General features: G+C 70.5%; 52 protein-coding genes and 2 tRNA genes (1 of these 54 running past the window's edge). 22 read left to right on the forward strand and 32 right to left on the reverse strand.

What is annotated here, in order from left to right; genetic code table 11:
- Window positions 1-73: 73 nt before the first annotated feature.
- Entirely contained in the window at window positions 74-1,144 is a 1,071-nt protein-coding gene (locus ADX84_RS07565) for an STM4015 family protein (RefSeq protein WP_049569623.1), read from the reverse strand.
- Window positions 1,145-1,436: 292 nt separating this feature from the next.
- On the opposite strand from ADX84_RS07565, the gene ADX84_RS07570 reads away from it, so the two are divergent.
- Together ADX84_RS07570 and ADX84_RS07575 are read left to right on the forward strand one after the other, a co-directional pair.
- The gene (locus ADX84_RS07570; RefSeq protein WP_049569629.1) at window positions 1,437-2,228 is read left to right on the forward strand and encodes a bifunctional 2-polyprenyl-6-hydroxyphenol methylase/3-demethylubiquinol 3-O-methyltransferase UbiG; all 792 of its coding nucleotides are present in this window, start codon (window positions 1,437-1,439) and stop codon (window positions 2,226-2,228) included.
- A 343-nt stretch (window positions 2,229-2,571) separates the two neighbouring features.
- Window positions 2,572-3,810, forward strand: coding sequence for a phosphatidylserine/phosphatidylglycerophosphate/cardiolipin synthase family protein (locus ADX84_RS07575; protein WP_049569632.1), 1,239 nt, complete (start codon window positions 2,572-2,574; stop codon window positions 3,808-3,810).
- A gap of 40 nt (window positions 3,811-3,850) precedes the next feature.
- Here the strand turns inward: ADX84_RS07575 and ADX84_RS07580 are convergent, their stop codons facing one another.
- Window positions 3,851-4,060, reverse strand: coding sequence for a hypothetical protein (locus ADX84_RS07580; RefSeq protein ID WP_017543933.1), 210 nt, complete (start codon window positions 4,058-4,060; stop codon window positions 3,851-3,853).
- A gap of 237 nt (window positions 4,061-4,297) precedes the next feature.
- Window positions 4,298-4,370, reverse strand: a tRNA-Arg gene (locus ADX84_RS07585).
- Between the two features lie 423 nt (window positions 4,371-4,793).
- On the opposite strand from ADX84_RS07585, the gene ADX84_RS07590 reads away from it, so the two are divergent.
- Window positions 4,794-5,897 carry a M15 family metallopeptidase gene (locus tag ADX84_RS07590; RefSeq protein WP_049569637.1) on the forward strand — a complete coding sequence of 368 codons (1,104 nt, stop codon included), beginning with the start codon at window positions 4,794-4,796 and terminating at the stop codon, window positions 5,895-5,897.
- Between the two features lie 123 nt (window positions 5,898-6,020).
- Here the strand turns inward: ADX84_RS07590 and ADX84_RS07595 are convergent, their stop codons facing one another.
- From ADX84_RS07595 to ADX84_RS07610, 4 genes are all read right to left on the reverse strand, one after another.
- Window positions 6,021-6,428, reverse strand: a complete 408-nt coding sequence (locus ADX84_RS07595) for an MscL family protein (protein WP_049569641.1) — start codon at window positions 6,426-6,428, stop codon at window positions 6,021-6,023.
- 81 nt (window positions 6,429-6,509) lie between these two features.
- Entirely contained in the window at window positions 6,510-7,166 is a 657-nt protein-coding gene (locus ADX84_RS07600) for an SAF domain-containing protein (protein ID WP_049569646.1), read from the reverse strand.
- A gap of 149 nt (window positions 7,167-7,315) precedes the next feature.
- Complete coding sequence (locus ADX84_RS07605) at window positions 7,316-7,699, reverse strand: FmdB family zinc ribbon protein (protein WP_049569650.1); 384 nt, start codon at window positions 7,697-7,699, stop codon at window positions 7,316-7,318.
- A gap of 254 nt (window positions 7,700-7,953) precedes the next feature.
- Window positions 7,954-8,598 carry a 5-formyltetrahydrofolate cyclo-ligase gene (locus ADX84_RS07610; RefSeq protein WP_049569653.1) on the reverse strand — a complete coding sequence of 215 codons (645 nt, stop codon included), beginning with the start codon at window positions 8,596-8,598 and terminating at the stop codon, window positions 7,954-7,956.
- 150 nt (window positions 8,599-8,748) lie between these two features.
- Between ADX84_RS07610 and galU the strand changes: the two genes are divergently transcribed.
- The 10 genes from galU (at window position 8,749) to ADX84_RS07660 (ending at window position 17,240) form a co-directional block, all read left to right on the forward strand.
- Window positions 8,749-9,687 carry a UTP--glucose-1-phosphate uridylyltransferase GalU gene (gene galU, locus ADX84_RS07615; protein WP_049569658.1) on the forward strand — a complete coding sequence of 313 codons (939 nt, stop codon included), beginning with the start codon at window positions 8,749-8,751 and terminating at the stop codon, window positions 9,685-9,687.
- A gap of 113 nt (window positions 9,688-9,800) precedes the next feature.
- Window positions 9,801-11,027, forward strand: a complete 1,227-nt coding sequence (glp, locus tag ADX84_RS07620) for a gephyrin-like molybdotransferase Glp (RefSeq protein WP_049569662.1) — start codon at window positions 9,801-9,803, stop codon at window positions 11,025-11,027.
- Between the two features lie 123 nt (window positions 11,028-11,150).
- Window positions 11,151-11,654, forward strand: a complete 504-nt coding sequence (gene moaC / locus ADX84_RS07625) for a cyclic pyranopterin monophosphate synthase MoaC (RefSeq protein WP_049569665.1) — start codon at window positions 11,151-11,153, stop codon at window positions 11,652-11,654.
- A complete protein-coding gene (locus tag ADX84_RS07630; protein WP_199776505.1) occupies window positions 11,647-12,156 on the forward strand; it encodes a molybdenum cofactor biosynthesis protein B in 510 nt (169 codons plus the stop codon). The genes moaC and ADX84_RS07630 overlap by 8 nt, the downstream gene beginning before the upstream one ends.
- Before the next feature lie 252 nt (window positions 12,157-12,408).
- Entirely contained in the window at window positions 12,409-13,128 is a 720-nt protein-coding gene (locus tag ADX84_RS07635; RefSeq protein ID WP_049569668.1) for a GNAT family N-acetyltransferase, read from the forward strand.
- A 404-nt stretch (window positions 13,129-13,532) separates the two neighbouring features.
- Window positions 13,533-14,201 (forward strand): hypothetical protein, encoded by a 669-nt coding sequence (locus tag ADX84_RS07640; protein ID WP_049569671.1) that lies wholly within the window; start codon window positions 13,533-13,535, stop codon window positions 14,199-14,201.
- A gap of 58 nt (window positions 14,202-14,259) precedes the next feature.
- Window positions 14,260-14,333, forward strand: a tRNA-Ala gene (locus ADX84_RS07645).
- Between the two features lie 444 nt (window positions 14,334-14,777).
- On the forward strand, window positions 14,778-15,395 hold the full coding sequence (locus tag ADX84_RS07650) for a TetR/AcrR family transcriptional regulator (protein WP_049569674.1): 618 nt from the start codon (window positions 14,778-14,780) through the stop codon (window positions 15,393-15,395).
- A 3-nt stretch (window positions 15,396-15,398) separates the two neighbouring features.
- Entirely contained in the window at window positions 15,399-15,812 is a 414-nt protein-coding gene (locus ADX84_RS07655) for a hypothetical protein (RefSeq protein WP_049569677.1), read from the forward strand.
- An 891-nt stretch (window positions 15,813-16,703) separates the two neighbouring features.
- Window positions 16,704-17,240, forward strand: coding sequence for a hypothetical protein (locus ADX84_RS07660; RefSeq protein WP_049569681.1), 537 nt, complete (start codon window positions 16,704-16,706; stop codon window positions 17,238-17,240).
- A gap of 19 nt (window positions 17,241-17,259) precedes the next feature.
- Here the strand turns inward: ADX84_RS07660 and ADX84_RS07665 are convergent, their stop codons facing one another.
- The 3 genes from ADX84_RS07665 to ADX84_RS07675 all read right to left on the reverse strand — a co-directional run bounded on the left by ADX84_RS07665 (window position 17,260) and on the right by ADX84_RS07675 (window position 19,933).
- On the reverse strand, window positions 17,260-17,571 hold the full coding sequence (locus ADX84_RS07665; RefSeq protein ID WP_017543918.1) for a sec-independent translocase: 312 nt from the start codon (window positions 17,569-17,571) through the stop codon (window positions 17,260-17,262).
- Window positions 17,572-17,773: 202 nt separating this feature from the next.
- Window positions 17,774-17,977, reverse strand: coding sequence for a cold-shock protein (locus ADX84_RS07670; protein ID WP_017543917.1), 204 nt, complete (start codon window positions 17,975-17,977; stop codon window positions 17,774-17,776).
- Window positions 17,978-18,295: 318 nt separating this feature from the next.
- Window positions 18,296-19,933 (reverse strand): dolichyl-phosphate-mannose--protein mannosyltransferase, encoded by a 1,638-nt coding sequence (locus tag ADX84_RS07675; RefSeq protein WP_049569685.1) that lies wholly within the window; start codon window positions 19,931-19,933, stop codon window positions 18,296-18,298.
- A 111-nt stretch (window positions 19,934-20,044) separates the two neighbouring features.
- Here ADX84_RS07675 and rsmI point away from each other — a divergent pair, with 111 nt between their 5' ends.
- Window positions 20,045-20,920 (forward strand): 16S rRNA (cytidine(1402)-2'-O)-methyltransferase, encoded by an 876-nt coding sequence (gene rsmI, locus ADX84_RS07680; protein WP_049569688.1) that lies wholly within the window; start codon window positions 20,045-20,047, stop codon window positions 20,918-20,920.
- An 81-nt stretch (window positions 20,921-21,001) separates the two neighbouring features.
- On the forward strand, window positions 21,002-21,661 hold the full coding sequence (locus tag ADX84_RS07685) for an AIM24 family protein (protein WP_049569691.1): 660 nt from the start codon (window positions 21,002-21,004) through the stop codon (window positions 21,659-21,661).
- Between the two features lie 85 nt (window positions 21,662-21,746).
- Here ADX84_RS07685 and secD read toward each other — a convergent pair whose 3' ends face one another.
- Both secD and ADX84_RS07695 read right to left on the reverse strand, forming a co-directional pair.
- On the reverse strand, window positions 21,747-24,401 hold the full coding sequence (secD, locus tag ADX84_RS07690) for a protein translocase subunit SecD (protein ID WP_049569694.1): 2,655 nt from the start codon (window positions 24,399-24,401) through the stop codon (window positions 21,747-21,749).
- 122 nt (window positions 24,402-24,523) lie between these two features.
- Entirely contained in the window at window positions 24,524-24,985 is a 462-nt protein-coding gene (locus ADX84_RS07695; protein WP_234003865.1) for a hypothetical protein, read from the reverse strand.
- Window positions 24,986-25,183: 198 nt separating this feature from the next.
- Between ADX84_RS07695 and metG the strand changes: the two genes are divergently transcribed.
- Both metG and ADX84_RS07705 read left to right on the forward strand, forming a co-directional pair.
- Window positions 25,184-27,001, forward strand: coding sequence for a methionine--tRNA ligase (gene metG / locus ADX84_RS07700; RefSeq protein WP_049569698.1), 1,818 nt, complete (start codon window positions 25,184-25,186; stop codon window positions 26,999-27,001).
- A 165-nt stretch (window positions 27,002-27,166) separates the two neighbouring features.
- Window positions 27,167-28,090 carry a TatD family hydrolase gene (locus ADX84_RS07705; protein ID WP_049569702.1) on the forward strand — a complete coding sequence of 308 codons (924 nt, stop codon included), beginning with the start codon at window positions 27,167-27,169 and terminating at the stop codon, window positions 28,088-28,090.
- 48 nt (window positions 28,091-28,138) lie between these two features.
- Here ADX84_RS07705 and rsgA read toward each other — a convergent pair whose 3' ends face one another.
- From rsgA to ADX84_RS07720, 3 genes are all read right to left on the reverse strand, one after another.
- Window positions 28,139-29,260 (reverse strand): ribosome small subunit-dependent GTPase A, encoded by a 1,122-nt coding sequence (gene rsgA, locus ADX84_RS07710; RefSeq protein ID WP_049569706.1) that lies wholly within the window; start codon window positions 29,258-29,260, stop codon window positions 28,139-28,141.
- Window positions 29,261-29,455: 195 nt separating this feature from the next.
- Window positions 29,456-30,313, reverse strand: a complete 858-nt coding sequence (locus tag ADX84_RS07715; RefSeq protein WP_049569709.1) for an MHYT domain-containing protein — start codon at window positions 30,311-30,313, stop codon at window positions 29,456-29,458.
- A gap of 145 nt (window positions 30,314-30,458) precedes the next feature.
- Window positions 30,459-31,001 (reverse strand): TetR/AcrR family transcriptional regulator, encoded by a 543-nt coding sequence (locus ADX84_RS07720; protein ID WP_026129138.1) that lies wholly within the window; start codon window positions 30,999-31,001, stop codon window positions 30,459-30,461.
- Between the two features lie 246 nt (window positions 31,002-31,247).
- Here ADX84_RS07720 and paaN point away from each other — a divergent pair, with 246 nt between their 5' ends.
- The 3 genes from paaN to ADX84_RS07735 all read left to right on the forward strand — a co-directional run bounded on the left by paaN (window position 31,248) and on the right by ADX84_RS07735 (window position 34,084).
- A complete protein-coding gene (gene paaN, locus ADX84_RS07725) occupies window positions 31,248-32,921 on the forward strand; it encodes a phenylacetic acid degradation protein PaaN (protein ID WP_049569713.1) in 1,674 nt (557 codons plus the stop codon).
- A 138-nt stretch (window positions 32,922-33,059) separates the two neighbouring features.
- Window positions 33,060-33,764: a carbonic anhydrase gene (locus ADX84_RS07730; protein WP_049569716.1), complete on the forward strand. Its 705-nt coding sequence runs from the start codon at window positions 33,060-33,062 to the stop codon at window positions 33,762-33,764.
- A gap of 74 nt (window positions 33,765-33,838) precedes the next feature.
- On the forward strand, window positions 33,839-34,084 hold the full coding sequence (locus ADX84_RS07735; RefSeq protein ID WP_017543904.1) for a hypothetical protein: 246 nt from the start codon (window positions 33,839-33,841) through the stop codon (window positions 34,082-34,084).
- Between the two features lie 55 nt (window positions 34,085-34,139).
- Here the strand turns inward: ADX84_RS07735 and ADX84_RS07740 are convergent, their stop codons facing one another.
- The 11 genes from ADX84_RS07740 to ADX84_RS07790 form a co-directional block, all read right to left on the reverse strand.
- The gene (locus ADX84_RS07740) at window positions 34,140-35,144 is read right to left on the reverse strand and encodes a sugar phosphate isomerase/epimerase (RefSeq protein ID WP_049569720.1); all 1,005 of its coding nucleotides are present in this window, start codon (window positions 35,142-35,144) and stop codon (window positions 34,140-34,142) included.
- A 67-nt stretch (window positions 35,145-35,211) separates the two neighbouring features.
- Window positions 35,212-36,603, reverse strand: coding sequence for an alkaline phosphatase family protein (locus tag ADX84_RS07745; protein WP_049569723.1), 1,392 nt, complete (start codon window positions 36,601-36,603; stop codon window positions 35,212-35,214).
- A 48-nt stretch (window positions 36,604-36,651) separates the two neighbouring features.
- Window positions 36,652-37,815, reverse strand: coding sequence for a metabolite traffic protein EboE (eboE, locus tag ADX84_RS07750; RefSeq protein WP_049569727.1), 1,164 nt, complete (start codon window positions 37,813-37,815; stop codon window positions 36,652-36,654).
- Window positions 37,812-38,723 (reverse strand): TatD family hydrolase, encoded by a 912-nt coding sequence (locus ADX84_RS07755; protein WP_049569731.1) that lies wholly within the window; start codon window positions 38,721-38,723, stop codon window positions 37,812-37,814. The genes eboE and ADX84_RS07755 overlap by 4 nt, the downstream gene beginning before the upstream one ends.
- 8 nt (window positions 38,724-38,731) lie before the next feature.
- The gene (locus ADX84_RS07760; RefSeq protein ID WP_234003866.1) at window positions 38,732-39,403 is read right to left on the reverse strand and encodes an EboA domain-containing protein; all 672 of its coding nucleotides are present in this window, start codon (window positions 39,401-39,403) and stop codon (window positions 38,732-38,734) included.
- Window positions 39,404-39,441: 38 nt separating this feature from the next.
- Complete coding sequence (locus ADX84_RS07765) at window positions 39,442-40,311, reverse strand: sugar phosphate isomerase/epimerase (RefSeq protein WP_049569816.1); 870 nt, start codon at window positions 40,309-40,311, stop codon at window positions 39,442-39,444.
- Window positions 40,308-41,189 (reverse strand): SCO3242 family prenyltransferase, encoded by an 882-nt coding sequence (locus ADX84_RS07770; protein ID WP_049569819.1) that lies wholly within the window; start codon window positions 41,187-41,189, stop codon window positions 40,308-40,310. Before ADX84_RS07770 ends, ADX84_RS07765 begins: the two co-directional genes overlap by 4 nt.
- Entirely contained in the window at window positions 41,186-42,343 is a 1,158-nt protein-coding gene (locus tag ADX84_RS07775) for an inositol-3-phosphate synthase (RefSeq protein ID WP_049569734.1), read from the reverse strand. Before ADX84_RS07775 ends, ADX84_RS07770 begins: the two co-directional genes overlap by 4 nt.
- 46 nt (window positions 42,344-42,389) lie before the next feature.
- Window positions 42,390-43,172 carry a hypothetical protein gene (locus ADX84_RS07780; protein WP_199776507.1) on the reverse strand — a complete coding sequence of 261 codons (783 nt, stop codon included), beginning with the start codon at window positions 43,170-43,172 and terminating at the stop codon, window positions 42,390-42,392.
- A gap of 129 nt (window positions 43,173-43,301) precedes the next feature.
- On the reverse strand, window positions 43,302-47,645 hold the full coding sequence (locus tag ADX84_RS07785) for a ThuA domain-containing protein (protein WP_049569738.1): 4,344 nt from the start codon (window positions 47,643-47,645) through the stop codon (window positions 43,302-43,304).
- A gap of 446 nt (window positions 47,646-48,091) precedes the next feature.
- Window positions 48,092-49,252, reverse strand: coding sequence for a Gfo/Idh/MocA family protein (locus tag ADX84_RS07790; protein ID WP_049569741.1), 1,161 nt, complete (start codon window positions 49,250-49,252; stop codon window positions 48,092-48,094).
- A 115-nt stretch (window positions 49,253-49,367) separates the two neighbouring features.
- Between ADX84_RS07790 and ADX84_RS07795 the strand changes: the two genes are divergently transcribed.
- On the forward strand, window positions 49,368-50,597 hold the full coding sequence (locus ADX84_RS07795) for an ROK family transcriptional regulator (RefSeq protein ID WP_049569744.1): 1,230 nt from the start codon (window positions 49,368-49,370) through the stop codon (window positions 50,595-50,597).
- Window positions 50,598-50,631: 34 nt separating this feature from the next.
- Here the strand turns inward: ADX84_RS07795 and ADX84_RS07800 are convergent, their stop codons facing one another.
- From ADX84_RS07800 to ADX84_RS07825, 6 genes are all read right to left on the reverse strand, one after another.
- Window positions 50,632-51,528 carry a hypothetical protein gene (locus ADX84_RS07800; RefSeq protein WP_049569747.1) on the reverse strand — a complete coding sequence of 299 codons (897 nt, stop codon included), beginning with the start codon at window positions 51,526-51,528 and terminating at the stop codon, window positions 50,632-50,634.
- Entirely contained in the window at window positions 51,528-51,839 is a 312-nt protein-coding gene (locus ADX84_RS07805; protein ID WP_049569750.1) for a hypothetical protein, read from the reverse strand. The genes ADX84_RS07800 and ADX84_RS07805 overlap by 1 nt, the downstream gene beginning before the upstream one ends.
- Before the next feature lie 226 nt (window positions 51,840-52,065).
- Window positions 52,066-52,956 carry a hypothetical protein gene (locus ADX84_RS07810; protein ID WP_156208042.1) on the reverse strand — a complete coding sequence of 297 codons (891 nt, stop codon included), beginning with the start codon at window positions 52,954-52,956 and terminating at the stop codon, window positions 52,066-52,068.
- Window positions 52,957-53,160: 204 nt separating this feature from the next.
- The gene (locus tag ADX84_RS07815; RefSeq protein ID WP_049569755.1) at window positions 53,161-53,745 is read right to left on the reverse strand and encodes a hypothetical protein; all 585 of its coding nucleotides are present in this window, start codon (window positions 53,743-53,745) and stop codon (window positions 53,161-53,163) included.
- 138 nt (window positions 53,746-53,883) lie between these two features.
- A complete protein-coding gene (locus ADX84_RS07820; protein WP_049569758.1) occupies window positions 53,884-54,363 on the reverse strand; it encodes a hypothetical protein in 480 nt (159 codons plus the stop codon).
- Between the two features lie 228 nt (window positions 54,364-54,591).
- Complete coding sequence (locus tag ADX84_RS07825) at window positions 54,592-55,224, reverse strand: DUF6069 family protein (protein WP_049569760.1); 633 nt, start codon at window positions 55,222-55,224, stop codon at window positions 54,592-54,594.
- A 90-nt stretch (window positions 55,225-55,314) separates the two neighbouring features.
- Here ADX84_RS07825 and alr point away from each other — a divergent pair, with 90 nt between their 5' ends.
- Window positions 55,315-56,183, forward strand: the 5' portion of a protein-coding gene (gene alr / locus ADX84_RS07830) for an alanine racemase (protein WP_049569763.1). 259 nt of this gene lie beyond the right edge of the window; the window shows 869 of its 1,128 coding nt (coding positions 1-869); it begins with the start codon at window positions 55,315-55,317; its stop codon lies beyond the right edge, outside the window.

Genomic DNA, 56,183 nt, shown 5'->3' on the forward strand with positions numbered 1-56,183 from the left:
CTTGGGGGTCGGGTCGTGGGGGTCTTGGGGGCCGGACCGGGGCTCGGTGAGGTGCCGCGCGATGCGGCCGGGCTCACTCGCCCACGGCCGGGTAGTAGTGGAGGTCGTCCGCGTCGTCGGACCCGCTCGGGGGCTTCCGGGGGCCGTCGGAGAGGTCGACGCGCACCCCGGCCTCCGTGAACGCCGCCCGCACGCGTTCGGCGTCGTCCTCACTCAGGTAGTGGTGGTGCAGGTCCAGGCTCTCCAGGTGGGCGAAGACCGGTACCGATGCCAGCAGGTGCTCCACGTCGCTGTCGCGCAGGGTGCCCAGCGACAGGTCCGCCGAGGTCAGGTGAGCGGTGACCGGTGCCTCCGCCAGGGCCCTCAGCCAGCTGCCCGTGCGCTGGGAGTTGCGCAGGCCCAGGTGACGGAGTGCGGGCAGGGCAGCCCCGTGCAGCAGGGGCGCCAGGTCCTCGACCGTGGTGTCGCCGCCGTAGTTCCCCACACCCAGCCACAGCTCCAGTCGCTCCAGCGCGGGCAGTTCGGCGGAGACGATCTCGCGCGCCACTCGGCCGGGCAGGCCGCCGCTCTGGACGGTGAGCGAGCGTAGGCGGGCGTGCCCGCCGACCGCAAGGGAGAGCGTGTCCCCGCCGCTGTGGGTGTCGCCGACGCCCCGGACGGTCAGGTCCTCCAGCAGGGGATAGGCCTCCAGAAGGGGAGCGAGGTCGCACTGCTGGATCCAGGAGATCTCGTTCTCCTCGAAGGTGACGTCGCCGACGAACAGGGAGCGCAGGGCGGGGAAGGCGTCAGCGTGCCCGATGAGGGCGTCCCGCAGCTCGCGGGAGGAGATGTCGCTGCCGTCCTCGAATCCCCAGTCGCCGATCACCAGCGCCCTCACCCGGGAGGTGTCCACCTCCTCGACGAACCGGGCCAGGTAGGGCACGAACTCCTCGGAGTAGCTGGTGAGCCGCAGCCGCCACGACACGGAGCCGGGGTCCTTCCCGGCCTCCTCCATGAGCACGTGCTGCCTGGAGGGGGCCAGCGGCTTCTCCCCGTCCCGGGGGCGCCCGTGGCCGGAGTGGTGGAGGTGGTACTCGTTCTCCCCCCGGTCGAGGAACTCGACCACGGGGAGTCCGGCGTGGTCAGTGAGGTGTTCGCGGATCATGGAGGGGAGCCTTCCGTCCTGGCCAAGGGGTGTGCCACATGTTCTAGCAGCGGAGGGTGACAGACCGGGGTCGCACACCCGCTCGGAGCGGAACGCCGGGTATCCGGGCGAAGTCCGGATACGTCCCGAAGCGGATGGTTTCCTCTTTCTTAGCAGCTCACGTGGGCACTTCCGGACTTGTCCACAGGGGTGAACACCCGATCCCGGCGGATCGGCGTATCCGGGTCGCGGGATACCGGCCGGTACGGCGGTGCGGCAGGACAACGCGGGGCGGCAGTGTGAAAGTGGTCGCATGGCTACGCACAGTGAACTCCGTGACTTCTGGGAACACCGGCTCGAAGGCGACTGGACCGAGAGCGGCGTCGGCTACCGAGCCCTCGGACGTCCCTTCAACACCTGGATGTACCGGGTTCGCGAGGAGGTCTTCCTCCGCGAGGTCGGCCAGCTGGGGCTCAAGGGCGCCAGTGTGCTCGACGCGGGCAGCGGCACGGGGTTCTACGTGAGCCAGTGGGAGCGCCTGGGCGCCGGTGACGTCACCGGCTGCGACATGACCGACGCCGCCGTCGAACGCCTGAGCGGTCGCTTCCCGAACCACCGCTTCGTTCGCCAGGACGTGTCCGAGCTGGACGCCTTCGAGGACGCCAGCTTCGACGCCGCCTCCTGCATGGACGTGCTCTTCCACATCACCGACGACGACCGGTACGCGGCGGCCTTCCGGTCCCTCGGCCGGGTCGTGCGTCCCGGCGGCACCCTCGTGATCTCCGAGAACTGTCTCCAGCGCCCCGAACAGCGCGGAGAGCACCAGGTCAACCGGACGCTGGAGACGATCGCGTCGCTGGCGGACAAGGCCGGGTTCGACATCGTGCGCCGGGTACCCATGCTGATGCTGATGAACGCGCAGGTCGACGCCGCACTGCCGTGGCGCAAGGTCTGGGGCGGGGTCCTGCGGGCCGCCACCGTCACCGCCCCGACGGGCTGGCTCGCCGGGGCCCTGCTGTACCGCGTGGACCGCAGGCTCGTGCGCGGACGCAGGGAGAGCCCCACCACCGAGCTCCTCGTGCTCCGGCGGCGCGAGGACACCTGACGCCGAGGCGGTTCGGGGGTCACGCGCGCCGGTTTCGGCGCGTTCCTGAGGTCCGACCGGGAAGCCGGTCGGTACCGGGGGTACGCGGCCCCCGTCCTCGACGAGGTGGGGGCGGGGAGCCGTCGCGTGCTCGGTCCCGCCCGGGCCCCGTCTCGCTCGGCGGGGGTTCCGTTCGGCGAAGTCCTGTTCGTCGCGGTCGCGGGCCCCGGCGCCGAGATCGCCCCGATACGCGGTTCGTGTCCGGAACCGGGGTGGACACCGGGTTACGGTGGTGCTCCACCTTGGTGCCGGGGTGGCCGCCGTTCCGGGGGCACGGCGGACGGCCTGTTCGGGAGGCGACCGCATGCTGAGACGCTCGACCATCACGACCTGGGTCAAACGGGGGCTGCTGGGGCTGTTGGCCACCCAGGTCGCCGTGGTCGCGACCCTCGTCGGGATCGACCAGTGGCGCAAGAGGGTGCGGCCGCACCGGGCCAACTTCCCCCGCACCGACCCCGCCTCGGTGCCGGTCGGGGAGACCACCGCCACGGTCTACACCTACGGCGAGGACCTGTTCGAGGACATGCTCTCCGCGATCCGGGGCGCCCGCCACCGCGTCCTGTTCGAGTCCTTCATCTTCAAGTCCGACGCGGTGGGGCAGGAGTTCAAGGCGGCGCTGATCGAGGCGGCCGAGCGCGGTGTCGAGGTCTACGTCATCTACGACGGCTTCGCCAACCTCGTGGTCCCGCGTTCCTTCTTCCGCTTCCCGCCCTCGGTGCGGGTCATGCGCTACCCGGCCTTCCGCCCCGGCGTGCTCCTGCTCAACGTGCGCAAGTCCGGCCGCGACCACCGCAAGATCCTCACAGTGGACGGGGAGACGGGCTTCGTCGGCGGCTTCAACGTGGGCTCCACCTACGCCATCGAGTGGCGTGACACCCACCTCCGGGTCGTCGGCCCGGTCGTGTGGGAGCTGGAGAACGCCTTCGCGGACTTCTGGAACACCAACCGGCGCGCGGACCAGCCCGAGTTGCGGGGTCTGGGCGACGCGGAGTGGGATTCGCGCATGCGCGTCCACCGCAACGTGCCCGAACTCCTCATCTACCCGATCCGGGCGATGTTCCTGGAGGCGGTGGACCGCGCCAAGGAGCGGGTGATCTTCACGCAGGCCTACTTCATCCCGGACCGCGAGCTGGCCAACGTCCTGATCGAGGCGGCCGGACGGGGCGTGGACGTCAACGTGCTCGTGCCGGAGAACTCCAACCACGTGGTCGCCGACTGGATGGCGCGCGGCCGGTACTCAGAGCTGCTCCGGGGCGGGGTGCGGCTCTGGCTGTACGAGGACGCCATGGTGCACGCCAAGACCGCGACGGTGGACGGCAGGTGGAGCACGATCGGCACGGCCAACGTGGACCGCCTCAGCCTCACCGGCAACTACGAGATCAACGTCGAGATCTTCGATGAGAGCGTGGCCCGGCACCTGGAGAAGGTCTTCGAGACGGATCTCACCAACGCCCGCGAACTGACCGAGGAGGAGTGGCGCGGGCGCCCGATCGCCGCCAAGTTCAGCGAGATCGTCCTGGCGCCCTGGCGCGGCTTCCTGTGAGCCCGAACCCCTGCACGCGGGCCCGGTCGTCGGGAGCGGTTCAGAGGTCCTTCGGGGACAGTCGGGGGAACTTCCTGGGGAAGAACCGGTCCGGATCCGCCCTGCGGGGCCTCGGGCCGCCCCAGTGCTGCGGGCCGGGCTGGGGGTCCTTCTTCAGCGCCCCGGAGATCGCCGAGGGCGATCCTCCACGCTGGCGCCCCTTGGCGTCGTCCCCGAGTTCGGTCATGTCGTCCCGGTCCCCGTCCGCCATCCGGCCACCCCCGTCCGTGCGTGTGCACGCCTCCGACCTGGTCGTTCCCTGCCCATGATGACTCGCAAGGGTGCGGGGACCGTCCCCCGACACGGACGGTGCGGTCAACTTTTTCGCCGCACGGGGGAGGGGCGCGCGAGAACTTGTGACGTCTTGACGGGGATGGGACGGATTCCTGGCGGGGGAAAAGACGAAGGGGCTCTCCTCTCGACCGAGAGGGAAGCCCCTTCGTTGATGCGGCCCCAGCAGGATTCGAACCTGCGACACCCGCTTTAGGAGAGCGGTGCTCTATCCCCTGAGCTATGGAGCCATGGGTGATGCCAGAGCCGGACGTTACCCGGCCACGGGGCCAAGCCTAACCCAGGATGGGTGTGCGTGGGGTGCCGATTGGTGTTGGGGCGGTGGGGCCGAGGCACTCTGCGTGCGCGGCACAGTACGCTGACCTACGATTGGTTGTCCTGGTTGCGGTGTGATGTTGTTCATTTCGCGTGTCGTGATGCGAGCCGCCACCGCCCTTCGGTCACTCTGGGCGGGCGGGTGCGCCAGGTCACGGCACCCCGACGACCAGGCCTTCTTCCAGAGGCCGCGCGAGACGGCCGGAAGGACGGCGAGCAACCGTCCACGGGTTCGGCCGTCGGGCCGTACGGTCCAGTGTGTCCGCATGTGGACATGTAGTACGTTGCCTTGCGGCCACGAGTAGGTGTTCGAGGAAAAAGCAGCCGGAGGATCATTCGTGCCGTTCACTTCCGAGTCGGCGCGGCGTAGGTCCCGCGTACCGGGTAACGGGGTGCTGACCACCCTGGGGGCACACCACCGGGTCCGGATCGCGCAGGCGCTGACACTCATGCTGGTCACGTCCCTGTTCGTCGTGCCCGGGTCCGTGACAGTCGCCCCGCCAGCCGAAGCGAGCCTGGAGGACCTCCGTGAGCGCGCGGAGTCCTCCGCCGACGCCCTGGAGGAGGCGACCGACGAGTACGTCGAGCGCCAGGACGCCCTGGAGGAGGCGCAGGAGGACCTGATCTCCACCCTCCACGAACTCCAGCAGATCGAGGGCGACCTCAACGAGATGCGCGAACCGCTCGCGCGGCTGGCCAGCACCATGTACCAGCAGCCCGACGCCGGTGTCATCGGCATCCTCGCGGCGGGGGACCTCGACGACGACCTCCAGACGCAGTCCTACGCGGCCAAGCTGTCCGAGGACAACCAGGCGCTCATCCAGGACGCCACCGACCTGCGCGAGGAGCAGGTGGGGCTGGCCGGGGAGGCCCAGGAGCTCCAGACCTTCACACAGCTCGAACAGGCCGAGCTCTCCGCCGAGGTGGACTCCCTGCGCGAACAGTCCGAGTCGAGCATGACCGAGCTCACCGACGAGCTGGAGTCCCGGGGCCTGGACCCGGAGGCCTACATGGCGGCCGCCGACTGCGACGCGAGCGCGGCCTCGAACGCGGGTGGCTACCCCAACGGGCTGCTCCCGCAGGAGGCCCTCTGCTCGCTCTACGACGACAAGTTCCTGAGGGCCGACGCCGCGGTGGAGTTCCTCCAGCTGAACGTGGAGTACGTCGAGGAGTTCGGCGAGAACATCTGCATCACCAGCGCGTACCGCGACCTGCCCAACCAGCACCGCGTCTACGCCCAGGAGCCGCCCGGGTTCGCCGCCGTGCCCGGTACCAGTAACCACGGTCTGGGACAGGCGATCGACCTCGGCTGCGGCATCCAGAACTTCCGTTCGGAACGGTGGAACTGGATGGAGGAGCACGGGGCCAAGTACAACTGGATCCACCCGGCCTGGGCGAAGTCCAGTCCCTTCGAGCCCTGGCACTGGGAGTACGAGGGCTAGGTCAGCCCGATCCGCGGCCGGTTCCAACCGGCGCCAAGCGCCCGGAGGGCGGCCCCGTGGGGCCGCCCTCCCGTGTGTCGGGCCCGTTGTGTCGGGACGGGCGCCGAGACACCCCTCGGTGCCCTAGGAGACGGTCTCGGGCGTGACCTCACTGGTGCAGTGGGCGCACTTGCTGGCCTTCTTGTTGATCTCCGAGAAGCAGTGGGGGCACTCGCGGGTGGTGGCCTCCTCGGCCTTGATGAACTTCTCCATCAGCTTGCCCATGGGCAGGACCACGAAGAAGTACAGGACCGCCGCGGTCATCAGGAACGAGATCATGGCGTCGACGAAGGCGCCGTACATGAACTGGCTGCCGTTGACCTCGAAGTAGAGGTCCGCGAAGGTCGGGACCCCGCCGAAGATCCCCAGGAGCGGGGTGATGAACCCTTCGGTGAACGCCGAGATGAGTCCGGCGAAGACGGAGCCGATGACGACCGCGACCGCCAGCTGCACCAGGTTTCCCTGGAGCAGGAACTTCTTGAAGCCTTCCATGGAACTGCCCTACGTGTTCGTGATTGATGGGGACGCGCCCGAAGTGGCGCCCGGACAGCTTTCACCACCCCTGGTCATCGGTCAACCGCGAATCGTCACAGACAGCCGCGAAGAGGTCGCGTGCCCGGCCAGGGCCCGGGCTTCCTCGCTGGTCGCGGCGATCAGGACCAGCGCACCGCCCTCCCCGCTCGGACCCTCCTCAGAGGGCACGGCGAGAACGGGCCGGTCACCGACCACCTCGACGGCGGGCCCGGGTCTGGTGGGCGGCCCGCCGAAGTCGTCCGCGCCCGTCGCGGCCAGCACGTCCACTCGGCTGCCTGGGGACAGCAGACCGACGGCCCCCGGGTCGGCCACCCGCACCGGCACGGCGACCATGTCCGCCCCGTAGGGGAGCGCGGGCGGGTCGCTCAGGCGGGCGTCGGTCAGCACCTCGCCCCGGCGCACGGGTGCGTTCAGCGAGAGCCCGGCCGCCCGGTCCCCGGGCGAGAGCGCCCCGTCCGGTACGGAGCTCTCCGTCAGGACCAGGGGCGTGAGGTCCTCCTCGGACAGGGGCGCGGAGGCGTCGAGGTCCCGCGCGGCGACGAGCACCTCCGCCCGGGGTTGGGGCGGGGGCCGCAGGACGAGGACCGCGCACACCACGGCCAGCGCGGTCAGGACGGCGGCGACGGTACGGCGGTGGCGGTCGAGCAGGCGGAGCGGGCCGCGCCGGAGCCGGAACGCGGGAGGGGAGGTGCTCATACCTCCAACGCTAGGCCGGGAGAGGCGGCCCCGGAGGGTTGTCCACAGGGCGGATTCCCACCCCGGGGCCCGTCACACGGGGCCCGGCAGACAACAGAAGCGCCGCCGAGGGGTCTCGGCGGCGCGGCCACGGTCAACGGTGCGGTGGCTCAGCTGCTGGTCGCGGCGGTGCTGCCGCTGGTGCTCTTGCTGGTCGACTTGTCGCCGCCGCCCGTGCTGGGGGTGGAGGCGGCGGGGGTGGCGGTGGAGCCGGAGTCGGAGGAGGGCTTGGCGGCGTCGCCGGACTTGCCGCCGTTGCCCTCGGTGCCGCCCTCAGCGGTGTTGGAACCGGTCAGGGCGGAGCTGTTCGTGGTGGACTTGCCGCTGTCGGTGCGGTAGAAGCCCGAACCCTTGAAGACGATGCCGACCGCGGAGTACACCTTGCGCAGGCGCCCCTCGCACTCGGGGCAGACCGTCAGCGAGTCGTCGCTGAAGCTCTGCACGACCTCCATCTGGGCGTCACACTCGGTGCACGCGTACTGGTACGTAGGCACTGTTCCGGGTCCTCCTTGCTGGCACTCACACCCGTTGACTGCTAAATAGTACGCGTTCGCCGACCACAGCCGCGACAACCCCTCCCCCTGCGGCGCCGGGCGTCCCCAGGGTCGGGCCGTACCCGGTCGGGGGCCGCACGGGGTGCTCGTGTTCGGGGTGGGTGCGGGACACGACCGCCAGCCATAACGCCGCGACCCGGTGCCTTAATCCCCGGAGCCTCCCGAGAGCGGTGCCCCCGGGGTCCCGGCCAGACTCACACCGCCCGGCCGTCCGGGTTCCCTCCTGGCCAGGCCGCCGCGTTCGGGTCGAACACGTGGAGCCCGCCGCCCGGGGTCACGACCGCGTCCACCGGCCGGTCGTGCTCCTCCACGGGCAGCGCGTCCACGAACTCCTCGTCATGGACCACGGCGATCGCCGGGGTGCGCGGGCCCCTGTGGGGCAGCGCGCGGTCGTAGCAACCCGCGCCGCGCCCCATCCGCGTCCCGCGCCGGTCCACCGCCACGGCCGGGCAGACCACCGCGTCCGCGCGGCCGAGCACCTCGGGGCCGTACCGGTGCCCGGTCGGCTCCACCAGGCCGTGGCCGGCCGGTTCGAGGCCGTCCGGGCCCTCGTAGGCCGCCCAGTCGAGGGTCCCGTCGGGCAGGAAGATCGGTAGCAGCACGTACGTGCCCCGCTTCCACAGCGCGTCGACCAGACCGCGCGTGCCGGGTTCGCCGCCCACGGAGTAGTAACAGGCCACCGTCCCGCCCATGGCCAGCCAGCGGAGCCCCATCAACGTGTCGCGGACCGCGGAAGCCACACGGTCGCGCTCCGCCGCGCCCCTCTCCCGCCGCGCGGCGAGCAGGCGCGCGCGCAGCGCGCGCTTGGCGGTCCGGTCGTGGTCGTTCGAGGCACCCATGGGCCCAGTGTGGCACCGGACCCCGATTTCCTCCGAGGGGTGAACACGCGGTTGCGGTTTCCACGACTTCGCCCGAAACGACGGGGACTTCTCGGCCACGGGAAGTCATCGGTCCACGTAACGCGGGTTGTCTGTCCTAAAGTGCCGTTCATGAGCGCCGACACCGACCAGAAGCGATCCCGCACCGACGCCGCCGTGACCAAGGCGGTCGTTCCGGCCGCGGGCCTGGGCACCCGCTTCCTGCCCGCCACCAAGGCCACTCCCAAGGAGATGCTGCCGATCGTGGACAAACCCGCGATCCAGTACGTCGTGGAGGAGGCCGTCGAAGCCGGGCTCGGCGACGTCCTCATGATCACCGGGCGCAGCAAACGCTCCATTGAGGACCACTTCGACCGCGCCTACGAACTCGAGGAGGCGCTCGCCGCCAAGGGGGAGGAGGACAAGCTCCGCTCGGTCCGCGAGTCCAGCGACCTCGCCCAGGTCCACTACGTCCGCCAGGGTGAGCCCCGGGGGCTGGGACACGCCGTGCTGTGCGCGCAGGCCCACGTGGGCGACAACCCCTTCGCGGTGCTCCTGGGCGACGACCTCATCGAGTCGGCCGACCTGCTCCGCCGCATGATCGAGGTCCGTCAGAGCCACGGCGGCAGTGTCGTCGCGCTCATGGAGGTGGAGCCCGAACAGGTCTCCCTCTACGGCTGCGCGGCGGTGGAGACCACCGACGAGGACGACGTCGTCACCGTCACCGACCTGGTTGAGAAGCCCTCGCGCGAGCAGGCGCCCAGCCGTTGGGCGATCATCGGCCGCTACGTGTGCGACCCGGCGGTCTTTCCCGTACTGCACGACACCCCGCCCGGGCGCGGTGGCGAGATCCAGCTGACCGACGCCCTGAAGGAGCTGGCCAGGACCAGCCCCGAGAAGGGCGGCGGTGTGCACGGCGTGCTGCTGCGCGGGAACCGCTACGACACCGGGAACAAGGCCGAGTACATCCGCACCGTGGTCGAGTTCGCCTGCGGCCGCCCGGACCTGGCGGACGAGCTCCTGCCCTGGCTGAGGGAGTTCCTGGACCGCCAGGAGAAGCTCCGGGGCTGACCCGGGGGCACCGGGTCCGGGACGTCGGCTCCGGAGGTCGTCACAATGGGACCGGGGCCTCCCCCTGTGACGGGGGAGGCCCTCACAGCGCGTCCACGACCCGGAAGGACCTCATGAAGAGCGTCGAACAGCACATCTCCGACCTTCTGGGGCTGGTCGCGGTGCCCGAACCGACCGAGCTGGACCTGCTCCAGGCGCACGGGACCGTGCTCGCCGAACCGGTCGTCTCCCCGGTGTCCCTGCCGGGCTTCGACAACTCCTCGATGGACGGCTACGCCGTGCACGCCGCCGACCTGGCCGAGGCCACCGCCGACCGCCCCGTCCGGCTGCCGGTGGTGGCCGACATCCCGGCGGGTGACGCGGACCCCGCCGCGATCCGGCCCGGACTGTGCGCCCGCATCATGACCGGCGCCCCCCTACCCGAGGGGGCCGACTCCGTGGTCCCGGTGGAGTGGACCGACGGCGGCACCGTGGATGTGGCGATCCACCGCCCCGCGCAGGCGGGGGGTTTCGTAAGGCGCCGGGGTGAGGACGTGATGGAGGGCGCGACGGTGCTGAGCGCCGGGGTTCGCGTCGGTGCGGGGGAGATGGGTGTCCTCGCGGCGGTCGGGTGCCGCTCAGTGCCGGTCCGCCCTCGGCCGCGCGTGGTGGTGCTCTCCACCGGTGAGGAGCTGGTCGAGCCGGGCCGCCCCCTCGGTCCGGGGCAGATCTACGAGTCCAACAGCTACATGCTGGCCGCCGCCGCCCGGGACGAGGGCTGCGAGGTGTACCGCCACGGCTTCGTCGGCGACGACCCGGTCACCGTCTGGGACACGTTGGAGGACCTCCTGGTCCGCGCCGACGTGGTGGTCACCACCGGCGGTGTGAGCATGGGCGCCTACGACGTGGTGAAGGAGGTGCTCTCCACCAAGGGCACCGTGGAGTTCACCCAGGTGGCGATGCAGCCCGGCAAACCCCAGGGGTTCGGCACGATCGGACCGGACGACACTCCGATCATCACCCTCCCGGGCAACCCGGTGAGCGCCTTCGTGTCGTTCCACCTGTTCGTTCGGCCGGTCCTGCGCAGGCTGCGGGGTCTGCCCCCGAACCCCCTGCCGAGCGTGCGGGCGCGCCTGGCCAACCCGGTCGGATCGCCCCGGGACCGCCGCTCCTACCTGCGCGCGGTGCTGTCCGACCCCATCGCGCCGGACCCGGTGCCCGCGGTCGCTCCGGCGGTGCGCCAGGGCTCCCACCAGCTGTCCGCGCTGGCCGGGGCCAACGGACTCCTGATCGTCCCTGAGGAGGTCACCGAGCTGGCCGCCGGTGAGATGGTGGAGGTCCTGGTCCTGCCGGAGCCCTGAGCAACGGTCCGGCTGTCCCCGCGGAGGAGTACCGTCGTCCTGGGACACGCGCCGCGCGTCCCCGTGGCTGACCGTTCCGGGCTGCCGCGTGTTCCGTACCAGACGATGAGTGGCTCCACAGCGATGACCGACACCCCACGCCCGGAGGCGCACCCCTCCGGCCTCACGCACCTCGACGAGTCCGGCTCGGCGCGCATGGTGGACGTCTCCGCCAAGTCCGTCAGCGCCCGTACGGCCACGGCCACCGGCAGGGTCCTGCTCAACCCGGAGACGGTCGCGGCCCTGCGTGGCGGAGGGGTCCCCAAGGGTGACGCCCTCGCCGTCGCCCGGATCGCCGGTATCCAGGGGGCCAAGCGCACCCCGGACCTCGTTCCGCTGTGCCACCCGATCGCCGTGCACGGCGTGGACGTTGACCTGACGGTGACGGACGACGGGGTGGACGTCAGCGCCACGGTGCGCACCGCAGACCGCACCGGCGTCGAGATGGAGGCGCTCACCTGCGTGATGACCGCCGCGCTCGGCCTGGTCGACATGGTCAAGGCGATCGACCCGGAGGCCGAGGTGACCCGGGTGCGGGTCGAGGAGAAGACCGGCGGGAAGAAGGGCCACTGGAGGCGCGGTGAGTGACGCCGTGCACCGGGTCGCGGTGGTGACCGCCTCCAATCGCGCGGCGTCCGGGGTCTACCCGGACCGCTCCGGGCCGGTGATCGTCGAACGGCTCCGGGCCATGGGCTGCGCGGTCGTCGGGCCGTGGGTGGTTGCTGACGGCGCGCCCGTCGCCGAGGCGATCGAGCGGGCCCTGGACGAGGGCGTGGACGCCGTCCTGACCACCGGGGGTACCGGGCTCACGCCGCAGGACCTCACCCCGGAGGCGACGCGCCCGCTCCTGACACGGGAGATCCCCGGGATCGCGGAGGCCCTCAGAGCGGCTGGTCGGGAGAAGGGTGTGCCCACGGCGATCCTCTCGCGGGGCCTGGCCGGGATCGCGGAACGTTCCGGACACCGCGCGGTCGTGGTGAATCTGCCCGGTTCCCGAGGCGGCGTGCGCGACGGGATGGACGTCCTGGAGCCGGTTCTGGGCCACGCGATCGACCAGCTCCGGGGTGGAGACCATCCTCGGCCCGAATGACACCCGACAATGACCGGAATCACATCCGGGGCATTCCGGGAGCGGAGAATTGCTTGACCCCCCTCCGGTTTTCGGTGCTGGAGTGAATGGAGTTTGGAAACATCCGATTCTCGTGCAGTGAGGGTGACGCCCGCCACCTCACGCCCGCGGAGTGGAATACTGGAAGGCGTCACCGACACCGGGAGCTCCGCGAGCGCCGAGGGCCGGTGGCACGACCGCGCAGGGCGGTCCGGAGGGCTCGGAAGGACGGACGTGAACCGCAGACAGGGGTGGCCCGTCACCCTTCACGAAGGGCCGATCGCGCTTCGCCCTCTGCGCCTTCGCGACGCCCCCCTTCTCCGGGACACCCGGGCGCGCAACGCAGAGTGGCTGCGTCCCTGGGAGCCCACCTATCCCGAGATGCCGCTCCGCACCACCGGGCTGACGCCTTACGTGGCCATGCTCCAGGCCATCCGCCGCGAAGCCAGGCTGGGCTTGTCGATGCCGTGGTCCATCACCTACGAGGGCCGCTTCGTGGGACAGCTCACAGTGGGCGCCATCGTGTGGGGCTCGGCCAGATCGGCGCAGGTCGGCTACTGGGTCGACAGTGCCTACGCTGGGCGGGGGATCACCCCGACCGCCGTCGCCCTGGCCGTCGACCACTCCTTCTTCACCGTCGGACTCCACCGGATCGAGGCCAATATCCGTCCCGAGAACCGCGCCAGCCGACGAGTGGTCACCAAGCTGGGATTCCGTGACGAGGGGGTGCGCAGACGTCAGCTCCACATCGACGGAGCCTGGAGGGACCACATCTGCTACGCGCTCACGGCGGAGGAGGTACCCCGGGGAGCGCTGCGCCGCTGGTACGACGGGGCTCCTTCCGGTCCGCCAGAGGAGGGGAGTTCCGGCCCCGGTTCCGCATTGGGGCCACAGGGCCCGAACGGTGTCGACGATCCGTGGGATCCGGCGAGTCCGTACCCGGGATCGAACTGAACATGGCACGATCACGGATGCGTCCGGATCTTAAACCCCTCTTTAAGCACAATGATTCATTACTTTGCGTTGAATTGGCACTGCGCTCCGCAGTCATCGCCTGACCTGCTCTTTCGTTCGGGAGGGTGTGACGACCGAAACTGAGGGTCCACAATCTTGCGACACTCCGGTCGGAATGTGGCGCATTTATGGACACGGGGTCGTACCGTGCGGAACATAGACGCATTGACGATGCGGGCAACGCGTGGATATGGCGCACGGGAATCGATCCCGGTCCGACGAGGGCCAGGAACGAAGTCCAGCCGGAGGACGTCTCTACTTCCGGGAGTACGTCCAGCCACACGCGCGGCGGTGTCGACGAAGTGTCGACCAACGTTCAGTGGCCGTCATCGTGAGGAGGGGTGATGAGCAGCTCTCCTCTGTACCTGGCCATCGTGGTGGTCTGGCTCATCGTCCTCGTCCCGATGCTGCTGCGGAAGGACTCGGTGGACTCCGTCCACGAGGACACCCGCCGCGAGGACGAGGACGTCGAGGCGACCGAGGCCGACGAGTACTTCGAGCAGCGCGCTGAGGACGCCTCAGACGACGAGGCGGACCCGGACCTGACCGAGACCCAGGTGATCCACCGTCCCGTCCTCAGTGGCGACCAGGGCGCCGTGGGGGAGGTTCCGGAGCGGAGTCGACCGGCCGCCGAGGTACGCACGCGTGTCGGGCACGAGCCCCGGTCCCGCGTCATCGCGCGCCGGCGCCGACGGACCACCGTCCTCACCCTGCTGAACGTCGGCACGATCATCGCGGTCGCCTTCGGTCTGGGTCCCTGGTGGGTGATCGCCCCGCCGGTCCTGCTGCTCTTCGGGCACATGGCCCTGCTGCGCGAGGCCGCCAAGGCCGACGCCGAGCGCCGCGAGGCGGCGGTCAGGGCGCGCCGCCGGGCGGCCCTGAGGGCTCGCCGAGCCGAGGTGGAGCAGGCCCGCGAGGCCGAGCGCGAGGCCGAGATCATCGCCTTCATCGAGCGTCGCAGCCACGTCTACGACCAGTACGCGGACGCCCGACTGCGGGCCGCCGGAGACTGAGCCAGAAGGTCCGGTTCGGACCACACGCAATCTCCTGATAGTCTTTCAAACGTCTTCAGGGGCTATGGCGCAGTCCGGTAGCGCACCTCGTTCGCATCGAGGGGGTCTGGGGTTCAAATCCCCATAGCTCCACTTCACTCTGAAACGACCCTGCTCGGGGGCCTCTGGCCTCCTTGCCGGGTCGTTTCGTCTTTCCCCAAGGGGGACGACCCCCTTCCCCCCCCGGGGGCTCTGAAACGACCTTGCTCGGGGGCCTCTGGCCTCCTCGCGGGGTTGTTCTGCCTTTCCTCAAGGGGCACGACGACCGCGAGACACGTCGAAGGGCCCGGTTCAGCGAACCGGGCCCTTCGACGTGTCCCTGGCCGTGCCGGACGGATGCTGCTGTTCCCTGTGGCGGGCGGTCGTCCGGACCGGAGCCCCGAGTGTCACCGGCGAAGTGTCTATCCCCTGAAGCGGGTGGACCGGTGTGCGTCCCAGGGTACCTCGGTGGTCCCGGATGTCCTATGGGTCGGGGAGCGCGGATCTCGGTGCGACCGGATCTATCCAGTGGAAACTTTCCGTTGTATAGTCTGCTGCATGGCAGACGGATACCACCATGGGAACCTGCGGGCCGCAGTGCTCGCGCGGGCGGCGGAGGTCATCGAACGGGAGGGCCCCTACGCCTTCAGCCTGCGATCACTCGCGGCCGACCTCGGAGTGAGCCACACGGCCCCGCGGTACCACTTCGGCAGCAGGGAGGGCATTCTCAACGCCCTGGCCACCGAGGGCTTCGCCGAGCTGGCCGACCGATTGGCCGTCAACAGGGAAGCGGGCGGCGGATTCCTGGAGTCCGGGGTCGAGTACGTCCGCTTCGCCACGGAGCGCCCGGCGCACTTCCAAGTGATGTTCGCGCCGACCCTGCTCGACGAGGCCGACCCCGCGCTCGCCGCCGCCCGGGGCGCCGCCTTCGACGAACTGCGCTCCGGTGTGGCCTCGGTGTCCGACGAGGGGAACCGGGTGGACGACCCGGCCGCCGGGGTGGTGGCGGGCTGGTCGATCGTGCACGGCATCGCCACCCTGGCGCTCACCGGAAACCTCGACAGCTCCGGCGTGCGGGCCCTGCTGGGGGACACCGATCTGCTCACCATCACCCGACGTAGCGCCGGGCTCCTCTTCGGCCCCTCGGGGCGACCCCCCTCACCAGCACAGGAGTGACCCATGTCCGCCGCAGCGCTCATCACGTCCGGCGCCGTCCTGCTCACCGTGGTCGGCATCGCCTACGGGGGCACGTTCATGCTCCGGGTGGTCAACGGTGCCTTCCCCGCCAACGAACTCCAGCGCTCCTACTTCCGCGCGGGGCACGCGCACGCCGGGGTCCTGGTGATCCTCGGCCTGGTCGTCCGACTCCTGCTGGACCAGCCCACCGTCCCGGACTGGGGGCGGCTCCTCGGTGACCTGGTTCTCCTGGCCGCCGTCCTGATGCCCGCCGGGTTCTTCCTGTCGGTGGTCGGCCGCGATCCCCAGGCCCCCAACCGGCTGAGGGTCCTCATCCCGTTGGGAGCGGCGAGTCTGGTGATCGGCCTGGTCGCCGCGGGTGTCGCGCTCATCGTGGGTGGCCTGGCGATCGGCTGAGCCCCCCGCCTTTCCGGTCGTGAACGGCTTCCCCGTCCCGGTGTGGAAGGGGGAGCCGTTCACGGCGTTTTCGGCGGAGAATACTGCCGTTAGTGATTGGCCGAAAACCGGCTTCGGCTCCTGCGGCGGGACCGTCTTCCAGGGGGAGGCGCGTTCCACCTCCGATACGAAGCGTGATCGTCCGTCTTCTGGTGATACGCCCAAGAAGCCATGGTCTGTGGCGGTTTCTTCTGGCTTGTCCCCCTACTGGTCCGCGTCACCACGACGGGACCCGAACCGGCGCCGCCGATTGTGCGGTTTCCCAGCGCCCAAACCACAATAGCGATACCATCACACTCTGTTATGTTCGCCCTCGGGGATTTTGCCCCGCGCCGGTCTTGTCTTTGCAGGTCATCGGGGAGGGTCTGTTTGGCATGGGGCAAAGGGAACTCGCCTGAACTGCGACGACAGTGACTTCAGTGGGCTTTCCTGTGCCACTGCTGCAATCTTCGGTCGAGGGCTGACCACGGAATGACGAATATTCGAGCATGGGTCTTGTGAAGCCCGTCCGGATGGGACATCTTGGTTGCGGGATGGGCCGGAGACATCGATGGAAAGGTGGATGCCATGACCATGCACGCGAAGGCCTCTCGCAAGAGCAACGGCTGGAGCTGGTGGTAACCAGCACACGCTGAACGTTCTCCTGGGAACTCACGTGTAGGGGGGTCTGTCCGACGTCGTCGGCGGGCCCCTTTCGCGTGCCCGGAACGGGCGCGTTCACGGAGCGCAGGGGCGGCTTCGCGGGGGACCGCCACCGGGAGGGGGGATTTGACCCCCGACCGCAACGGGTAGGAGCCCGGTACGACAACAGGACAGTCAGGTCCGGATCGACCGTGAAGGGGCGGAACCTCCGTGTCCGACTCCCCCCAGTACCCAGGCGGATACCAGCAGCCAGAGGAACCAGAACCGCAGGGCGGGTACGTCCGCCCCACCGAATCCGAGCAGGCGCCGCGCCGCGCCGCACCCCGGCCGGAACCGAGACCGGGGGAGCACGAACCACCGGTCGCAGCCGAACGGTTCCGGCGTACGACCCCGGCCAGGAGCAAGGTCATCCCGGTGGAACGGAGCCGGGGATTCTGGCGCCTGGCCACCGGCACCGTCTTCTACGTCATGATCGTCGGCGGTATGGCCGACTACGTCGATCCGGGTCTGCGCATCGCCGCCCACCTGGGCTTCTGGCTCCTGATCGGGCTGGCGTTCCTGGTCGCGACGGCCCGCGAGCGCCGTCACGACTGGGCGCCCCGCCCCCGGTGGCCGTGGATCGCCGCGGCGCTGGGCGGCGCGGTGACGGCGGAGGTGCTGATCGTGGTCCTGGGATCGCCCGCGATCATCATCGGGGGGGTGGTGCTGCTCGCCCTGGGATCGTTCTTCCTGATGCTGGTCGGCTGAGGGGCCGACGGCAGGAGCGCTACGTGGCCTCGTCGTCGAAGGGCGGGCGCTTGCCGTTGAGCTGGGAGGCGGGCCTGCGCTCCGCCTCCTCCTCTTCCTCCCAGAAGTGCTTCTGGATGAAGCGCTTGGGATTGAGGTCCTGGACGTCGAAGTCCTTGTACTCCGGGCCGAGCCCCTCCTTGATGTCGTTGGAGGCGGAGTTGGCCATGGTGCGGAGCTGGCGCAGGACCCGGCCGACCTGCTGGGCGGCCTTGGGGAGCTGGTCGGGGCCGAAGATCAGCAGCGCGATCAGCAGGAGGATGACGAACTCTGCCCCACTGATGCCGAACATGTTCAGTCCTCGCTCCTGGTGTACCGACCGGCTTCAAGCAGGTTAACCGGTATCGCCGGGCTTGGGTAACCGCGTACCCCCTTGTTGGGGATCGGCGCGGCGCGGCCCTCCGACCACCCGGGGAAGCCCCCGGTCCGCCGCCCGAATGCGGTCCAGCCCCCCGCTCGACGAGCGGAGGGCTGGGAAGACGCACGTGTGACGGTCAGACCGCGCGAACGTCCGCCGCCTGCGGGCCCTTCGGGCCCTGGATGATGTCGAACTCGACCTTCTGATCCTCTTCCAGGTTCCGGAAGCCGGTACCCGCGATCGCCGAGTAGTGCACGAACACGTCGGGCTGACCACCCTCGACGGCGATGAACCCGAAACCCTTCTCAGAGTTGAACCACTTCACGGTGCCCTGAGCCATGTGCTCTCCCTTGGGGACTACGGCGGGACCGCACCCTGCTGGTCCCGGGTCGCCGGGCGCCAACCGACGAACGGTAATCCCGAATCGACGAGCGCCCACGTGCAGTTCCGCGAGGCGCCTCGGGCATCCATGGAAACAACAACAGCAACCAGTTGCAGACAGTACCAGGGGGAGTGGGGCTTTGCCGAGACTTTTCCGGCGCGAATCCGCGATTCCGGAGTGTCCTCTTTCGGCAACTCGAAACTGTTGCTTTCCTGCCCTTCTGCCACTAATGGAGATGTGTTCCGGGGAACGGTTTTCACCGTTCCCCGGAGTGTGTCAGGAAGCGTCCCTGCCGTAGACCCACACGTCGAACCAGAGCCGGTCGCGCCAGGTCTCCTCAGGTATCGGATAGGCGGACAACACCGGATACAGATAGGTGAAGTGGGCGATGATCAGCAGGACCACCACACCGAAGACCACCCCGCCCAGCGCCCGTAGGTACGGGGTGAACCGGGGGCTGTCCTCGCCAGCGCCCATCACCAGTCCCAGCGCGAGCACGATCGCCAGCACCAGGAAGGGCAGGATCGGCAGCGCGTAGAACAGGAACATGGGGCGTTCGGGGTAGGCGAACCACGGAAGCCAGCCCGCGGCGACCGCGAGCAGCACCGCGCCCGCGCGCCAGTCACGGAAGGTGATCCACCAGCCGAACATCACGGTCACGGCGATGATGCTGAGCCACCAGACGACCGGGGTACCGATGGAGACCACCGAGGTCACGCAGTTCCCGGTGTCGCACCCCACGGCCTGGCCGTTGTAGTGGAACAGCACCGGGGTGCGCATGACCAGCCACTCCCACGGCGCCGAGATGTAGGAGTGGTCGCTGCTCAGGTTGGAGTGGAAGTTCATCATGCGGCCGTGGTAGTCCCACAGGCTCCACAGGGCCTCCAGCGGCGAGCGCAGGAACCCCGGAATCCAGCCGGGGACCAGGCCCTCGGCGAAGTCCCGGTTGTAGCCGCCCCGGGTGAGGAGCCAGCCCGACCACGAGACGAGGTAGACGACGCCCGCCACCACCACGGTCTGCACGAACGCGGGGACGGCGTCGAAGCCGAACCACCGGCCCAGCGGACGACGCTGACCCGCGCTGCGCCGGGCCCCGTAGTCCCAGGCGACGGTGAGCAGGCCGAAGGCGGCCACGAAGAACAGGGCGGACCACTTGGTGCCGATCGCCAGACCGAAGCACAGCCCCGCAGCCAGGCGCCACCAGCGCATACCGAGCCAGCCCACCGCGGTGACGTCGGCCCCGGCCTCGGCGAGCCGTGCCAGCCGCTCCCTCGTGCGGTCCCGGTCGATCACCAGGCACGCGAACCCGGCCAGGATCCACAGGGTGAGGAAGATGTCCACCATGGCGATGCGGCTGAGCGTGAAGTGCAGGCCGTCCATCGCCATGATGAGCCCGGCCGTGCAGCCGAGCAGCACGGAGCGGGTCATCCGGGTGGCGAGCCGTACCAGGATGAGCACCGAGAGGACCCCGGCCACGGCCGAGGCCACCCGCCAGCCCTCGGGGGTCACGGCCGAGCCGAACGGCATGATCGAGTACAGCCAGTCGCCGAGCGCGATCATCCACTTGCCGACCGGCGGATGGACGATGAAGTCGCCCCCGCCGGTCCAGATGTTCGAGTCCCCCTGGCTCAGCAGGTCGTCGGAGTGGTCCAGCGCGTCGTGCTCGTACCCGAACTCCCAGAGGGCGTGGGCGTCCGTGGCGTAGTAGGTCTCGTCGAAGTAGATGCGGTCGGGCTGGCCGAGGTTGAAGAACCTCAGCGCCCCCGCGAAGCCCGCGACGACGAGGGCGCCCAGCCACCCCAGCCACCACGGGCTGGGCAGGCGGGGCGAGAAACGGGAACGGAGCGTGGGCGGCTGGGCCGCGGCCGGGGGGTTCGAGGGTGGTACCTCGCTGTGAAGTGCGGTGCTGGTCATCTCGGCTCGTAGGTTGGGGTCAGAGATGGGGGTCCGTTGCGGACGGGCCGCGAAACCGGGTTTCGGGTGGCGCGATAGAGCCAACCGTAGCGCGACAGAACGGGGATCACAGTGGTTGAGGTCGTTGACGGGACGCGGCGAGTCGGGAGGCTCGTGCTGGCGGGTCTGCCCATCGGAAACCAGGAGGACGCGCCGCCCCGACTGCTCCACGCGCTCGAGGAGGCGCGCGTGATCGCGGCCGAGGACACCCGTCGCCTCAGGCAGTTCGCCTCCCGTTCCGGCATCCGGTTGGGCGGGGCGACCGGTGCCCGGATCGTGTCCTACTACGACCAGAACGAGAGCCGCCGGAGCGAGGAACTCCTGGCCGACCTCCGCCGTGGCGAGGAGGTGCTGGTCGTCACCGACGCCGGGATGCCCGGGGTGTCCGACCCCGGATACCGTCTGGCCGCCGCCTGCGCGGACGAGGGGATTCCGGTCACCGCCATTCCGGGTCCGTCCGCGGTGACCACGGCCCTGGTGGTGTCCGGGCTGCCCACCGACCGATTCTGCTTCGAGGGCTTCCCTCCGCGCAAGGGCCTGAAGGGGTATCTGACCGAACTGGCCGACGAGCGCCGCACGATGGTGTTCTTCGAGAGCCCGCACCGGATCGCCGCCACCCTGGAGGCGATGTCCGGGGCCTTCGGGGCGGACCGCCGCGCGGCGGTGTGCCGTGAGCTCACCAAGACCTACGAGGAGGTCCGCCGGGGCGGTCTCGGGGAGCTGGCCGCGTGGGCGGCCGAGGGGGTGCGGGGCGAGATCTCCGTGGTCGTGGAGGGTGCCCGCCCCCGGGCGGAGCGCACCAGTGACACCGACCTGGTGGAGGCCGTGGCCGCCCTGGAGGAGGAGGGTGTGCGCCGCAAGGAGGCCATCACCAGGGTGGCCAAGGAGACCGGGGTGCCCAAGCGCCGCGTGTACGACCTGGTCCACGGGGTCGTCGAGGCTGAGTGAGACCCGCGTCGCTTCCCGGAACCTTTTCCGGCGGGCGGCGTCGAACCTGGCAGTAACGGCGACAGGAACGAGGATCCGACCATGCGCAGCGAGCTCTTCCAGCAGGCCCAGGAGACCCAGCGCCCGGGCATGCACCTGCAGAACCACAAGATGCTGAGGGTGGGCCTGAACGGCGAGTTCCTCGCCCGGCAGGGCTCGATGGTCGCCTACCAGGGCAACATCGACTTCGCCTACCAGGGCTCCGGCAGCGTCGGAAAGTTCTTCAAGAAGGCCTTCACCGGTGAGGGCCTGCCGCTGATGCGCGTCTCCGGGCAGGGCGACGTCTTCCTGGCCCGGGACGCCTGGGACATCCACCTGATCGACCTGGAGGGCGACTCCATCACGGTCAGCGGGGAGAACGTGCTCGCCTTCGAGCCGGGCCTCGATTGGGACATCCGCCGTGTCCAGGGCGCCGGAATGGCGGCCGGGGGCCTGTTCAACACCGTGTTCACCGGGCACGGCCGAGTGGCGGTCGCCTGCCACGGGACCCCCGTGCTGCTCAACGTCGACCAGCCCACCTTCGTCGACACCGACGCGGCCGTGGCGTGGTCGAGCACGCTCCGGGCCGGGATCCGGAGCACCGTCAGGGCGGGCGCCATCATCGGGCGCGGCAGCGGTGAGGCCTTCCAGCTCTCGCTGGAGGGTCAGGGCTTCGTGCTGGTGCAGGCCTCGGAGGGCGCCCCCGCCCCCACGCAGGCCTGACGCAGAGCGCTCCCGGAAACGGGGAGGGGCCCCGGCCCGCGCGGTGTGCGCGGACCGGGGCCCCTCCTCTGCCTGCGGGCCGGGATCAGACGACGGCGCCGTCGTCCGCGTCCCGGGCGGCCTTGGCGGCCACCTTCTCCTTGGCCTTGCGCTCCTTGAGCACGTGCGGCGCGGGCGTCCTGTCCCACTTCTGGAGCCAGATGGCGATCGGCACCGCGACGAACACGGTGGAGACCACACCGGTGGTGAGACCGACCAGCATCGCGATGGAGAAGTCCTGGAGCGAGGACCCACCGAGGAAGGTGAGGAAGCCCAGGATGATCCACGCGCCGACGGTCGTGTTGACCGTACGAGGCAGGGTGTTGAGCACCGCGCGGTTGGCGATCTCCTTGAACGAGGACTTCTCGTCCCTCGCCCACTCGTCTCGGACACGGTCGAACACCACCACCGTGTCGTTGACCGTGAAGCCGATGACACTCAGGATCGCGGCGAGGAAGACACCGTCGATCGGCTTGCCCAGCCAGATGAACAGACCGATGACCAGCACCATGTTGAAGGCCAGCGACAGCATGGTGGAGACACCGAAGGACCAGCGGAAACGCCAGGCCAGGTAGATCATCTGGAGGGCCAGGGCCGCAGCCAGGGCGATCAGGGCCCGGTTGCGCAGCTCGTCGCCCATGCTCGGGCCGATCAGCTCGTCGCTGACCATCTCCACGCCGCCGGTCTCCTCGGTGAGGGCGTCGGCGATGCCGGCGGCCTCGGCGTCGGAGATGTCACCGGTGCGCACGGCGATGTCGCCGTTACCGGACTCCTGCACCACGGCGGTGTCCGAACCCGGGAAGTTCAGCCCGGAGATGACCGAACGCGCCTCGTCGACCGAGAGGGTCTGGTCCCCGGTGATCTCGTACTCCAGGACCCGGCCGCCGGTGAACTCGACACCCAGGTTGGTGTCGCGGACCAGCGGGGCGGCGATCGCGACGAGCACGATCAGCGCCGCGACGATCAGACCGTTGCGGCGGTGGTCCATGAGCTGCGGGTTCTTCTCGACCAGCCAGGTGCGGACCGGGCCGATGCGGTCGAGACCGGTGATCGACGGGTGCTTCTTGATGACCGCGCGCCGCACGGCCCACTCGACGAACACGCGCGCGATGATCAGTGCGGAGATCATCGACGCGATGGTGCCGATGCTCAGCGTGACGCCGAAGCCCTGCACGGTGCCGGAGGCGAAGAAGAACAGCAGACCGGCGGCGAGGAACGTGGTGACGTTGGTGTCGAGGACCGCGCTCCAGGCCTTCTGCGTGCCCTGGACGAACGCCTTCTCCAGGTTGGGCGCGATGGCGCGGCGGCGACGGCGGGCCAGCGCGCCGCTCTCCGACTTGGCCGACTCGGAGTCGCCGGCGTCCTTCATGCCCGCGGACTTGTTGGCCTCGTAGGTCCGCTGTTGGCGCTGGTACTCCTCACGCGCGCGCTCGAAGATCAGCACGTTCGCGTCGATGGCCATACCGATCGCCAGCACGAAACCGGCCAGACCCGGGAGGGTCAACGTGGCCCCCAAGGCGACCAGCGCTCCGTAGGCGATCAGCGTGTAGAACGCCAGGGCGATCGAGGCCAGGAAGCCCACGAGCCGGTACACCACCGTGATGTACAGGGCGGTGAAGGCGATGCCGAGGAGCGCGGCGATGGCGCTGGCCTCGATGGCGGCGGCACCCAGGGTCGGGCCGACGGTCTGGCGCTGGACCTCGGTGACCGGCAGCGGCAGCGAGCCGCCCTCGATCAGCACGGCCAGCTCTTCGGCGCTCTCACTGGTGAAGTCGTTGCCGCTGATGGTGGTCTGACCACCGGACATACCGGCTTCACAGCCGATCTCCGGGGACACCTGTGGGGCGGAGATGATCTGGTCGTCCAGCACGATCGCCACACGGCGGCGGGGGTCGCCGTCGTTGTAACAGGCGGCCTTGCCGGTCAGTTCGCGCCACTGCTCGCGGCCCTCGCCACGGAAGCCGACGTTGACGACCCACTGGGCGCGGTTGGCGCTGTCCAGCGCAGCGTCGGCCGTGGAGACCCGGTCGCCCTGGATGAAGGTCTCACCCAGCTGGAGCATGTTGCCCTGCTCGTCGGGCAGGGTCTGGGCGACGTCCTCGGGGTTCTCCGCGGAGGGGCCCGCGGGAGCCTGGGGCATGCCGCCCTGGCCGCCGAGCATGTCCTCCAGGCCCTCCATACCCTCGAGGCCCTCCATGCCCTCCGGCAGTTCGCCGCCGCCCTCGGGGGCGCCGTCCTGGCCGTCGGAGGGGGCGCGGGCCTCGTCCGCGGGCGGGTTGGCGAAGTCGCCGCCTCCGCCGGGAGCCTGCACGCCCTGGCCACCCTGGTCGCCGACGCCCAGGACCTCGTGGAAGGACAGCTGGGCGGTCTGGCCGACGATCTGCGCGGCCTCCGCCGGGTCCTGCACGCCCGGGAGTTCGACGATGATGCGGTTCTCACCGGAGCGGGACATGGTCGCCTCGGCCACACCGAGGCGGTCGATGCGCTGTCGCAGCACCTCGACGACCTTGTCGGTGTTCTCCGAGTTGGCCTGCGTGCCGTCGGTGCCGTCCTGGGTCTCCAGGACGATCTGCGTGCCGCCGCTGAGGTCGAGCCCCAGGCGCGGTGGGATGAACCACGCCGCGCCGAACGCGACGAGGATGACGAGGAGGGAGATGAGCGCGCGTGTCCAGCGCGCCCCGGCTCCCGTTTGACTGGACAAGGGGTGAACCTCTCACTGCGGATGGTGGGTACCGGTCGCTTGCCCGGCGGCGCCGGGCAGGGGGGTGCGTGGGGCCGGTCCCGGCACCGTCGAGGGCTCCGGGAGGCGGCCGACCGGGATGGTCAGACGAGGGTGTGCGCGGTGAGAGGCGGTGCCCGGGTGGGCGGCAGCTCCTCCGCGTCGACCGGTTCGGGAACGGGGTCGTGGTGCGGCAGGGGCAGCGGCCACCAGGGTTGGTCCCACACCGCCAGGCGCAGTGCGCACGTGGGGACGACATCGGGCAGGTCCCGCAGTACCGACCGCTGGTCGCAGACGGAGACGGGCGGCCCTAGGGAGACCGTCTGGGTGCCGCGGTAGGGGTGCGCCTCCTCCGACGCCCCCGAGGGGTCGTCGTCGGCGGACTCCGCGGCGTCGCGCTCGGGGGCGCTGTGCCCTCCGTGCGCGGGCAGGGCGACGGTGTCCCTCTCCCCGGACAGGCCGGAGGCCACCGGGAAGGACAGGATGACCAGCAGGACCACGCTGGTGATCAGCGATCCGGTCCGCAGGGCAGGGCGGGGTAGGGCACGGGTAACCGTGGGGACCACCGCCTCAGAGCCGGGTTGGAGGGTCGTGCTGGCATCGGCCGGTGCCCCCGGGGGCACACGGCTCCATCCAGCAGAGCATACGGGTAGGCACCCTTCGGGGGGAATCACGTGAGTCGCCCCTGTGGACGGGGCCCTCCCCGGCGGACACCGGGTGTCCTTTGGTGCTCGGACACCCCGGGCCACCTTTAGTCTTGAGTCATGTCGTCGAATCGCCACATCCTGACCGCGGTCGCCTGGCCCTACACCAACGGCCCGCGCCACATCGGCCACGTCTCCGGTTTCGGGGTCCCCTCCGACGTCTTCTCTCGCTTCCAGCGAATGTCGGGGAACAGCGTGCTGATGGTCAGCGGCACCGACGAGCACGGCACCCCGATCCAGGTGCTGGCCGACCAGGAGGGCGTGTCCGCCCGGGAGCTGGCCGACCGCTACAACCGGATCATCGCCGAGGACCTGGTCGCGCTCGGACTGTCCTACGACCTGTTCACCCGCACCACCACCGGCAACCACTACTCCGTCGTCCAGCAGCTGTTCACCACGCTCTACGACAACGGTTACGTCTTCACGCGCACCACCCAGGGCGCGATCTCCCCGTCCACCGGCCGTACGCTGCCCGACCGCTACATCGAGGGCGTCTGCCCGATCTGCGGCTTCGACGGCGCGCGCGGCGACCAGTGCGACAAGTGCGGGAACCAGCTCGACCCGATCGACCTGATCTCGCCCCGTTCGCGGATCAACGGCGAGACGCCGGAGTTCGTGGACACCGAGCACTTCATGCTCGACCTGCCCGCCTTCGCCGACGTCCTCACCGACTGGCTCAAGGGCAAGGAGGGTGAGTGGCGCCCCAACGTCCTCAAGTTCTCCCTGAACCTGGTGGAGGACCTCCAGCCGCGCGCGGTCACCCGTGACCTCACCTGGGGCGTGCCGATCCCGCTGGACGGCTGGAGCGACAACGCCGCCAAGCGCATCTACGTCTGGTTCGACGCGGTCATCGGCTACCTGTCGGCGTCCATCGAGTGGGCCCGGCGCGTGGGTGAGCCCGAGGCCTGGCGCCGCTGGTGGCAGGGCGACGAGAACGAGTCCTTCTACTTCATGGGCAAGGACAACATCGTCTTCCACTCGGTCATCTGGCCGTCCATCCTGCTCGGAGCGAGCGGGAAGGGCGACCGGGACGGCGACGTCGGTCCGCTCGGCGAGCTGAACGTGCCCACCGAGGTGGTCTCCAGCGAGTTCCTCACCATGGAGGGGCAGAAGTTCTCGTCCTCGCGCCGCGTGGTGATCTACGTGCGCGACTTCCTGGAGCGCTACTCCGCCGACGCGCTGCGGTACTACATCATGGCCGCGGGTCCGGAGAACCAGGACACCGACTTCACGTGGGCCGAGTTCGTCCGCCGCAACAACGACGAGCTGGTGGCGGCCTGGGGCAACCTGGTCAACCGCTCCATCTCCATGGCGGCCAAGAACCTCGGTGAGATCCCCGCCGCGGGTGAGCTCACCGACGAGGACCGCGCGGTCCTGGCCGCCTCCCGGGAGGCCTTCGCGACCGTGGGCGCCCGGCTGGAGAGGTCGCAGTTCAAGGCGGCGCTCCAGGAGGCCATGCGCACCGTCGCCGAGGCCAACAAGTACATCTCCGACCAGGCTCCGTGGGCGCTCAAGAAGACCGACCCGGAGCGGATGGCGACCGTCCTGCACGTCTCCCTCCAGCTGGTCAGCGACGCCAACACCCTGCTCACGCCGTTCCTCCCGGAGTCGGCGAACAAGGTGTACGCGATGCTCGGAGGCACGGGCACCTGGACGGGCATGCCGCGCATCGAGTCCGGCCACGACACCATCGGCGGCTCCGAGGAGAAGGTGGACTACCCGGTCATCACCGGTGACTACGCCGACAACGACGCCCGCTGGGAGTCGGTGCCGATCGTCGCGGGCACCCCGCTGGGCCGTCCCACCCCGTTGTTCACCAAGCTCGACCCGTCCGTCGTGGACGAGGAGCTGGCCCGCCTGTCCGGCGGCGACGAGTAGCGCCCGACCCCGCGCCGAGGCGGGCACCGGACCCACGCGGACCGGTGCCCGCCTCGGCGTGTTCGAGGCCGTTCGGGCCCCGTGGTGCCCATCGGTGCCGATCCGGGTGGCAGGGCCACCTAGAATCACCACGGCGCACGCGGTACACGGTGATGGGGGCATGACATGGGCAGACGCAAGGGCAGTGCGGTCAGGGAGCGCAACGCGCAGACCCCGCCCCCCGCACCCGAGGCGCTGCGGGTGCAGGTGGCCGACAGCCACACCCACATGGACATGCAGACGCCCGAGGTCGAGGAGATCATCGCGGCCGCCGAGGCCGTGGGCGTCACCCCGCTCGTGCAGGTGGGCGTCGACCTGTCCTCCTCGCGTTGGGCGGCGGAGGTCGCCGCGAAGCACCCCGGCAAGGTGTGGGCCGCCGTGGCCCTGCACCCGAACGAGGCGCCGCGCGTGGTGCACGGCGACGGCGCCGAGGGCGTGGAGGCCGACGACACCGACTGGACGGGGAAGGCCCGCCCCGCCGGGGGGATCGAGGCCCTGGAGGCGGAGCTCGCCGAGATCGACGCGCTGGCGGCGCTGCCACAGGTGGTGGCGGTCGGCGAGACCGGCATGGACACCTTCCGGACCGGTCCCGAGGGCGCCCGCGCCCAGGAGGCGTCCTTCCGCCGCCACATCGCCATCGCCAAGAGGCACGGCAAGGCGCTCATGATCCACGACCGCGAGGCACACGAGGACGTCCTGCGGATCCTGGAGGAGGAGGGCGCGCCCGAGCGGGTGGTCTTCCACTGCTTCTCCGGCGACGCCGACATGGCCCGGGTTTGCGCGGAGCGGGGCTACTACATGAGCTTCGCGGGCAACGTCACCTTCGCCAGCGCCGAGCCCCTGCGCGAGGCGGCCAAGGTCGCCCCGCCCGAACTGGTGCTCGTGGAGACCGACGCCCCCTTCCTCACTCCCAAGCCCTACCGGGGCCGCCCCAACGCCCCCTATCTCATCCCGCTCACCCTGCGGGTGCTGGCCGGGACCAAGGGACTGGGCGAGGAGGAGCTGGCCGGGATCGTCGCGGACAACGCGCGGCGGGCCTTCGGGTTCTGAACGGGCGGGGCCGGGGCGGGTGAACACCCGTCCCGGCCCCGAGCCGGGTCAGAGGCCGCGCTTGAGCCTGCCGGCCTCCCGTCCCTCGCGGGTGTTGCGCTTCCACTCCCTGCGGCGCTCCGCACGCAGGCGGGCGTCGCCCCGGGACCGGTTCCACCCGGCCTCGCGGCGCAGCCTGAACCAGCGTTCGAGGCGCCCGGAGTCCAGCTCACCCTCGTCCACGGCGGCCCTGACCGCGCACCCGGGCTCGGCGCCGTGGGAGCAGTCCCGGAACCGGCACCGTTCCGCCAGTTCGTTGACGTCGGCGAAGGCGCGCTCGACGCCGCTCCCGTCCCCGGGGACGTCGATGCGGCGCACTCCCGGGATGTCCAGGAACAGCGCGCCCCCGGGCATGGCGATCAGCTGGCGGTGGGTGGTGGTGTGGCGGCCGCGACGGTCGTCGCGGATCGCCCCCGTCTCCATGACCGGCCGCCCGGCCAGCGCGTTGAGCAGGCTGGACTTCCCGGCGCCCGAGGTGCCGAGCAGGACCCAGGTGGCCCCTGGGCGCAGACGGGCGGACAGCTCGTCCAGGCCGAGGCCCCTGTGTGCGCTCACGGTGTGCACCTCGACGCCCGTGGTGACCGACTCGACCAGCTCGACCACCTCGGGGAGGCGGTCACCGGCGAGTTCGGCCTTGGTGACGGCGACGACGGGTGCGGCGCCGCTGGTCCAGGCGAGGCTGAGGAACCGTTCCAGACGACCCACGTTGGGGCCCTGGTCGGCGGCCTCGCAGATGAGGACGGCGTCTACGTTGGCCGCCAGGACCTGGTCATGGGAGTCCTTGGCCACGCCCTGGCGGACGAGGGTCCCCGAGCGTTCCAGGACCGCCTCGACCAGCCACGTGTCGCCGGAGCGACGGACGGCCACCCAGTCCCCGCTGGTCGGTGCGGTGAAGGGGTCGGCCTCCGCGGCCCTGCGCACCTCAGGGGAGAGCGCGGCGGTCTCGTGCCCGGGCAGGCGGACGCCGACGGCGCCTCGTCGGGCCTCGGAGACCCGGGCGGGGAGCAGGACGTGCGGCGCGTTGTGGGCGACGGCGTCGAAGGCGGTCTCAACGCGGGTGTTCCAGCCCAGTGCCGAGAGCGGGTGGGCGGGGTGTTCTTCGGATATGGGGTTCGTGCTGTGGTGACTCACGGTGCTCTTTCTGGGAGCGCGAGCCGCCGCTTGACGCTACCTACGGCTCGCTGACGACGGAAGTTCGGAAACCGGGGCCGGGCATGGGGTGGGCCATGGCTTGCTCCTCTCGTCAGCGGCCGGCGCGGACCGCACGGCACGCACCGACCCTAGGACAGGGCTCGGGCGCGGTGCCAGTGGTTTTTCCGGTGCCGGTCAGCGGCGCCGGGTCCACACGTCGTCCCCGGGCCGGGGTTCCGACGGGGCGCCGTGTCGGGGCGTGTAGGTGTCCTCGGAGCCGACCGTGTGTTCCGCCGCCCGGTGTGAGGCGCGGGAGTAGTCCCGGCGTTCGTTCTCCTCGTCGTCGCCGAGCAGGAGGAAGAGGCTGCAGATCAGCAGGAGGACGAACAGCCCGGTGATCACCGGGAGCAGGAGGTCCCAGGCCTTGGCTCCGTCGGGTGGGCTGACGGGGGTGAAGTCGGGCGGGACCACGTGCATCCCGGCCATGCTGGTGTAGTGCGTGGCGGTGACCGCGGCGGCCATCACCGCGGAGGCGAGGAGGATCGCGGGCGGTCCCTGCAACTGGCGGGCGCACCACAGGGCGACGGTGGAGGCCACCACGGCGATCACGGCGGAAACGGCCGTGAGGGTCGGGTCGTGGTGCATGGTCCCGTGCACGTTCATGGCGACCACGCCGACGTGGTGCATGGCGATGATGCCGACGCCGACCAGGACGCCGCTGGCCAGGAGCCGCACGGCGGTGGCCTGGCGCACGATCAGGTGCAGGGCGAGCACGGTGACCACCACCGGGATCACCCCGCTGACGGCGGTCAGGGGACCGTCGTAGCGCAGGGCGGTGCCGGGGACGCTGAACCCGAGCATGGCGACGAAGTGCATCGCCCAGATGGCCATGCCGCCCAGGGCGAGCGCGGCCAGCCCCTGCCACTGCCATCGGAAGAAGCCGGTCGTGCGGCGGGCCCTGGCCGCGAAGGAGAGTCCCAGGAACGCGCCTATGACCGAGATGGCGTAGGCGATCGAGGGTGTCATCCAGCCTTGGGGGAGGAGATCGGACACGGTCCCTCTGCTTTCCATGAAGTGGGTCCCAGACATGACCCCCGTTCATGGAGCGTAGGGACGCTCGCCGCCGATGACCAGGGGTTCCACCACCGAATCGATGGCCTGATGTGGCCAGGGGTGATTCCTGGGGCCAGTGGGGCGATCAGTCCCGGCTGGACCGCAACCCTTCGAAGGCGATGCGGCACAGGGAGTCGGCGATCTCCTCGCAGGACATGCCCCGGTCCGGCTTGTACCACTCGACGATCGAGTTCACCATGCCGAAGAGCAGGCGGGAGGCGACCGCGGGGTCGACGTCGCTGCGGATGTCACCGTCGACCACACCCTCGCGGACGAGGTCGGCGATGAGGTGGTCGAACCTGCGGCGCCGCTCCAGGGCGTGCTTCTCCACCTCGGTGTTGCCGCGCACCCGCAGCAGCAGGGTGACGTGGGGCAGCTCCTCGACGAGCACCCGGACGCTGCCGCGCATCACGTGTTCGAGCCGCGCGATGGCAGGGCCGGTGGTCGCGCCCTCCTCGCGGGTGACCTCGAACAGCGCGTCCATGGCCAGGTCGAGCGACTGGCGCAGGAGTTCGGACTTGCCGGTGACGTGGTGGTAGATCGCGGACTTGGTCACGCCGAGGGCACGAGCCAGGTCCTCCATGCTCGTTCCGTCGTACCCGCGTTCGTTGAACACGCGAGCGGCCACGCGGAGCACGGAGTCGGCGTCGTGCCCGGGGCGGCCGGAGCGGCGCCTGCCGGTCTGCCTCGGGGCGGCTGGTTCGGGTGCGGAAGATCGGGACACGGTTGTCGAATCTACCTCGTGACGGGGGCGAACGTGCGCGGGGTCGGTGGTCCGACCGCGTCGGCCGCCCGAGGGTTTGCTAACTTAACGAACGGTCGGTTGGTAAACCACCCTAGACCCCGCACCACCACCTGAGGAAGGGCGCGCGCCGTGTCGAAATCCCACCCGGACCTGCTGGAACGACACCGGACCACCCTCGACGACGCCGTGGCGGCGGTCCGCGGGCGCTACCACCACTCCGCCTTCCCGGAGTCGCCGAGCCGGTCGGTCTACGGCGAGGACGCCGCCGCCCGGGGGCGGGCCGCCTTCGAGGCGCTCCTCGACCGGGACTTCCCGCTGTCCGGACCGGGAGGGAGGGGCCGCGTGGCCACGGAACGCTCCCCCTACGGCCCGGAACTGGGCGTGGGCTACCCGCGCGCCGACCCCGACGCGCTGCTGGCCGCCTCCCGCCGCGCCCTCGCTTCCTGGCGCCGCGTACCCCTCGACGTGCGCACGGGGGTGTGTCTGGAGATCCTCGACCGTCTCAACCGGCGTTCCTTCGAGATGGCGCACGCGGTGCAGCACACCACCGGCCAGTCCTTCGTCATGGCCTTCCAGGCGGGCGGACCGCACGCCCAGGACCGGGGGCTGGAGGCGGTCGCCCTCGCCCACGACCTGATCACGCACTACGCGGGCGAGTCCCGGTGGGAGAAGCCCCGACGCCGGGGCGGCCCGATCACCATGGCCAAGCGGTACACCGCGCGGGGCCGGGGGGTCGGTCTGATCATCGGCTGCAACACCTTCCCCACTTGGAACTCCTACCCCGCGCTCTTCGCCAACCTGGTCACCGGCAACACCTCGATCGTCAAGCCGCACCCGGGCGCGGTCCTGCCGTTGGCCATCACCGTGTCCGTCGCGCGCGACGTGCTCACGGAACAGGGGCTCGACCCCGACGTGGTCCTGCTGGCGGCCGAGGCCCCCGAGGACCGCCTCGCCGCGGACCTCGCCACGCGCCCCGAGACGCGGCTCGTGGACTTCACCGGCTCCACGGAGTTCGGGGACTGGCTGGAGGAGAACGCCCGACAGGCCTTCGTCAGCACGGAGAAGGCCGGGACCAACACGGTGGTCGTGGACTCCACGGACGCCTACCGTCCGATGCTCGCCAACCTCGCCCACTCGCTGGCGCTGTACAGCGGCCAGATGTGCACCACCCCGCAGAACGTCTACATCTCGGCCGGGGGCGTGACCACGGACGAGGGGCACCGGAGCGCCGACGGGTTCGCAGCCGACCTCGCCGCCGCGGTCTCGGAGATCGCCGCCGACCCCGCCCGCCTGGTGGGCGTGCTGGGCGCCGTGGTCAACGACGGGGTGCGGGAGCGGGTGGACGCCGTGGCGGACCTGGGCGAGGTCCTGCTCGCCCCGACGGCACCCGAGCACCCGGAGTTCCCGGGGGCCGTCGTCCGCACCCCGGCCCTGGTCCGGCTGTCCGCGCGGGACCGCGACGTGTACGGGCGCGAGCACTTCGGCCCGGTCTCCTTCGTGATCACCACCGCCGACACCGACGAGTCCCTGCGCCTGTTCGGCGAGACCGTCGCCGAGCGCGGTGCCATCACCGCCTCCGTGTACTCCACCAGCGAGGACGTGCTGGAGCGTGCGGAGGAAACGGCACTGGAGGCGGGGGTCAACCTTTCCGCGAACCTGACGGGCGAGGTGTTCGTGAACCAGTCGGCGGCCTTCAGCGACTTCCACGGCTCGGGCGCCAACCCGGCGGCCACATCGTCGCTCACCGACCCCCGTTTCGTGGCGGGCCGGTTCGACTTCGTGCAGGCCCGCAAGCACGTCTGATTCCGGGGTTGGCTGAATGTGGCCATGCGGCGTTAGGAACGCGTCAATCCACTTGTGAGCGCTCCCGAGCCAGGAGTAGCTTTTACCCGCTTTGCTGGCAAAAGTCATTTTGTTCGTAAAACGGAAAAAGAGCCCCAAATGGCTATAACCCGTCGCGGTGCCTTCAAGGCGTCGCTTCTCGGCGGCGTCGGCGCCGCCGTCGCCACCACCATCCCCGCCTCCGTCGCCTGGGCCGACGCCGCCCCCGCGGCCCCCGCCGCCCGGAACGCCCGGGAGGCCCTGCGCCTGCTCAAGGAGGGAAACCGCCGCTGGTCGCGATACGCGTCCAGACACCCGAACGAGGGCAGAGCCCGCCGCGCGCAACTGGTCGAGGGCCAGGCGCCCTTCGCGACCATCCTCGGCTGCGCCGACTCCCGTGTCCCCCCGGAACTCGTCTTCGACCAGGGCCTGGGCGACCTCTTCACCATCCGTTCGGCCGGCCAGGTCCTGGACGGCTCCGTGCTCGGCAGCCTCACCTACGCCGTGGAGCACCTGCACACGCCGCTGATCGTGGTCATGGGTCACCAGACCTGCGGCGCCGTCGACGCCGCCGTGGAGGCCCACCGCACCGGTGAGCTCCCGCACGGACACATCGGCGGTCTGGTCGCTGAGATCCTGGAGGTCGTCGAGTCCACCCCCGACGACGGCGAGGACTTCCTCGACGACTGCGTCCGGGCCAACGCGGAGCACATCGCGCGGCTCCTGCGCGAGGACGACGAACTCGGCGAGTTCGTCTCCGACGGCAGGCTGGAGGTCGTCGCGGCCCGCTACGACCTGGAGGACTCCAAGGTCGTCTGGCTCTGACCCCCACTGGCCAGTCCGCCGAGTATGGGGGAGAATGCCGGTGACCATCCCCCCGGCAGTGCAGGGAGCCCGGAATGTTCCGGATCGCGATCAGTCGGCTCACCGACGGCGGCCAGCGCATCACCCCCGAACACCGGGGAACAGCGCTGTCCGTCGACGAGGCGGTCCTCGCCCTCCGGGAGCATCTGCCCTCGGTGGACACCAGTGCCTTCGGCAGTGACGCCGTGCAGCGCTCGGTCAACCGGGTCAACGACTTCCGCCACGACGTCGCGACGTCGGACGGCGGACACTACCGGGTGGTCATCGCGCCGATGATGTGAGTCCGGTGCCACGGGGACCCGTGGCACCGGACGCTCCGTTCCCCGGCCGGACCGGTCAGTCCGACCCGAAGGCGGAGTCGAAGGACGCCTCGGGGGCGTCGAAGGCGTTCGCCCTCACGAACCGCACCGCCTCGGCGGCCCCGGCCAGGCGGTCCATGCCGGCGTCCTCCCACTCCACGGAGATCGGCCCCTGGTAGCCGATCGAGTTGAGCACGCGGAAGCACGCCTCCCACGGAACGTCGCCGCGACCGGTGGACACGAAGTCCCACCCCCGGCGCGGGTCGCCCCACGGGAGGTGGGATCCGAGCCGCCCGTTGCGGCCGTTGCCCACGCGCTTGCGGGCGTCCTTGCAGTCCACGTGGTAGATGCGGTCGCGGAAGTCCCACAGGAAACCGACCGGGTCGATGTCCTGCCACACCATGTGGCTGGGATCCCAGTTCAGCCCGAAGGCCTCCCGGTGCCCCACGGCCTCCAGGGCCGCCTGGGTCGACCAGTAGTCGTAGGCGATCTCGGACGGGTGCACCTCGTGCGCGAACCGCACTCCCACCTCGTCGAACACGTCCAGGATCGGGTTCCAGCGGTCGGCGAAGTCCCGGTAACCGGCCTCGATCACCTCCGCGCCGACCGGCGGGAACATCGCCACGTACTTCCAGATCGCCGAGCCGGTGAAGCCCACCACCGTGGAGACGCCCAGCTTCGCGGCGGCCCGGGCGGTCAGCTTCATCTCCTCGGCCGCGCGCTGGCGGACCCCCTCCGGGTCGCCGTCGCCCCAGACTCGTGAGGGCAGGACGTCCTGGTGCCGGTGGTCGATGGGGTCGTCGCACACCGCCTGGCCCAGGAGGTGGTTCGAGATCGCCCACACTCCGAGACCGTGCCGTTCGAGGATCTCCAGGCGCTCCCGGACGTAGGAGTCGTCCACGGCGGCGCGGGTGACGTCCAGGTGGTCGCCCCAGCAGGCGATCTCCAGGCCGTCGTAGCCCCAGGAGGAGGCGAGAGCGCACACCTCCTCGAAGGGCAGGTCGGCCCACTGGCCGGTGAAGAGGGTGACCGGTCGGGTCATCGGGCTGCCTCCAGGGTGGTCGTTGGTGGGACGGGGCCGGACGGCCCCGCCCCGGATCGCCGGGGGTTCAGCGCGGGGTCGGCCCCGCCGGTGCCGGCACACCGACGAGGCCGAGCATGAGGTCGCGCACCTCGGTGGCGGCGACGCGTTCGCGGGCGAGCGCGGGTTCGGTGCACAGCACGAGGGGCCCGTCCCGGGGATCGTCGTGCGGGCGTCCGTGCGTGCCGCGGACACAGCCCGGGTCCAGGGGGACGACGTTCATCGTGTAGCGCAGGCCCGCCTTCTTGCGGACTAGGTTGGCCGCCGCCCTCGCCTTGACCAGGGGGTCGGCGGGGTCCAGGAAGAGTTCGGCCGGGTCGTAGCCGGGCTTGCGGTGGATGTCCACGCCGCGCGCGAAGTCGGGGGCCGACCCGTCGTCCAGCCAGTAGTAGTAGGTGAACCAGGCGCCGGGCCGGGCGAACAGGACCAGTTCCCCGGAGCGTTCGTGGTCCAGCCCGTACTCCGCCTGGGCCCCGCGGTCCAGGACGAGGTCGACCCCGTCCAGCCCTCCCATGAGTTCGGCGACCCTCGGCAGGTCGTCCGGGTCGCGGACGTACACGTGCGCGCACTGGTGGTCGGCGACCGCGAAGGCCCGCGAGGCCCACGGGTCGAGGTACTCCATGCCCTCCTGCGTGTACACCTCCAGGAAGCCCTCCCGGCGCAGCAGCCGGTTGACGTCCACCGGCTGGTCGGCGGGGGTGATCCCGTACTCACTCAGCACCAGGACGGCCGCTCCGGCCGCCTCGGCGTCGTCCAACAGCGGGGCGAGGGCGGCGTCGAGGTCGCGCACCGCCTGCCGCGCCCGTTCGGAGTCCGGGCCGAACCGCTGGAGGTCGTAGTCCAGGTGGGGGACGTAACAAAGGGTGAGGTCGGCCCGGGGCAGCAGCTTGCGGGTGGCGGCGACGATCCACTCGGTGGAGCGGATCGAGGCGGTCGGCCCCCAGTAGTTGAAGAGCGGGAAGGGGCCCAGCTCCGAGGTGAGTTCGTCGTGCAGCTCGACCGGACGGGTGTAGCAGTCGGGGGACTTGCGGCCGTCCGCGTGGTAGACGGGCCTGGGTGTGACGGTCCAGTCGGTGGTGGCGCCCATGGCGTACCACCAGCAGACGTTGGCGGTCCGAAAGTCCGGGCGGTGGCGGCGGGCGGTCTCCCACACCTTCTCGCCCTGGACCAGCCGGTTGTGCTGACGCCACAGGTACACCTCACCCAGATCCCGGAAGTACCAGCCGTTGGCGACGGCGCCGTGGTCGGCGGGGGCGGTCCCGGTCAGGAAGGTGGACTGCACGGTGCAGGTGACGGCGGGCAGGACGGTGTCCAGCGGGGCCCGCCACCCGCGCTCGGCCAGTTGGCGCAGGCGTGGGGCGTGTTCGAGCAGGCGGGGGGTGAGCCCGACCGCGTTGACGACGAGGAGGCGGCTGGTCATGGGTGGCGGTCCCTTCCTTGGTGGGCCGTGGCGTGCCTTGGTGGGCCGTCAGAGCGGGGTGAGCCCGAGTGCGGTGAGCCGGTCCCGGGCCCAGGCCAGTTCGGCGGCGATCCCGGCGATCAGCCCCTCCTCGCCGACCGGCCGCCGGTCCTCGGGGAGCACCGTCCAGGTGTAGGTCTCCACCTCCACGTGGTCGGTGCGGGCGCTGTCGGGGCCGAACAGGCGGGACAGGGTCCGGTCGAGGTGGTCCGTGGTGCCGCGCAGGGGAGCGGCGGCCGGGGAGTGCAGGGGCGCGTGGAAGTGGGTGCGCCAGGGGCCCCGGCCGTCCAGGGGACGGGGACCATCGAGGGCCTCGGGCAGGTCGTCCCGGGCCCGGGTGCGACCCTCGTCCAGCTCCCGGGTCTGGTGCAGGAACCGGTCCTCGGCGAAGGCGGTGAGGGCGGCGCGGGTCCCGGGGGCGGTCGGGTCGGGCGCCTCCACGGCGGCAGACGCCTGGGTCTTGACCACCGGGAGTCCGGCCCGGGCCAGACGGTCCAGCGCGGCGCCCGGTTCCTCGAACTCCACGGCCAGGTGGCAGGTGTCCAGGCACACGCCCACGTGCGGGGGCGGGTCGGCGAGGAGCCGGGCGGCGTCCCGTGTGGTCTCCACGGCGCAGCCGGGTTCGGGTTCCAGGCCCACCCGGACCGGGCGCCCCGCGTCGGCCAGCCCGTCCAGCACGGCGGAGAGTTCGGTGAGGTGCGCTCGCGCCGCGGCCTGGCGCCCGGTGTCCCATGGCTCCCGCCACGCCAGGGGCAGGGTGGAGACGCTGCCCCGTGCGGCGTCGTCGGGCATGAGCCGGGCCAGCACCCGCGCGCAGTCCACGGTGTAGTCCAGGCGGGCCCGCTCGGTCCAGTCGGGGGAGTACACGGCGTGCTTGACGACGGGCGCGTGGAACCCCGTGTAGGGGAACGCGTTGAGCGTGACGGTCTCCAGCCCGGCAGCCGCCAGACCCGCGCGCAGCCGGTCGGTGAGCGCGGGGGAGCGGGCCAGTTCGCGGGCCAGGGGCGCGGGCAGCCACAGGCCGAGCCCGAGCAGGTCGGTGTCCAGGGCCGCGCGGACCCCGCCGCCGAACACCCGGATCTGGCGCAGGACGCCGTCCAGGTCCTCGGCCGGGTGCACGTTGGTGCAGTAGGCGAGGTGGACGACGGTGCCGTCGGGGTGCCGGAACCTCATTCGGCGCCCCCTCGCGGGTCCTCCGCAGCGCCCTCCGGCGGCTCCACCTCCGGGCGTTCGCCGCGCAGGATCGAGTTGCCCGAGAAGGTGGCTCCGGCCGCCGGTCCCGTGTCCTCCTCCAGCAGCAGGCGGCCGCTGCGCCCGTAGAACTCCACGGGGTTGCGCCACAGCACGCGGTCCACGTCGTCCTCGGTGAATCCGGCCTCCAGCATCCGCTGACCCGTGTAGAGGGTGGTCAGCGGGTCGCTGTGCCCCCAGTCGGCCGCCGAGTTCACCACCATGCGGTCCAGACCCCACTCGGACAGCACGCGCACCATCCGCTCCGGGGACATCTTGGTGTCCGGGTAGATGGAGAAGCCCAGCACGCAGCCTGAGTCGCGCACCATCTCCACGGTGGTCTCGTTGAGGTGGTCCACCAGGACCATCTCCGGGGCGATCCCCGACTCCTCGACCAGCCGCAGGGTGTGCCGGGTGCCCTCGACCTTGTCCCGGTGCGGGGTGTGCACCAGCACCGGCAGACCGAACTCCCGAGCCAGTTCCAGCTGGTGCCGGAAGGCCTTCTCCTCCTCGGAGGTCCGCGAGTCGAACCCCACCTCGCCCACGGCCACCACTCCGTCCTTGGCCAGGTAGCGGGGGAGGAGGTCGAGCACCCCGGCCAGGCGGGGGTCGTTGGCCTCCTTGGGGTTGAGCGCGATCGTGCAGTGGTGGCGGATACCGAACTGGGCTGCCCGGAAGCGCTCCCAGCCGACCAGGCCGTCGAAGTAGTCGCGAAAGGAGCCCACACTGGTGCGCGGCTGCCCCAGCCAGAACGCGGGCTCCACCAGGGCCCGCACGCCGGCGTCGTGCATCGCCTGGTAGTCGGCGGTGGTCCGCGAGGTCATGTGGATGTGCGGGTCGAAGATACGCATGACGCCTCCTATGAGCGGGGGGTCGGACCCTGTGGGCGGTCCGGGCCGGTGGTCCGGGGGAAGCGCTCCAGCACCCGGTGGACGTCGGCGGGCACCGCGCGGCCCGCGCGCTCGCGTTCACGGGCGAAGTCCGCGCACATGCGGGCCAGCTCGGCGTCGGCGCGCTCGTTCACCCCCGCCACCAGGCGCAGCGGCACCCCGACGAACAGGCACTTGAGCACGGTCTGGCGCCAGGCGTGCTCGTCCAGCAGGGCCTGGGCCCCGCTGGCCGCGGCCGCGGCGACCAGACGGGTGTCGTTGGTCCGCAGGGCGTCCGCCAGCAGGCGCCGGGCGGTGGCGGCGACCTCGGGCTCCCGGGTGTCCAGGCGGTCCAGCCCGTGCAGGACGGCGCGGCGCTCCTCGGCGTCCCCGTACTCGTAGAGGGCGTCCACCTCCCGGGCCAGGTCCGCCGGGGGCAGCGCCCGGGCCAGCACACGCAGCAGGTCCGCGCGCACCAGGTCGTCGAGGGTCGGCCCCTCCGCCCCGGTGGGGTCGCCGGAGGGCCCGGCGCCGCGCGCCACCCGGCGCGCGGCGGCCGGGAAGAGCACCGCGACGCGCTCCGGGTGCTCGGCCACCTCGGCGCGCAACGCGGCCAGCCTCGTACGCGCGTCCCCCTCCAACAGGTCACCGACGTCCACCACGGTGCCTCCCCTCCCGGCTCGGTCTCCGCCCCTGCTGATCACTCCGGCTTCCCCCGTTCCTCCAGCACCCGGGACCAGGCCGCGTCCAGCGCCCGCTTGGAGCGCTCGGCGACCAGCGGGGCGGCGTGCCCGTGCCGGGGCAGCTCCACCGAAGCCAGCCCCGTGTAACCGACACGGTCGAGGGCGCCCAGCACTCCGGCCAGGTCGAGGTCGCCCTCCCCGAACTCCAGGTGTTCGTGCACCCGTGGGCGCATGTCGTCCAGCTGCACGTTGGCGATCAGGTCCCCGGCCCGGGCCACCGTGCCCTCGGGGCCGTCGGGCTCGTTGCACACGCCGTGCCCCACGTCCAGGGTCACTCGGAGCCGTGCGGGGTCGCCCAGCGCGCGCCGCAGCTCCAGGACGTCCTCCAGGCGCTCGGCGAACATGCCCGGCTCGGGCTCGAAGGCCAGGTCCACGCCGAGCTCCTCCGCCGTCACCAGGACCTTCTCCACGCCGGAGAGGAGCCGTTCGCGCCCCTCCTCCCGCGTGGCCCCGGCGGGCAGGACGCCCGACCAGAAGGACACCGCCTCCGCCCCGAGGGTGTGGGCGATCCGCACCGCGCGGCGCAGCAGGTCGACCCGCACGTCGCGGTCCCGGTCGGAGACCAGGGTGGGTTCGTGCTTGCGGCGCGGGTCCAGCAGGTACCGGGCACCGGTCTCCACGACCACCGCCAGCCCCAGCTCGTCCAGCCTGCGGGCGACCGCCCCCACCCGGGCCTTCACGTCCAGGGAGAACGGGTCCAGGTGCGGGTGGTCGAGGGTGAGACCGACCCCCTCGTAACCGAGGTCGGCGATGATCGCCAGGGCGTCGACCAGCCGGTGGTCCCAGAACCCGTTCGTCCCGTACCCCAGCCTCAGCTGCTCGCTCATGTCACCGACACCGCCCTCGCCGCCCGCGCGGTCACCGGTGCCCCGGCGGCCAACGCGCACGCGGTGCCCACCGCCCCGTACCGGGAGAGCAGCGCCGCCTGGAGCGGGATCATCCCCCGGATGCCGGTCCCGGTCGCCGCGCGCGCGTGGTCCGCGCTGGGTTCGGCCAACGCCCGGGCCTGGGCCGTTCCCACGGTGGCCGCGAACGAGCCAGCGAAGGCCCCGGCCGCCAGCTCGGCCAGCGAACCCCGCACCGTGGCGGGAGCCGTGCGCGCCGGGTAAGCCGCCACTGCGGCCCCGGCCAGGGTGCAGGCCAACGCCCCGGCGGCCACCTCCGGTCGGGTGCCGTGGACCTCGCCCCGGCTCAACGTCGTCACCCCGTAGGTGTGGACGGCCATGGCGGCCGCGGGCAGCGCGGCCGCGCCGGTCCGGTCACCGGCACCGAGCAGCACGTCCAGCCCCCGGTTGACGGCCATGCCCAGCGGGGCCAGGGGCGTGGGCTTGAGGACGAGGTCGTAGGTCCACACGGTGGTGGCCAGGGCGGTGGCCACCAGAGCGGAGCGGCCGCCCCCGGCCAACGCGGCGATCCCCACCCCGGCAGCCGTGAGCCCGGTCGCCACGGACAGGGCCTCGCCCGGGGTGACCTCGCCTGAGGGCAACGGGCGTTCGGGGCGCTCGACCGCGTCCAGGTCGCGGTCCGCGTAGTCGTTGAGCGCCATCCCGGCCCAGTACAGGCACACCGAGGCCGCGGGGAGGGCCCACGTGCCGGGCCGGTCCAACCGGCCCGCGGCGGCCGCGCCGGTGAGGGAGTCGCCGAGCACGGTCAACGCGGCGGGCAGGCGCACCAACCGGGCCAGGGCTCTCAGCTTCCGGCTCATCCGCGCCCCGTCCCCTCGGCGGCGCACCAGGCGGTGAGCGCCTCCCACTGCGCCACCAGCCCGTGCACGTCGCTCCCAGCTGGGTCCTTGAAGAAGAAGCCCAGCTCCGGGACCGGTCCGGACCGGCCGGTCCGGTGGGCGTGGGCGGCCAACCGGGCCAGGTCCAGGACCAGGGGCGCCGCCAGCGCCGAGTCGTAGCCGGACCAGGTGAACTGCAAGCTCATCCGGGTTCCCAGGAAGCCCTCGAAGGACACGTGGTCCCAGGCGGTCTTCGCGTCACCCAGGTCGGGCACGTAGTCGATGTGCAGGGGCCCGTCCACCGGGTGCCCCAGCAGGTGCTCCAGCCCCCGGGCCTTCGAGGCGGTCTTGTTCTCGTTGCTGGCGGGGTCGGCGAGGGTCGAGACGTCGCCACCGCCCAGGAGGTTCATGGAGGACCACGAGCGCACGCGCAGCGCCCGGGCCGCGAACATCGGCGCGAGCACGCTCTTGACCAGGGTCTCCCCGGTCTTGCCGTCCGAGCCCGCCCAAGGCAGACCCAGTTCCCGTGCCAGGGCCGCCAGCGCGGGCGGACGCGGCCCCGCGTTCGGGGTGAACTCCACGAAGGAGCACCCCGCCCGCAGGGCCGCGTAGGCGTACACCGAGCTGGCCGGGATCCGGGCGGTTCCCGCGTCCAGGGCCGCTTCCAGCAGTTCGGGTTCGTCCAGCTCGGGAACCCGCTCCGGGGCGGGCTCCGTGCTGGACAGGTCCACGACCACCACGCGCTCCACCGCCTCGCCTTCGGCGAACGCGCGCAGGTCCTGTTCCAGACGGTCCACATGACACCGGGCGAACCCCTCGGGGCGGGGCTCCACGCCCCGGCGGACGCGCCGGTCCACCGCGTCGAGCTCCTCGGCGAAGGCCTCGGGCAGGTGCGGCGGAATCACACCCGACCTGGCCAGCGGCTCCGCGCTCTTGGACAGGTGGGTGTCCGAGAGGTCGTGGCCGCCGAAGACCAGGTCACCGAGGCCGGGCAGGCCCGCGTCGGCGAACTCGGGGCGTTCGGTCACACACCCCGTCCGCTCGGCGGCGCCCGCCCGCACTGCCAGCGCGCCCAGGACGGCCGTGGTGGCGACCGACCCGCGCGCCCCGACCAACCACACTCCGATGCGTGTCATGTGCTCCCCTGCTGGTTGTCGTGCTGGTGCTGCTGGAGGCCCCGGCTCAGTGGCCGTCGTGGGCGGGCGGCGGCCCGTCCCCGGTCGCGCCGTCGCCGTCCTCGGCCTCGTCGGGCTGGAGGGCGCCGCTGCCCGGTTCGGAGGGCAGGTACAGGTGGATGTGGCCGTGCCCGGCGTCGATGCTGACCATGTCGAGCTGGGTGGCCGCCACCGACCAGGCCGTCACGGCCTGGTCGCGCAGGTCGGCGGCCAGTTCCAGAAGCTCGGTCTGCTGGTCCCCGTCGGACTGGGAGGCGGCCTGGTAGGCGCTCACCGCCGAACCGAGCAGGTCCACGGAGCCGTCGAGTCCGGCGAGGGTGACGTTGAAGTCGGTCTGGCCGGAGTCGCCGAGGTCGAAGTGGGCCCCGGCGTCCCGGATCGTGCCGAGCCAGGCGTCGATCTCCTCGCCGGCCGGGAAGTCGTCAGAGGGTGCGGAGCCGTCGGCGGGCAGGACCCCGTTGAGGGACTCCAGCGCCGGGACCAGCTCCTCGTGGGCGGCCCTGGTGTGGCCGATCAGGCTGGACACCTGGTCCACGTGGCGGGCGTCGGCGGAGGCCTCCAGCTCGGCCACCCGGGCCGGGTCCGGGGAGACCTGGTCGTCCCCGCCTCCGAAGAAGAGCACCACCGCGGCGACAACGGCGCCGACCAGCAGCACTGAGCCGCCGGTCAGCCACCAGGTGGTGGGATTGGAGTTCGCGGAGTGGACCCCCGCGGTCCGGTCCGGGGCGGTCTGGCCGCTCTCCGGGTCGGGGGACTTCCCCTGCTTGGTGCTCAAGGGGTCGGTGCTCACGGGCACCTCCTGTCAGGTTGACACTGGCCGGGTGACGGGCGGCGCGTGCCGTGCGAACGACGCCGCGGGGGTGTGGCGGGGCCGGGGGACGGCCCCGCCACGGTTCGTCGGGCTACTGCTGATCCGGGACTACTCGGGTACTGCGGTCAGGTGTTCGAGGCCGTCGGCCAGGCGTCCCAGCTCCTCTCGGGTCCCGGGGTCGGCCACGGTCTCGGCGGTCGTCCGGAACCGGTCGAGTGAGCGTCCGGCCTGCGCGGGCCGGCCCACGCTCACGTTGTGCTCGGCCAGCTCCAGCTGGCGGGTGAGCCGGGTGGCCTCGGAGGCGGTCAGAGCGCCCGCCTCGGCCAGTTCCCCGACCCGTTCGTGGACCTCGGCGAACGTGAACGTCTCCGTCTCGTCCTCCAGGTCGGTGACCTGCACGTCGCGGAACCACACGAGGTCGTTCGCGCCGTGGTTCTGGATCCCGACGTGCCCGGCCGAGAGGTCGCGGGCGGGGTCGGTGCTCTCGAACTCGTTCACCAGCTCGCCGTTGATCCACACGCGGATCATCGGGTCGTCGACCTCGATCTCCATCGTGTTCCACTCGCCCACGACCTCCGGGTGGGAGGTGGCCGCCTGGAAGGTGTAGATGGCCCCGGTCTGGGTGAGGGGGTCGCCCTCGGGGGCGCCGTACGGGTCGATCTGGATCTCGTAGCCCTCGTTGACCGCGACCCACGGGTCGTCGCCCGGGTCCGGGAAGCCGACGAAGACACCGGAGTTGTCGGACTCCTCGTGGGTGAGGTAGTCCAGCTTGAGCCGGTAGGAGCCGAGCTCGTTCTCGTGCCAGAGCAGGCCCATCCCGCCCTCGGTCTGGAGGACGCACCCGTCACCGTCGTCGACGATCTCGAAGCCGCCCGGACCGGCCATGTTCCAGCCGTCCAGGGACTCCCCGTCCCACAGGGCGCGGTAGCCGTCGTCGAGGTTGGGCGGCGCGCACTCCACGGGGGAGGGCTCGTCGCCGACCGTGATGGTGTGGGTGGCGGAGGCGCCGGTGCGGCCCTCGCCGTCCGTGGCCACCGCGCTGACCGCGTACTCGCCGTCGGGGACGTCGGACCAGGTGGCCTCGTAGGGGCCCTCGGTCACCGTGGCGACCGCCTGCCCGTCCACGAGGAACTCCACTTCCTCGATCCCGGCGTCACCGTGGTCGGTGACGTCGGCCGCGAGCGGGACGTCCTCGCCCGACCCGAAGGTCGCGCCGTCGTCCGGGCTGGTCAGCTCGGTCTCCGGCCCGTCCCCGTGGCCGCCGTCGTGGTCCGCGTTCACGTCGAAGTAGTTGACGTTGAACAGCGCCTCGTCCCCGGCTCCGTCGTTGACGAAGACCAGGTGGAGGTCGATCGTGCCGCCGGGGTCGGTGACGTCCTCCATCGTGACGTCGGTCCACTCCTGCCAGCCGCCGGTGGGCTCGACGTCGACCGAGCCGACCAGTTCGCCGTCGGGGGAGTCGGCGCGGGCCTCGATGGTGCCGCCCGCCCCTTCCGAGGCCACACGGAAGCCGATCTGCTCGACCCCGTGGAGGTTCACCGGGTCGTAGGCGACCCAGCTGCCGTGGTGGATGCCACCGAGGTTGCGCAGGCCCCCGTTGGGGTCCTCCGTGGCGTCGGTGACCACTCCCTCGCTGCCGGTGAAGTACTGCGCCTGCATCCGCGACGGGTTGAGCTTGATCCCGTCGCTGCCGGTCAGGGACGGGACGCCGTCCCCGCCATGGTCGGTGTACTCGGCCTGGAGGACCCAGAAGATGTTCATGTCGTGGCCGTGACCGCCGTCGGTCCCGGTGACGCTCACACCCTCACAGCCCTCGTACTGGGTCCAGGGGTGGGCATGGGTGTCGTGGCCCAGCGAAGAGGTGACGTCCACCTCGCCGCAGTCGATCCCGTCGCCGATCGACCCGTCCTCGGCGTCCTCCACGGTCACGTCGAACGGGATCTCGTCGCCCCAGTCGAAGAACTGGCCGTCCCGGGGCGTGTCGAAGGCGACCTTGGGCGCGGTGTTGCCCGCGGTGATCGTCACCGTGGCCGTGCCCGTGCGCTCCTCGGTGTCGGTCAGGGTGAGGCTGACGTTGTACCGGCCGGTCTCCTCGAAGGTGTGCGTGGGCGCGGGGTCGGTCGAGGTCGTGCCGTCCCCGAAGTTCCACGCGTAGTCGAAGGCCAGGCCTCCGGGGTGGAAGGAGTTCTCACCGGAGAACTCCACGGTCAGCGGCGCGGGGCCGGAGGTGGTGCTGCTGCTGATCCGGGCCACCGGGCTGTTGCCCGACCCGGAGTAGTCGATGCGGGAGATCGCCGAGTCCTCGGCCCCGCCGAACCAGCCGGAACCGTACTCCAGCACGTACAGGGCGCCGTCCGGGCCGAACTCCATGTCCATGGGGTTGGCCAGGTCGATGTCCGGGACGGTCTCGGTGATGTCGAGGACACCGCCCTCGTCGTCCAGGTGCACCTGCTTGATCCACTGGCGGCTCCACTCGTACAGCAGCGGGACGCCGTCGTAGTACTCGGGCCACTTGTTGTCCGACTCCAGCTCCGGGTCGAAGCTGTACGCCGGTCCGCCCATCGGGGCGCCGCCGCCGGTGCCCAGGTGCGGGAACTCCTCGGACTCGTCGTAGCCGTACCAGATCGCCGCCGGAGTGACCGGGGGCAGCTCCGTCAGGCCGGTGTTGCGCGGCGACTCGTTGACCGGGGCGTCGCAGTCGAACGGCTCCCCGGAGGTGCCGGATCCGAAGTCGTACTTGTTATAGGCGGAGTTGTTCCCGATGCAGTACGGCCAGCCGATGTTGACCGGCTCCGTGATGTGGTGCCAGGTGACCGTGTTCTCCGGGCCGCGCTCGGGGTCGGCCACGGGGGAGTCCGGTCCGTAGTCGGCCAGGTAGACGCTGCCGTCGTTCTGGTCCACGGAGAACCGGAACGGGTTGCGCAGACCCATGGCGAGGATCTCGGGACGGGTCAGGTCGGCGTCGGAGGTCTCCGGCGGGAACAGGTTCCCCTCGGGGATCTCGTAGCCGCCGTCCTCGTCGACCGCGATGCGGATCAGCTTGCCGCGCAGGTCGTTGGTGTTGGCCGAGCCGCGCTGGGCGTCGAAGGCCGGGTTACGGCTCTCCCGCTCGTCGTGCGGGCTGAACCCGTCCGAACCGAAGGCGCTGGTGTCGTCGCCGGTGGAGATCAGGAGGTTGCCGTCCGGGTCGAAGTCGATGTCGCCGCCGACGTGGCAGCACATGCCGCGGGTGGCCTCGACCTCCAGGATCACCTGCTCGCTCTCCAGGTCCAGGGACGGTTCGTCACCGTCCACGAACTGGAAGCGGGAGAGGTTGTTGTGCGCCTCGAAGGGCTCGAAGTCCTCCGGTGAGCCGTTCTCCGGTGCCGCACCCGAGGGGACGCCGTCGATCACGGGGGCGTAGTACAGGTACACCCACCCGTTCTCCTCGAAGTCCGGGTCGAGCGCGATGCCCTGGAGCCCGTCCTCGTCGTGGTCGTAGACGGGCACGTCCGCGAGCGCGTTGGTGCTGTAGGTCTCGGGGGACCACATGGACACCTGGCCGTTGCGGGAGGTGTGCATGATCCGGCCGTCCGGGAGCACCGCCATGCCCATGGGCTCGCCGACGTTCTCCTCGCCCTGGGCGAGCGTGACCTTCTCGAAGTTGTCCCACTGGGTGGCGCCGCAGTCGCCCTCGACCTGTCCGGCGGCCCACTCGAGGCCTCCGAGGAGGTGGGCGGTGAACTCCGGCTCCGAGTACGACTCGACGGTGTGGCCGCCGCCGGTGTACCAGGATCTGCCGCCGTCGTACACCTGACACCAGGCGATCGGGTGGTCGAAGCCCATCTGCCCGGCGGGGTCGACGACGTCCTCGTAGGAGGCCTCGTTCAGGCCCGCCAGGACGTGGACGTCACCGCGCGGGCTGACGTCGTAGTCGTACCACTCGTCGTGCCGGTCCCAGCTGGCCGGGAGCATGGAGGTGGAGGGGTGGGTGCGGTCGTTGACCATCACCTCGGCGTCCTGGGTGCCGGGCGGGTGGCTGGCGAAGTACGCCCCGACCAGGTCGCCGTACCACCCCCAGTCGTAGTGGGTGTCGGAGGCGGAGTGGACGCCGACGTAGCCGCCGCCGCCCTGCACGTACTCCTCGAACGCGGCCTGCTGGGTCTCGTCCAGGACGTCGCCGGTGGTGGAGAGCCAGATGACCGCGTCGAAGCGGGCCAGGTCCTCCGGGTTGAAGATGTCGGAGTCCTCGGAGTGCTCGGTCTCGAAGCCGTGCTCCTCGGCGAGCGCCTCGTAGAGGGCGACGCCGTAGGGGATGGAATCGTGCCGGAAGCCGGTGGTCTTGGAGAAGATGAGCGCGGTGAACGGGTCCTGTTCGTCCGCGTCGGCTTGGGCCGGGACCGACGTCAGCCCGAGGGCCAACGCGACGCTCGCCGTAAGGGCGCCCAGCGTTCGTAGGGATCTTCTGATCACGGGAAACCTCACCTGGGGGTGGGGGGTCGATGAGTCCGTGCGGCGTGCCGGCGCCGACGGCAGGGACGGTGGCCGCGTTCGCGTGCACGGCGGGGGGCCGTGCGGCGGGTGCGAACCGTCGGGGAGTACCTGCTATCGCGTTCGGAAGCGGGGGGTGGCCGCCTCATCGGTGTGATCAGGTCACGGAGGCTCCTTTCGTCGGGGGCAGGGACGAGCGTGGGCAGGACGGACGGCTCGCCGCGTTCGCGTGCGCGGCGGGGGGCGCCGCACGGACGCGACCGTGGCGATGTCTGCATTGTCCGTCGTGGCGGTCACGATGAACAGGGGCTCTGAGTGACCTGTTGAGGCCCCTGGGTTCACGTTCCGTAACAGTTCCAGGTGAACGGCACCGAGGGCGTATCGGCTATTCGTACAAACCTGGACGAGGCCGACCCTTGGGGCGGCCATCAGTGCCCCGTCCGGGACTCGACCGGGGGCACGTCGACCCAGCGGCGTTCCCGGGCCGACTCCAACACCGCCTCGGCGAGCACGGCTGCCCGAAGACCGTCCGCGAAGACGGGAAGACCCTCGGGTTCCCCGCCCGCCACGGCGGAGCCGGTGTCCTTGACCAGGGCGTTGAAGCAGTCCTGGTAGCCCTGGGGGTGGCCCACCGGAAGGGTGACCAGACGGGCGGCGTCCGGGCTGAGATCGGGGTCGTCACGGGAGATGATCGCGGTGCGGTCGCGCCCGCCCGCCCAGAGGGTCTCGGGCCGTTCCTGGTCGAAGCGGAGCGACCCCTCGGTGCCGGAGACCTCGAGCACGAGCTGGTTCTTGCGGCCGGGGGAGACCTGGCTGATCACGGCGTTGCCGACGGCTCCGCCCGCTGTGGAGAACTGGAAGGTCACCAGGTCCTCCGTAGTGACCGCGCGGCCTCCTCCCTCGCCCCGGTGCTCGTTGAAACGGGAGGTCTGGGCGCTGACGGCGGTGATGCGGTCGCCGGTGACGAACTCCAGCATGTCGCACCAGTGGGAGCCGATGTCGCCGAAGGCCCGGGAGGGGCCGCCGATCTCCGGGTCCACCCGCCAGTTGTCCTCCTGGGGGTAGAGGAGCCAGTCCTGGAGGTAGCCGCCGTGGGCGAGTCCGACCCGGCCGACGGCGCCCGCGGCCACCTGGGCGCGGGCCTCGCGGGCCATGGGGTGGAAGCGGTAGACGAAGGGGACGACGGCCACGCGGTCGGCCTCGTGCGCGGCCTGCGTGAGGCTGCGGGCCGTCTCGGCATCGGTGGCCAGGGGCTTCTCGCAGACCACGTGTTTTCCGGCTGCGAGGGCCGCCCGGCTGAGGGGGGCGTGCAGGTGGTTGGGGGTGCACACGTGCACCACGTCGACGTCGGATCGGTGGATGAGTTTGAGGGCGTCGGCGTGGGCTCGGGGGAGGCCGTGCGCGGCGCGGAAGTCCTCGGCTTTGCCGGGGGAGGATCCGGCCACCCCGACGACCTCGCCGCCTGAGGCGCGGACGGCGTGGGTGTGGACGCGTCCCATGAAGCCGGTGCCGATCACCGCTGCTCGATAGGCCGAGGGGGCTGTCAGTCCGGGCGTTGGCGAATCACCCAGACCTGTGACTTTTTTCACTGACATGTCCGAGACGTTACGTCTGACTTATGTCGAAGGTCAAGCATAAGTTGCCGGTTGTGGACAAAATAGATGGATGACGGCCACTCAATAGATCCTGTGCTTCACTGGTCCCATGACGGAAGACGCGCTGACAGCCCCGGGGGGACCGGGGGCGACACCTCTGCGAGCCCCGGCCGCCACAGCCGCGCCCGGTGCCGGGACCCTGCTCCGGCTGCTGCGCGACGGTCGCCCACGCACTCGCTCCGAACTGGCCGCCGTCACCGGCCTGGCCCGTTCCACGGTCACCCAGCGCGTGGACGCGCTCCTGGCCAGCGGACTCATCGGCCCGGCGGGGGAGGCCGTCTCCACCGGAGGACGGCCGCCGACGACCTTCTCGTTCCGCCCCGACGCGCGCGTCGTGCTCGCCGCGGACCTGGGCGCCACCCACGCCCGGCTCGCCCTCACCGACATGTCGGGGACCGTGCTCGCGGAGGACCGCGCCGACATCGACATCGCGCTGGGCCCCGAACCCGTCCTGGACTGGGTGCTGGACCACGGCCTGTCCATGCTGGAGTCGGCCGGACGCGCGACCGAGGACCTGCTCGGCGTCGGCGTGGGTCTGCCCGGCCCCGTGCAGCACTCCACGGGACGCGCGGTCAACCCGCCCATCATGCCCGGCTGGGACGGCTTCGACGTGTCCGGCCACGTGCGCGGCCGCATCGACCGGCCCGTGCTGGTGGACAACGACGTCAACATCATGGCCATCGGCGAACACCATGTCGCCTGGCCCGGCGCCAGCCACCTGCTGTTCGTGAAGGTGGCCACGGGCATCGGCTGCGGGATCGTCAGCGAGGGCAGCGTCTACCGGGGCGCCCAGGGAGCCGCCGGGGACATGGGGCACATCCACGTGCCCAACGGCGCCGACCGGCCGTGCCGCTGCGGCAACACCGGCTGCCTGGAGGCGGTGGCCAGCGGACACGCGATCGCCGAGACCCTCACCGCGGAGGGGGTCCCCGCCTCGGGAGCCCGCGATGTGGTGGAGCTGTCCCGCAACGGGTCCGTCCCGGCGCTGCGCGCCCTGCGCCAGGCCGGTCGCGACGTCGGCGAGGTCCTGGCCGCCTCGGTCAACATGTTCAACCCGTCGGTGATCGTCATCGGTGGCGCGCTCGCCACGGCCGGGGACCACCTGCTCGCGGGGGTGCGCGAGGTCATCTACCAGCGCTCGCTGCCGCTGGCCACGGAGAACCTCAGCATCGCCTCGTCGAAGGCCGGGGAGAGCGCGGGCGTGATCGGCGCAGCGGTCATGGTCATCGAGCACTGCCTGAGCCCCGAACACGCCGAGTCCCTCGTCATGGGCGCCTGACGGGGCGGGGCCTCACAGACCCCGCCTCCACGGATCAGGATCGTGTGAACGGAGCCCGCCACCACCAGTGCCCCTCGGGCACGCCTGTGGGTACCGCTTCGGGAACGGCGCCCCCGGCCTGGGGCAGCCCCTGTCGAAGCTCCTCGTCGACGTCGTCGATGTCCTCCGGCTTGACCACGGCGAACGTCACCGCGCCCAGGAAGCCCTCGAACAGGTTCTCCAGCATGGAGCGGTACAGGCAGGCCGCGTACCACTCGGGGCCGGAGGCCAGCTGTTCAGCCTTGGCCAGCGTCCTGCGGATCTCGCCGCCGCGCACCCCGGCACGCTCCGCGACCGAGAGGCGTTGCTCCTGCGTGCCGACGAGGTCGGGCGAACCGATCCGGGCTCCCCAGAGCAGCAACAACGACTGGTCGAGGGGCACATCCGAATCGGCGAGGTCGACCCGGGCGCGTTCCAGCAACTCTTCCGGCTTGCCGGTGAAGGCGTGCACGGGTTTCGACGGGGAGGCGGGCCAGCCGTGCTCAGCCAGGTAGGCCGTGCCGTCGCCCATGATCCGCACGCGGGTCGCCAGCGTGACCGTTGCCAGAGGGGTCAACGGTGCCTGGCGCTCGAAGAGCAGGTTCAGAGTCCCGTCGATCACCCCTTCTGACCTGGGCCTGCCCCGGCGTACGGTCTCGGAGGCCGAAGCGTGGTACGCGGGGATCGGGTTGCCGCGTTCCTCCGGGGGGAGTTCTTCCAAACGCCGCATGACGTGGGTCGCGGCGTCGATGGGAGAACCGAAACCGAGCACGTCGGCGGATGCGCGCAGAGCTCCCACCACGGCCTTGGGCCCGGCGCTCGGGTCGACTCGCACGCCGGCCCTGCCAAGGGCGTTCACTTCGGCGAGATCCCGCTGGAGCCGCTTCTCCACCGGGGAGCTGTTGTCGGTCATCAGGAGTCCCAGTCGTCGTCGTAGTAGTCGTTGATCTTGGCGTTGATCTCTTCCTCGCTCCAGTCATCGCGGGTGGGTACGCGCCACCACCAGTGCGAATCCGGCACCCACCAAGGGATGTCCTTGGGCCGGATCGGCACGATGTCGTCGGCGTTCGAGGTGAAGAGAGCGTCGACCACGTCCAGCTTGTCGGAGTCGGCCGGATGCATGAGGTCGGCGAAGGGGACGAAGTCATCGATGAGGATCTGGATCTTCGACCGGTAGTAGCACGCGTTCGGGAAGCCCTCTCCTGTGATGCGCAGGGTGTACATGCGACAGATTCCGTAAAGAGTGGAGAAGCCGTGCCGGTTCCCGTCCTTCCTGAGGAGCCTTGCCGCCTCCCTCGTGAAGTTCGGAGACCACGTGCGGTTGTGGCGCTGATTGCCCACCCACAGGGACATGATATCTCCCATGATTCTGGCAAAGTTCTTCGCAGTGCTTGGGGGGACATCGTCCGCGTTCTTCTGGAGAACTCCGAGGACCGCCTGCTCTCCGGGGCTAACCCAGTTCATGGCCTTCTGGCTCCGATTTGCTGTGCGTGGTCAGAGCCCGGGTGTCTCCAGTCTTCTTGACGAAGAGGGCGGCAAAGATTCTGTTGTGTTGTGGGGTGCCGTCCTTGGGAATTTTACCCTGGCCCGGAGGGAGATTCCTGGTGAAGGAAGCATTGACGTTATTCTCGCCGCGCTTGAAGTTGGTCAGTTCTCCTTCTTTGATGGTCTTTTCCAGGCCGTTGAGGTAGGCCTCGACTGGATGCAGGCCATCGCGTTCCTCGGGGGGAAGTTCCATATAGTGCTTCCGGGCATGGTAGGCCGTTGAGGTGTCCGGGCCCATTCCGATCAGCGCGGCCTGCTTTCGAAGGGAAGCGACGATTTCGTCATTGCTTAACGTGATGTCGACAGATGCGCGTGTGCTGCCCCTTTTCTCGTTCAGCTTTTGGATGTCGGACTTGAGCGTCTGGCGTATGTCTTCTTCCGCATGGATGATCTGATTAGTTGCCTCCTTGAGCTGCTCCATCTCGGAGAAATGGTGAAACTTCTCCTCGACGTCTTCCAGTGTGGCATCGTAAAAGGCTTTGAAGTACTCGTATCTGTAGGCACACTCGTTGAAGTCAGGTGCCTTCTCCAGGGCGAACTCCAGGGCCTTGGCCATCGCAGGTTTCACGGCGTCGGCTTCCGGGCCAGTCGAGCCCATTTCAGGGAAGTCGTTTCTCACGACCGCAGCCGAAAGGCGTTGCCATGGTCGCTTTATGGGATTTGTGTTCCCTCTCGTTCTGGATATGTCTTCCTCGCTCATGCCTGACCATTTCAGCGCCTCTGCGAGTTTCTCGGCATTGATTTCCTGAGGTGTCGGATCGCCAGGTGATTGAGGGATTGGTGATTTCGAGTTCATGGGTCTCCGATCGGGGGTGGACCGGTGGGGGAAATTTTCGCTGGGGTTTGGGGTGGCGGCTTCGGCAAAGCTGCGTGAAGAGTCATTCCTGCATGCGGATGAAAATCTCCGCTCTTGTGTTCCTTCTTTGGCTGGTTTTGGGACAGTGCTCAGTTGCTCTGATGTTGGAAGCTCTCGAGGTTTCCATGCAGGGTGGGGTCGGTGTTAGCGGTAGGTGTCCTCAGGAAATTCCTCGTCATCAGCGTAGAAGTCACTGAGAGAGTAGTCGTGAATCTTTTCGTCGATTTCCTGCTGGCTCATGTCGAGTCGTGTGGGGGTGCGCCACCACCAGTGGGATTCGGGAACCCACCAGGGGATCTGCTCGGGTGGGATGGGTGCGATGTCGTGGGCGTCCTCGACAAAAAGCATGTCGACCTTTTTCAAAGCTCCGGAGTCGGCCGGGTGCATGAGGTCGCTGAAAGGAACGAAGTCGTCGGTGAGGATTTGGATCCTGCTCCGGAGGTAGCAGGCCCTCTGGAAACCGTCTCCCCTTCTGCGCCTGGAGTACTTCTTGCAGGTGTTGAAGTAGAAGGAGAATCCGTGACGATTTCCCGTCTTCCTCAGTAGCCTGGCAGTCTCCTTCACGAATTCCGGGGGCCACGCGCGGTCGTTGCGGCGGTGGTCCGCCCACAGGTGGATGATTCCCTCGACGATCTCGGGGAAGTTCCTGGCGCTGGCCGGGGGGGCTTCCTCCGCGTTAGTCCGGAGGAGTTCTAGTACCGCCTGCTCCTCGGGGCTGAACTGGTCCATGGTCCTGGTTACTCCGGTGTGTCGAGTGGTGAGTGAAGACGGTGCCTGAGGGTTTAGCCAGGCTGGTGGGGGATCGTAGTGAAGGCTGGCATGTCAGGGAGGCCCCGCAGGGCAGCCTGGTCTATTCCACCTGGAACGTCACGGGGTTTCCCAGTCCTCGACGTAGTAGTCGTAGAGTTTTTCGTCGATCTCCCGCTGGGTCCAGTCGTGGCGGGTAGGGGCGCGCCACCACCAATGAGATTCTGGGACCCAGGAGGGGGCCTCCCCCGGATCCAGGGGAACGATGTCGTCGACACTTTCCCTGATCACGTCGTCGAGTATGTCCAGGGAGTCCACGTCCTCCGGGTGGACAAGGTCGGCGTAGGGTACGAACTCGTCGATGATGATCTGGATCTCGCTGCGCAGGAAGCAGAAGGTGCTGAACCCGTCTCCCCTGCACCGCAGGCCGTAGATCTCGCACTCACCCTCGTGGACAAGGAACCCGTGCCTGTTGCCGGGTGTCCTCATCAGCTCGGAGAAGCGTTTCTGGAAACCCTGCGACCACACGGGGTCGTTCCGGCGCTGGTACGCCCACAGGTTCGAGGTGTCCTCGGCGATCCTCGCGAAGGCCGTTCGCACCTTGTGTCCGCGAGTCGCCCCGGTGTTGCCTTTGAGGAGCGCGAGAAGGGCCCTCTCCCCGTCAGTGAACTCCTCGATGGTCTCCAGCCCCTCCCGTGACGGACGATTCGAACGGTTCGACGCGGGGGCGCGTCGGCTGGTTCGACGAGGCCGCGCACTGCGAATCCTGGCACGCGAAGGGGGCGGGGCCCTCTCGGGTCCCCGCCCCCGGTGGTGTCGCGTTCTCCGTCAGTCGTCGCGCGTGCCGTGACGGGCACGGTCCTCCTCCGCCCGCTGGGCCTCCGCGCGGCCGCGAGCGGCGTCGTAGTCGGCGTCCTCCTCCATCGCGCGGTAGCGCGTGGGGTCGTACTCCCGCTGTCCGACGTCGGGCAGGACGCCCTCGTGCCTCAGGGCCGGGCCCTCGTCACTCCTGGCCTGCCGGGGAACCCGGCTGACGACCGCGGTCCGCCCCACGCCGCGCAGCAGCGAGGCGATGGCGATACCGCAGACCAGGTTGATCAGGCCCGTGGCGATCTGGCTGGAGATCTCGGCGCCCTGCGTGAAGGGCGTGACGGCCGCGATGGCCGTGGCCAGACCGACGATCCAGCCGAAGAACGAGAGCGCCCGGGGTGCGGACAGCAGCAACAGGTGCAGCAGCGCGGTCGCCAGCAGGGCGACCACCCCCGCCAGGAGCGCGTAACCGACCGTTCCGGCATCCCCGAGGTGTCCGGCCTCCTCCGGTGCGAGCACCGGAATGCCGAAGATCCCGCGAACCACCAGGGTCCCCGCGAAGATGACCAGTGCGGCGACCACCGCGGTGGCCAGTCCGCCGGACCAGAGCCGGGTCACGTTGACGGCTCGTTCACTTCCCATTTCGTTCATACCGATATCCCCAAAATAGGGCTCGAACTCGGTCGTAGGCCACATACCCGCAGCTCCGCAGCGGTAACCCACGCGTGGAACACTGTGGTCATGGCTCCTTTCGCGCACGCTCGCGTCGATCTCGACGCGATCGCCTCCAACGCCCGGCTGCTCAGCGAACTGGCCGGGGGGACGCCCCTCATGGGGGTGGTCAAGGCCGACGGCTACGGCCACGGGATCCTGCCCGCCGCGCGTGCGCTGATCGCGGGCGGTGCCTCCTGGTTGGGGACCGCGCTCATCAAGGAGGGCCTGGAGCTGCGCGAGGCGGGCATCACCGTGCCCGTGATGTCCTGGATCATCCCGCCGGGGGAGCCCGTCGGTGAGGCGATCGAGGCCGACATCGACCTCGGGATCAGCAACCGCGCGGTCCTGGACACCGTGGTCTCCGAGGCCCGCCGCCTGGGCCGGGTCGCGCGGGTCCAGCTCAAGGCGGACACCGGCCTGAACCGGGGCGGCGTGACCCGGCGCGAGTGGGCGTCCGTGGTCGAGGCGGCCGCGCGCGCGGAGGAGGAGGGCGCCGTCCGGGTCACCGGTGTGTGGTCGCACTTCGCCTGCGCGGACGAGCCCGGCCACCCGTCGATCCAGGCGCAGCTGGACGTCTTCCACGAGGCCCTCATGGTGGCGGACAAGGCGGGCCTGACCCCGGAGGTCCGGCACATCTCCAACTCGGCCGCGCTGCTCACTCTGCCCGAGGCCAGGTTCGATCTCGTGCGGGCCGGAATCGCGAGTTATGGTCTCAGCCCGATTCCGGGTTTCGGTGTGCCCGGATTGCGTCCCGCGATGACCTTCGAGTCGAGCGTCGCGCTCACCAAGCGCGTCCCCGAAGGCAGCGGGGTCTCCTACGGACACCGTTACGTCACCAAGGACGAGACCACCCTGGCCCTGGTGCCGCTCGGCTACGCGGACGGCGTGCCCCGCGC

This window comes from Nocardiopsis sp. SBT366 (assembly GCF_001083815.1).
GTDB lineage: Bacteria > Actinomycetota > Actinomycetes > Streptosporangiales > Streptosporangiaceae > Nocardiopsis > Nocardiopsis prasina.

Bases quoted from the DNA above. Each gene is read 5' to 3' on its own strand.
- ADX84_RS07565 (WP_049569623.1), bottom strand. From the start codon at position 1,144: ATGATCCGCGAACACCTCACTGACCACGCCGGACTCCCCGTGGTCGAG.
- ADX84_RS07570 (WP_049569629.1), top strand. From the start codon at position 1,437: ATGGCTACGCACAGTGAACTCCGTGACTTCTGGGAACACCGGCTCGAA.
- ADX84_RS07575 (WP_049569632.1), top strand. From the start codon at position 2,572: ATGCTGAGACGCTCGACCATCACGACCTGGGTCAAACGGGGGCTGCTG.
- ADX84_RS07580 (WP_017543933.1), bottom strand. From the start codon at position 4,060: ATGGCGGACGGGGACCGGGACGACATGACCGAACTCGGGGACGACGCC.
- ADX84_RS07595 (WP_049569641.1), bottom strand. From the start codon at position 6,428: ATGGAAGGCTTCAAGAAGTTCCTGCTCCAGGGAAACCTGGTGCAGCTG.
- ADX84_RS07600 (WP_049569646.1), bottom strand. From the start codon at position 7,166: ATGAGCACCTCCCCTCCCGCGTTCCGGCTCCGGCGCGGCCCGCTCCGC.
- ADX84_RS07610 (WP_049569653.1), bottom strand. From the start codon at position 8,598: ATGGGTGCCTCGAACGACCACGACCGGACCGCCAAGCGCGCGCTGCGC.
- galU (WP_049569658.1), top strand. From the start codon at position 8,749: ATGAGCGCCGACACCGACCAGAAGCGATCCCGCACCGACGCCGCCGTG.
- glp (WP_049569662.1), top strand. From the start codon at position 9,801: ATGAAGAGCGTCGAACAGCACATCTCCGACCTTCTGGGGCTGGTCGCG.
- moaC (WP_049569665.1), top strand. From the start codon at position 11,151: ATGACCGACACCCCACGCCCGGAGGCGCACCCCTCCGGCCTCACGCAC.
- ADX84_RS07640 (WP_049569671.1), top strand. From the start codon at position 13,533: ATGAGCAGCTCTCCTCTGTACCTGGCCATCGTGGTGGTCTGGCTCATC.
- ADX84_RS07650 (WP_049569674.1), top strand. From the start codon at position 14,778: ATGGCAGACGGATACCACCATGGGAACCTGCGGGCCGCAGTGCTCGCG.
- ADX84_RS07655 (WP_049569677.1), top strand. From the start codon at position 15,399: ATGTCCGCCGCAGCGCTCATCACGTCCGGCGCCGTCCTGCTCACCGTG.
- ADX84_RS07665 (WP_017543918.1), bottom strand. From the start codon at position 17,571: ATGTTCGGCATCAGTGGGGCAGAGTTCGTCATCCTCCTGCTGATCGCG.
- ADX84_RS07670 (WP_017543917.1), bottom strand. From the start codon at position 17,977: ATGGCTCAGGGCACCGTGAAGTGGTTCAACTCTGAGAAGGGTTTCGGG.
- ADX84_RS07675 (WP_049569685.1), bottom strand. From the start codon at position 19,933: ATGACCAGCACCGCACTTCACAGCGAGGTACCACCCTCGAACCCCCCG.
- ADX84_RS07685 (WP_049569691.1), top strand. From the start codon at position 21,002: ATGCGCAGCGAGCTCTTCCAGCAGGCCCAGGAGACCCAGCGCCCGGGC.
- metG (WP_049569698.1), top strand. From the start codon at position 25,184: ATGTCGTCGAATCGCCACATCCTGACCGCGGTCGCCTGGCCCTACACC.
- ADX84_RS07705 (WP_049569702.1), top strand. From the start codon at position 27,167: ATGGGCAGACGCAAGGGCAGTGCGGTCAGGGAGCGCAACGCGCAGACC.
- ADX84_RS07730 (WP_049569716.1), top strand. From the start codon at position 33,060: ATGGCTATAACCCGTCGCGGTGCCTTCAAGGCGTCGCTTCTCGGCGGC.
- ADX84_RS07735 (WP_017543904.1), top strand. From the start codon at position 33,839: ATGTTCCGGATCGCGATCAGTCGGCTCACCGACGGCGGCCAGCGCATC.
- ADX84_RS07740 (WP_049569720.1), bottom strand. From the start codon at position 35,144: ATGACCCGACCGGTCACCCTCTTCACCGGCCAGTGGGCCGACCTGCCC.
- ADX84_RS07745 (WP_049569723.1), bottom strand. From the start codon at position 36,603: ATGACCAGCCGCCTCCTCGTCGTCAACGCGGTCGGGCTCACCCCCCGC.
- eboE (WP_049569727.1), bottom strand. From the start codon at position 37,815: ATGAGGTTCCGGCACCCCGACGGCACCGTCGTCCACCTCGCCTACTGC.
- ADX84_RS07755 (WP_049569731.1), bottom strand. From the start codon at position 38,723: ATGCGTATCTTCGACCCGCACATCCACATGACCTCGCGGACCACCGCC.
- ADX84_RS07765 (WP_049569816.1), bottom strand. From the start codon at position 40,311: ATGAGCGAGCAGCTGAGGCTGGGGTACGGGACGAACGGGTTCTGGGAC.
- ADX84_RS07770 (WP_049569819.1), bottom strand. From the start codon at position 41,189: ATGAGCCGGAAGCTGAGAGCCCTGGCCCGGTTGGTGCGCCTGCCCGCC.
- ADX84_RS07775 (WP_049569734.1), bottom strand. From the start codon at position 42,343: ATGACACGCATCGGAGTGTGGTTGGTCGGGGCGCGCGGGTCGGTCGCC.
- ADX84_RS07795 (WP_049569744.1), top strand. From the start codon at position 49,368: ATGACGGAAGACGCGCTGACAGCCCCGGGGGGACCGGGGGCGACACCT.
- ADX84_RS07800 (WP_049569747.1), bottom strand. From the start codon at position 51,528: ATGACCGACAACAGCTCCCCGGTGGAGAAGCGGCTCCAGCGGGATCTC.
- ADX84_RS07805 (WP_049569750.1), bottom strand. From the start codon at position 51,839: ATGTACACCCTGCGCATCACAGGAGAGGGCTTCCCGAACGCGTGCTAC.
- ADX84_RS07810 (WP_156208042.1), bottom strand. From the start codon at position 52,956: ATGAACTCGAAATCACCAATCCCTCAATCACCTGGCGATCCGACACCT.
- ADX84_RS07815 (WP_049569755.1), bottom strand. From the start codon at position 53,745: ATGGACCAGTTCAGCCCCGAGGAGCAGGCGGTACTAGAACTCCTCCGG.
- ADX84_RS07825 (WP_049569760.1), bottom strand. From the start codon at position 55,224: ATGAACGAAATGGGAAGTGAACGAGCCGTCAACGTGACCCGGCTCTGG.